This window comes from Sphingobium sp. L-44, assembly GCF_056859495.1.
Window position 1 is genome coordinate 1 of record NZ_JBSXOQ010000062.1, and the last position, 57,671, is coordinate 57,671.

General features: G+C 66.0%; 47 protein-coding genes (1 of these 47 running past the window's edge). 27 read left to right on the forward strand and 20 right to left on the reverse strand.

What is annotated here, in order from left to right; all coding sequences use genetic code 11:
• Positions 1-162: 162 nt before the first annotated feature.
• Positions 163-3,168, reverse strand: coding sequence for a TonB-dependent receptor domain-containing protein (locus tag AC13EK_RS06425; RefSeq protein WP_069338199.1), 3,006 nt, complete (start codon positions 3,166-3,168; stop codon positions 163-165).
• A gap of 364 nt (positions 3,169-3,532) precedes the next feature.
• Between AC13EK_RS06425 and AC13EK_RS06430 the strand changes: the two genes are divergently transcribed.
• Both AC13EK_RS06430 and AC13EK_RS06435 read left to right on the forward strand, forming a co-directional pair.
• Positions 3,533-4,915: an MFS transporter gene (locus AC13EK_RS06430; protein WP_069338201.1), complete on the forward strand. Its 1,383-nt coding sequence runs from the start codon at positions 3,533-3,535 to the stop codon at positions 4,913-4,915.
• 26 nt (positions 4,916-4,941) lie between these two features.
• Complete coding sequence (locus tag AC13EK_RS06435; protein WP_069338200.1) at positions 4,942-6,417, forward strand: aldehyde dehydrogenase family protein; 1,476 nt, start codon at positions 4,942-4,944, stop codon at positions 6,415-6,417.
• A gap of 23 nt (positions 6,418-6,440) precedes the next feature.
• Here the strand turns inward: AC13EK_RS06435 and AC13EK_RS06440 are convergent, their stop codons facing one another.
• The 3 genes from AC13EK_RS06440 to AC13EK_RS06450 are packed head-to-tail and all read right to left on the reverse strand — an operon-like array spanning position 6,441 to position 9,273.
• Positions 6,441-7,847 (reverse strand): M20/M25/M40 family metallo-hydrolase, encoded by a 1,407-nt coding sequence (locus tag AC13EK_RS06440; RefSeq protein ID WP_483022090.1) that lies wholly within the window; start codon positions 7,845-7,847, stop codon positions 6,441-6,443.
• Positions 7,844-8,035, reverse strand: a complete 192-nt coding sequence (locus tag AC13EK_RS06445; protein WP_483022091.1) for a ferredoxin — start codon at positions 8,033-8,035, stop codon at positions 7,844-7,846. The genes AC13EK_RS06440 and AC13EK_RS06445 overlap by 4 nt, the downstream gene beginning before the upstream one ends.
• Positions 8,032-9,273 carry a cytochrome P450 gene (locus AC13EK_RS06450; RefSeq protein ID WP_069338682.1) on the reverse strand — a complete coding sequence of 414 codons (1,242 nt, stop codon included), beginning with the start codon at positions 9,271-9,273 and terminating at the stop codon, positions 8,032-8,034. Before AC13EK_RS06450 ends, AC13EK_RS06445 begins: the two co-directional genes overlap by 4 nt.
• A 370-nt stretch (positions 9,274-9,643) precedes the next feature.
• Here AC13EK_RS06450 and AC13EK_RS06455 point away from each other — a divergent pair, with 370 nt between their 5' ends.
• The 7 genes from AC13EK_RS06455 to AC13EK_RS06485 are packed head-to-tail and all read left to right on the forward strand — an operon-like array spanning position 9,644 to position 17,487.
• Complete coding sequence (locus AC13EK_RS06455) at positions 9,644-10,825, forward strand: acyl-CoA dehydrogenase family protein (RefSeq protein WP_069338681.1); 1,182 nt, start codon at positions 9,644-9,646, stop codon at positions 10,823-10,825.
• A 46-nt stretch (positions 10,826-10,871) separates the two neighbouring features.
• The gene (locus AC13EK_RS06460) at positions 10,872-12,023 is read left to right on the forward strand and encodes an acyl-CoA dehydrogenase family protein (RefSeq protein WP_069338680.1); all 1,152 of its coding nucleotides are present in this window, start codon (positions 10,872-10,874) and stop codon (positions 12,021-12,023) included.
• Between the two features lie 7 nt (positions 12,024-12,030).
• Positions 12,031-13,050 (forward strand): NADP-dependent oxidoreductase, encoded by a 1,020-nt coding sequence (locus AC13EK_RS06465; RefSeq protein ID WP_069338679.1) that lies wholly within the window; start codon positions 12,031-12,033, stop codon positions 13,048-13,050.
• 10 nt (positions 13,051-13,060) lie between these two features.
• Positions 13,061-14,269, forward strand: coding sequence for a CoA transferase (locus AC13EK_RS06470; RefSeq protein ID WP_069338678.1), 1,209 nt, complete (start codon positions 13,061-13,063; stop codon positions 14,267-14,269).
• Entirely contained in the window at positions 14,266-15,090 is an 825-nt protein-coding gene (locus tag AC13EK_RS06475; protein WP_277788248.1) for an HTD2 family dehydratase, read from the forward strand. The genes AC13EK_RS06470 and AC13EK_RS06475 overlap by 4 nt, the downstream gene beginning before the upstream one ends.
• Before the next feature lie 14 nt (positions 15,091-15,104).
• Positions 15,105-16,259, forward strand: a complete 1,155-nt coding sequence (locus AC13EK_RS06480; RefSeq protein WP_004212335.1) for an acyl-CoA dehydrogenase family protein — start codon at positions 15,105-15,107, stop codon at positions 16,257-16,259.
• 28 nt (positions 16,260-16,287) lie between these two features.
• Positions 16,288-17,487 carry an acetyl-CoA C-acetyltransferase gene (locus tag AC13EK_RS06485; protein ID WP_069338676.1) on the forward strand — a complete coding sequence of 400 codons (1,200 nt, stop codon included), beginning with the start codon at positions 16,288-16,290 and terminating at the stop codon, positions 17,485-17,487.
• Positions 17,488-17,554: 67 nt separating this feature from the next.
• Here AC13EK_RS06485 and AC13EK_RS06490 read toward each other — a convergent pair whose 3' ends face one another.
• On the reverse strand, positions 17,555-18,433 hold the full coding sequence (locus AC13EK_RS06490; RefSeq protein ID WP_277788247.1) for a DMT family transporter: 879 nt from the start codon (positions 18,431-18,433) through the stop codon (positions 17,555-17,557).
• 125 nt (positions 18,434-18,558) lie between these two features.
• Between AC13EK_RS06490 and AC13EK_RS06495 the strand changes: the two genes are divergently transcribed.
• The 5 genes from AC13EK_RS06495 (at position 18,559) to AC13EK_RS06515 (ending at position 23,677) form a co-directional block, all read left to right on the forward strand.
• Complete coding sequence (locus AC13EK_RS06495; protein ID WP_004212329.1) at positions 18,559-18,945, forward strand: c-type cytochrome; 387 nt, start codon at positions 18,559-18,561, stop codon at positions 18,943-18,945.
• A gap of 141 nt (positions 18,946-19,086) precedes the next feature.
• Positions 19,087-20,340: a CaiB/BaiF CoA transferase family protein gene (locus tag AC13EK_RS06500; protein ID WP_069338674.1), complete on the forward strand. Its 1,254-nt coding sequence runs from the start codon at positions 19,087-19,089 to the stop codon at positions 20,338-20,340.
• The gene (locus AC13EK_RS06505) at positions 20,337-21,119 is read left to right on the forward strand and encodes an SDR family NAD(P)-dependent oxidoreductase (RefSeq protein WP_069338673.1); all 783 of its coding nucleotides are present in this window, start codon (positions 20,337-20,339) and stop codon (positions 21,117-21,119) included. The genes AC13EK_RS06500 and AC13EK_RS06505 overlap by 4 nt, the downstream gene beginning before the upstream one ends.
• A 12-nt stretch (positions 21,120-21,131) precedes the next feature.
• Positions 21,132-21,998 carry an enoyl-CoA hydratase gene (locus AC13EK_RS06510; protein ID WP_069338672.1) on the forward strand — a complete coding sequence of 289 codons (867 nt, stop codon included), beginning with the start codon at positions 21,132-21,134 and terminating at the stop codon, positions 21,996-21,998.
• Positions 21,995-23,677 carry an acyl-CoA dehydrogenase family protein gene (locus AC13EK_RS06515; protein WP_277788246.1) on the forward strand — a complete coding sequence of 561 codons (1,683 nt, stop codon included), beginning with the start codon at positions 21,995-21,997 and terminating at the stop codon, positions 23,675-23,677. Before AC13EK_RS06510 ends, AC13EK_RS06515 begins: the two co-directional genes overlap by 4 nt.
• 46 nt (positions 23,678-23,723) lie before the next feature.
• Here AC13EK_RS06515 and AC13EK_RS06520 read toward each other — a convergent pair whose 3' ends face one another.
• From AC13EK_RS06520 to AC13EK_RS06550, 7 genes are all read right to left on the reverse strand, one after another.
• Positions 23,724-24,896, reverse strand: a complete 1,173-nt coding sequence (locus tag AC13EK_RS06520; RefSeq protein ID WP_069338670.1) for an acetyl-CoA C-acetyltransferase — start codon at positions 24,894-24,896, stop codon at positions 23,724-23,726.
• Between the two features lie 72 nt (positions 24,897-24,968).
• Complete coding sequence (gene cofC / locus AC13EK_RS06525; RefSeq protein WP_069338669.1) at positions 24,969-25,547, reverse strand: 2-phospho-L-lactate guanylyltransferase; 579 nt, start codon at positions 25,545-25,547, stop codon at positions 24,969-24,971.
• The gene (gene cofD, locus AC13EK_RS06530) at positions 25,544-26,485 is read right to left on the reverse strand and encodes a 2-phospho-L-lactate transferase (protein WP_069338668.1); all 942 of its coding nucleotides are present in this window, start codon (positions 26,483-26,485) and stop codon (positions 25,544-25,546) included. The genes cofC and cofD overlap by 4 nt, the downstream gene beginning before the upstream one ends.
• On the reverse strand, positions 26,482-27,255 hold the full coding sequence (cofE, locus tag AC13EK_RS06535) for a coenzyme F420-0:L-glutamate ligase (RefSeq protein ID WP_069338667.1): 774 nt from the start codon (positions 27,253-27,255) through the stop codon (positions 26,482-26,484). Before cofE ends, cofD begins: the two co-directional genes overlap by 4 nt.
• A 9-nt stretch (positions 27,256-27,264) precedes the next feature.
• Complete coding sequence (gene npdG / locus AC13EK_RS06540) at positions 27,265-27,930, reverse strand: NADPH-dependent F420 reductase (protein WP_069338666.1); 666 nt, start codon at positions 27,928-27,930, stop codon at positions 27,265-27,267.
• Positions 27,920-30,340 carry a 5-amino-6-(D-ribitylamino)uracil--L-tyrosine 4-hydroxyphenyl transferase CofH gene (gene cofH, locus AC13EK_RS06545; protein WP_069338665.1) on the reverse strand — a complete coding sequence of 807 codons (2,421 nt, stop codon included), beginning with the start codon at positions 30,338-30,340 and terminating at the stop codon, positions 27,920-27,922. Before cofH ends, npdG begins: the two co-directional genes overlap by 11 nt.
• Before the next feature lie 51 nt (positions 30,341-30,391).
• Entirely contained in the window at positions 30,392-31,111 is a 720-nt protein-coding gene (locus AC13EK_RS06550) for a TetR/AcrR family transcriptional regulator (protein WP_069338664.1), read from the reverse strand.
• A 95-nt stretch (positions 31,112-31,206) separates the two neighbouring features.
• Here AC13EK_RS06550 and AC13EK_RS06555 point away from each other — a divergent pair, with 95 nt between their 5' ends.
• From AC13EK_RS06555 to AC13EK_RS06600, 10 genes are read left to right on the forward strand one after another with little or no spacing between them, the layout of a single operon-like run.
• The gene (locus AC13EK_RS06555) at positions 31,207-32,229 is read left to right on the forward strand and encodes a phosphotransferase family protein (protein ID WP_069338663.1); all 1,023 of its coding nucleotides are present in this window, start codon (positions 31,207-31,209) and stop codon (positions 32,227-32,229) included.
• 22 nt (positions 32,230-32,251) lie between these two features.
• The gene (locus AC13EK_RS06560; RefSeq protein ID WP_069338662.1) at positions 32,252-32,992 is read left to right on the forward strand and encodes an SDR family NAD(P)-dependent oxidoreductase; all 741 of its coding nucleotides are present in this window, start codon (positions 32,252-32,254) and stop codon (positions 32,990-32,992) included.
• A 43-nt stretch (positions 32,993-33,035) separates the two neighbouring features.
• Positions 33,036-34,265, forward strand: a complete 1,230-nt coding sequence (locus tag AC13EK_RS06565; protein WP_069338661.1) for an acyl-CoA dehydrogenase family protein — start codon at positions 33,036-33,038, stop codon at positions 34,263-34,265.
• A 34-nt stretch (positions 34,266-34,299) separates the two neighbouring features.
• On the forward strand, positions 34,300-35,646 hold the full coding sequence (locus AC13EK_RS06570) for an MFS transporter (protein WP_069338671.1): 1,347 nt from the start codon (positions 34,300-34,302) through the stop codon (positions 35,644-35,646).
• Between the two features lie 11 nt (positions 35,647-35,657).
• Positions 35,658-37,193, forward strand: coding sequence for an AMP-binding protein (locus tag AC13EK_RS06575; RefSeq protein WP_069338660.1), 1,536 nt, complete (start codon positions 35,658-35,660; stop codon positions 37,191-37,193).
• 5 nt (positions 37,194-37,198) lie between these two features.
• Positions 37,199-39,286: a PQQ-dependent dehydrogenase, methanol/ethanol family gene (locus AC13EK_RS06580; protein WP_069338659.1), complete on the forward strand. Its 2,088-nt coding sequence runs from the start codon at positions 37,199-37,201 to the stop codon at positions 39,284-39,286.
• On the forward strand, positions 39,273-41,348 hold the full coding sequence (locus tag AC13EK_RS06585; protein ID WP_069338658.1) for a 3-hydroxyacyl-CoA dehydrogenase NAD-binding domain-containing protein: 2,076 nt from the start codon (positions 39,273-39,275) through the stop codon (positions 41,346-41,348). The genes AC13EK_RS06580 and AC13EK_RS06585 overlap by 14 nt, the downstream gene beginning before the upstream one ends.
• A complete protein-coding gene (locus tag AC13EK_RS06590) occupies positions 41,345-42,496 on the forward strand; it encodes a thiolase family protein (protein ID WP_277788245.1) in 1,152 nt (383 codons plus the stop codon). The genes AC13EK_RS06585 and AC13EK_RS06590 overlap by 4 nt, the downstream gene beginning before the upstream one ends.
• Before the next feature lie 2 nt (positions 42,497-42,498).
• Positions 42,499-42,915, forward strand: a complete 417-nt coding sequence (locus AC13EK_RS06595; RefSeq protein ID WP_069338652.1) for a Zn-ribbon domain-containing OB-fold protein — start codon at positions 42,499-42,501, stop codon at positions 42,913-42,915.
• A gap of 1 nt (position 42,916) precedes the next feature.
• The gene (locus tag AC13EK_RS06600) at positions 42,917-43,957 is read left to right on the forward strand and encodes an SMP-30/gluconolactonase/LRE family protein (protein WP_419183526.1); all 1,041 of its coding nucleotides are present in this window, start codon (positions 42,917-42,919) and stop codon (positions 43,955-43,957) included.
• Positions 43,958-44,212: 255 nt separating this feature from the next.
• Here AC13EK_RS06600 and AC13EK_RS06605 read toward each other — a convergent pair whose 3' ends face one another.
• From AC13EK_RS06605 to AC13EK_RS06640, 8 genes are all read right to left on the reverse strand, one after another.
• Positions 44,213-45,190, reverse strand: coding sequence for an NADPH:quinone oxidoreductase family protein (locus AC13EK_RS06605; protein ID WP_069338651.1), 978 nt, complete (start codon positions 45,188-45,190; stop codon positions 44,213-44,215).
• A 3-nt stretch (positions 45,191-45,193) separates the two neighbouring features.
• Positions 45,194-45,835: a nuclear transport factor 2 family protein gene (locus tag AC13EK_RS06610; RefSeq protein WP_069338650.1), complete on the reverse strand. Its 642-nt coding sequence runs from the start codon at positions 45,833-45,835 to the stop codon at positions 45,194-45,196.
• A 2-nt stretch (positions 45,836-45,837) separates the two neighbouring features.
• The gene (locus AC13EK_RS06615; protein ID WP_069338649.1) at positions 45,838-46,845 is read right to left on the reverse strand and encodes an LLM class flavin-dependent oxidoreductase; all 1,008 of its coding nucleotides are present in this window, start codon (positions 46,843-46,845) and stop codon (positions 45,838-45,840) included.
• 36 nt (positions 46,846-46,881) lie between these two features.
• Positions 46,882-49,281: a CaiB/BaiF CoA-transferase family protein gene (locus AC13EK_RS06620; protein ID WP_069338648.1), complete on the reverse strand. Its 2,400-nt coding sequence runs from the start codon at positions 49,279-49,281 to the stop codon at positions 46,882-46,884.
• Between the two features lie 141 nt (positions 49,282-49,422).
• Complete coding sequence (locus AC13EK_RS06625) at positions 49,423-50,064, reverse strand: flavin reductase family protein (RefSeq protein ID WP_069338647.1); 642 nt, start codon at positions 50,062-50,064, stop codon at positions 49,423-49,425.
• A gap of 3 nt (positions 50,065-50,067) precedes the next feature.
• Positions 50,068-50,889: an enoyl-CoA hydratase/isomerase family protein gene (locus tag AC13EK_RS06630; RefSeq protein ID WP_069338646.1), complete on the reverse strand. Its 822-nt coding sequence runs from the start codon at positions 50,887-50,889 to the stop codon at positions 50,068-50,070.
• Positions 50,890-50,983: 94 nt separating this feature from the next.
• Positions 50,984-51,721, reverse strand: a complete 738-nt coding sequence (locus AC13EK_RS06635; RefSeq protein ID WP_010338988.1) for a TetR/AcrR family transcriptional regulator — start codon at positions 51,719-51,721, stop codon at positions 50,984-50,986.
• Between the two features lie 202 nt (positions 51,722-51,923).
• Complete coding sequence (locus AC13EK_RS06640) at positions 51,924-53,969, reverse strand: PQQ-dependent dehydrogenase, methanol/ethanol family (RefSeq protein ID WP_170828774.1); 2,046 nt, start codon at positions 53,967-53,969, stop codon at positions 51,924-51,926.
• A 247-nt stretch (positions 53,970-54,216) separates the two neighbouring features.
• On the opposite strand from AC13EK_RS06640, the gene AC13EK_RS06645 reads away from it, so the two are divergent.
• The 3 genes from AC13EK_RS06645 to pncB form a co-directional block, all read left to right on the forward strand.
• Positions 54,217-55,662: a carboxylesterase/lipase family protein gene (locus AC13EK_RS06645; protein ID WP_069338644.1), complete on the forward strand. Its 1,446-nt coding sequence runs from the start codon at positions 54,217-54,219 to the stop codon at positions 55,660-55,662.
• Positions 55,659-56,426, forward strand: a complete 768-nt coding sequence (locus tag AC13EK_RS06650) for an enoyl-CoA hydratase/isomerase family protein (protein ID WP_069338643.1) — start codon at positions 55,659-55,661, stop codon at positions 56,424-56,426. Before AC13EK_RS06645 ends, AC13EK_RS06650 begins: the two co-directional genes overlap by 4 nt.
• 84 nt (positions 56,427-56,510) lie before the next feature.
• Positions 56,511-57,671, forward strand: the 5' portion of a protein-coding gene (gene pncB, locus AC13EK_RS06655; protein WP_069338656.1) for a nicotinate phosphoribosyltransferase. 144 nt of this gene lie beyond the right edge of the window; the window shows 1,161 of its 1,305 coding nt (coding positions 1-1,161); the start codon lies at positions 56,511-56,513; its stop codon lies off the right edge, out of view.

Here is a 57,671-nt window from a genome sequence, read left to right on the forward strand (position 1 = left end):
GTGTGAAGTGTGGTAACTCCACCTTACCGATGAGCCCGGTGGCCACCGAGTTCGAAATCGCATGGGGTTGGGCATGCCCAACCCCATGCGATCACCTCAATCTACACCGGAAATTACACCACGAGCGCGGACGCTAACCCCCGAATGGCTCTTCGGCTTTTATCAGAATTTGAAGCGGACGCCCGCTGTGAAGGCCCGGCCGATAAAGTCATAGACCGCGATATTGGTCGGCAGGTTCACCCCCGGCACGGTGCCCGGAATGATCGGCGGCTGCTTGTCGAACAGATTGTTGACGTTGGCGAACAGCTCGAAATTGCCATTCCCCTGGGGCACGGTGAAGCGCATGGCCAGGTCGGTATACCAGACCGCCTTCACCTTATCGTCGACGAACTCGATCGGCACCGGCCCACCGGGAATATCCAGCCGCATCTTGTGAATATATTGTTCGGACAGGGTGATGCCGAACGGCCCGTTGCTGTAGTCGATCGAGAAATTGCCGCGCCAGCGCGGGAAGCCGGCCGGGTTGCTACCGACCACGCTGACGCCCGCATAATGGGCGATCGGCGCGCCCGCATATTGCTGGGCATCGAACTTGTCGAGATAGTTCATGTAGAGCCGCAGGCTGAGCGCCCCGTCGCCCAGCGCCGTGCGATAGCTGGCGTCGAAATCGATGCCGGCGGTCTTCAGGAAGGCGATGTTGGCCGGCACGATATGCACCAGCGAGGGCAGGCTGGTCGGCGTCGCCCGATCGATCAGGCCGCATTCGGCCACGCCCGATCCGCCCGCATTATAGCAGTTGGTGATGATCTGCTGCGACGAAAGCGTGTCGATCAGGCCGGTGACCTTGATCTTGTAATAGTCGACCGACAGCGAGAAGCCGGGGAAGAAGGACGGCGTCAGCACGCCGCCGATCGTCAGCGTCTTGGCCTTTTCCGGCTTCAGATTGGCGTTGCCGCTGGTGACCGTGTTCACATTCTGGTTGAGGCCGCTGCCATAGCTGCCATCGGCGGTCTGCAGATCATTGACGATGCCGATGCCACTCTGCGCCCCCGAATAAAGTTCGAACAGGTTGGGCGCACGGATGTCACGCGACAGGGTGGCACGCAGCAGCAGGTCATCGACCGGCTTCCAGGTTGCGCCAACCTTCCAGGTCTCGACCGTACCCGACGTCGAATAGTCGGTGATGCGGCCCGCGCCGTTGATGCTCAGTTCCCGGAAGAAGGGCTTGTCCTTCAGGATCGGCACCGCCAGTTCGGCATAGGCTTCCTTGACGTTCAGGCTGCCATGGGCCGTGCCGACATTGGTCAGCCAGTAGAAGTTGGTGGTGGCCGGCACCCCGCGCAGTCCGGCGAAATAGGCGCTGCGCTCGGCCGCCGTGTCGAGCAGCGAGGGATCGGCATTGCTGGTGAGGTTCAGCGTCTGCTTGCGATATTCCGCGCCGACCGCGAAGTCGACCGGCCCTGCCGGCAAGTCGAACAGGCTGCCACTCAGGTTCACCGCAAAGCTGTCCTGACGGATGCTCGCGCGGTAACGCGACGTGCCGGTCGCATAGGCATAGCCTTCGGGAGTCGACTTGGACGGATCGCCATGCAGCACGTCGATCGGCTTGCAGCCCGCATATTGGCTGGCATAGGTCGGATCGAGCAGCACGCGGCAGGTGATCTGGCCAGTGCTCGGATCGACCACGGCGTCGGCCGCCGCATAGAGCTTCTTGCTGTCATAAAGGCCGGAGTTGGCCAGGATGTGCTTGGAGTCGCCATGCGAGTAGGTGGCGCTCCAGTCGAGCCCGCCCAGCTTGCCGGTGAAGCCGGCATTGACCATCCAGTAGTCGGTGCGTTCCTTGGCGATGGCGGTCGGCTGGCCGGCATCATATTGGCCGACCGTGTAGCTGTCCGTCGCGGACGTCAGCGCCGAATTCAGCGCGGAGGACAGATAGGGATTGCCCTTGTAGATGGTGACACCCTGCGACGCCGGGACGAGCGCATTCACCTGGGTCGAATATTCCAGGTCCGAGCGCGACCAGCTGCCCTGAACGAAGGCGTTGATATCATCGGTCAGGTCATAGCTCAGCCGCCCGAAGGCCTGATAGGTGGTCAGCGGGATGACCGCCGCGCCGGTGGTCGGGATCTGGTAACCGTCGCCCCCCGACTGGAAGCCGGTCGTGCCGACCGCCGTGCCGGTGTTGAACGGGCGCGTCGTGCCGTCATTGTTGATGACCTGCCCGACATAAGGATTGCCCGCCACGCTGGAGGCGGTGATGCGGCCATTGGGGGCGAGCGCCGAAATCAGGATGTTCGACCCGATCGTATAGGGGTTGCGCGCGCCGCCGGGCGCACAGACCGACGCCGGCTCGCTCGCCAGCTTAGTGCAGCCCACGACGCTGCCGACATAGCTATAGCCCTTGGTCGCATAGTCGCGATCGCTACGCAGCATGCCTTCATTATTGGAATATTCGCCGCTCAGCAGGATATGGCCGCGTCCGCCGGCAAAATCCTGGCCGACTGCCAGGCCGAGGCGCTGGTTGGCATTGTCGCCCTCGTCGGAAATGCCCGCCTGGGCGACGCCCTTGATGCCGGTGAATTTCTTGTCGAGCACGAAGTTGACGACCCCCGCGACCGCGTCAGACCCCCATTGGGCCGAGGCGCCGCCTGTCACCACGTCGACCCGCTGCATCAGCAGCTGCGGCAGCACATTGGTGTCGATCGTGCCGATATATTCGGTCGGCGACACGCGCATGCCGTCGAACAGGATCAGCGTGCGCAACGGCCCCTTGGGATTGGCGCTGGGCGTGCCCAGACCGCGCAGGTTGAGCACATTGCCGTGGATCGGCGCGTTCGAGAAATTCGACGCCGACTTGGAAGGGCTGAGCGAATTGGAGAATTGCGGCAGCTTGTTGAGCGCGTCCGGAATGCTCGACGGCGTCGTGCGCGACAATTCCTCGGTCGTGGCGACCGTCACCGGCGTCGGCGCGGTATAGCCATCGCGCACGATGCGCGAGCCGGTCACGACGATGTCGGATGTGCTGACCGGTGCGGCACTACCCTGCTCGGCGGCCTGCTCCGGTGCCGGTGCGGGCGCCGCCGCATCCTGCGCCAGCGCGCTGCCCGTCATCGCGACGATGCTGGCGCCGATCGCCAGCGACGACGCAAAAATCTTGTGCTTGGACATTGGTCTTTCCTCTCCCTGGACGCAATGTGTCGGCTCGTTGGCCCACACCTGTCATTATTATCCCGGTGTGCATTTTTATTTCTATCGCTCCAGCGGTGGATGTCAACTAATTTTGCACCAGTGGTAAATGTTTGATCGAAAAGAAATTACGCCCTTGCCGCAGCGGAAATCCGGCCTTCTTATTAGGGGCAGGGGATAAAGCCGCGAAAAGCGGCGCATCATATATTGACCTATGGTGCAAAAATGTGCGTTATGCCGGCAACAGATCGTGCCGCTCCGCGGACCAGGCACGGCGATCAGCATGGAGAAGGTCGGTGTCGAGCCTGCGCAACAGAGAATCGGTGATAATCAGGGCGTTCCGCCGATGAGCGAACCTGCCTTGTCCCTGTCAGCTTCGCCGTCACCCTCAGCGCCGATCGACAGCCCCCCGCCGCCGTCCCCTGCCCCGGCCACCGCCGATTATCCCAGCCCCTTCATGGGTTGGCTGACGGTCGCGATCCTGTTCCTGCTCTATATCCTGTCGCTGACCGACCGGAACATCATGGCGCTGATGGTCGGCCCGATCAAACAGGATCTGGGTCTCTCCGACCTCCAGATCAGTCTGCTCCAGGGACCGGCCTTCGCCGTCCTCTTCTGCCTGTGCGCCATTCCGCTCGGCATGGCGCTCGACCGCTTCAGCCGCCGCATCGTCCTCTATCTGTCGGTCACGGTGTGGAGCATCGCCGCTGCTTCCTGCGGCCTCGCGGGCAGCTTCGTCGGCCTTGCCATGGCGCGGGCCGGGGTGGGCGCGGGCGAGTCGGGTTTTGGCACCGGCAGCTATTCGGTCGTCGGCGACAGCTTCCCACCGCACCGCGTCTCGCTCGCCATGTCGGTCTTCATCATGGGCGGTGTCATGGGCGCGGGCATCGTCTTCCTGCTGGGCGGCCCGATCGTCGGCGCAGCGATGAAGGCCGGCCCTGCCACATGGCCGCTCTTCGGCACGCTCCAGCCCTGGCAGCAGGTGTTCATCATGACCGGCGCGCCCGGCATCCTGCTCGCCTTCCTCGTCTTCCTGTTCCGCGAACCGCCCCGGCGCAAGACCGTGAGCGCGGGCGCGGGCTATGGCGAGGCATGGGCCTACATCCGCCGGCACAAGCCGCTCTACACCGCCGCCTTTGTCGGCTTCGGCCTGGCCTATGCCGCCACCATCGGCTTCCAGCTCTGGACCCCGGTCTATCTTGCCCGCGTCCATGGCTGGCAGCCGGCGCAGATCGGCCCGGTGATCGGCATCGCCCAGATCGCCGCCGCGGCGCTGATCCCGCTCCATGGCTGGACCGTCGATCGCCTCTATCGCCGGGGACGCAAGGACGCGCATCTCTTCTGGTGCCTGATGACCGTGCTGGCCGCCGCCCCCTTCGGCATCGCCGCCTTCCTGGTCGCCAGCCCCTGGGCCACGGTCGCCTGCTACTGGTGCTTCATGGCGCTGATCCTCTCGACCGCCAGCATGGGGCCGGCCACGGTCCAGGTCGTCACCCCCGCCTATCTGCGCGGCCGCGTCTCGGCGCTCTATGTGCTGGCATCGGGCCTCATCGCCATGGCCGGCGGCCCGGCCTTCATCGGCCTCGTCACCGACAAGCTGTGGGGCGACGAGATGAAGGTGGGCCTCTCGCTCATTACCAGCGTCTTCTGCGTGCTGCTGCCCGCCGCCCTTCTCTTCGCCCTCGGCCGCGCCTCGATGCGCCGCGCCCATGAAGGCGATCCGGTCTGACCGGCTGTTTCCGAAAGGACATAAAGATGATCGAAACCCGCCGCCCCGCCTTCATCGACGGTAAGCCCAAGCAGTTGCTGATCGACGGCCAGCATGTCGACGCGCTGTCGGGCAAGACATTCCAGAGCTTCAGCGCCTCCACCGGCGAACTGGTCGCCGAACTGGCGCTGGCCGGCGCCGAGGATGTCGACCGCGCCGTCCGCGCCGCCCGCGCCGCCTTTGAAGGACCATGGAGCCGCTTCAAGCCGGCCGAGCGCCAGGCGGTATTGCTGCGCCTCGCCGACCTGGTCGATGCCGAGTTCCAGGATCTCGCCCTGCTCGACGTGATCGAGATGGGCCGGCCGATCACCGCCGCAATGGGCTTGCGCGGCATGTTGCAGCGATCGCTGCGCCATTTCGCCGGCGCCGCCACCGCCATCCATGGCGAGACCCTGTCCAACAGCTTTCCGGTCGATCTCCTGTCCTACACGCTCAAGGAGCCGGTCGGCGTCGTCGGCGCGATCATCCCCTGGAACGGGCCGCTGTTCAGCGCCGCCTGGAAGATCGGCCCGGTACTGGCCACCGGCTGCACCATCGTCCTGAAGCCGGCCGAGGATGCCTCGCTCAGCCCGCTGCGCTTTGCCGAACTCTGCCTGGAGGCGGGCGTGCCCCCCGGCGTCGTCAATGTCGTTACCGGCGCGGGCGAGACCGGCGCGGCCCTTTCCGCCCATCCCGACGTCGACAAGATCGCCTTCACCGGCTCGTGCGAGACCGGCCAGCGGATCATCGCGGCCTCGGCCGGATCGGTGAAGAAGGTGACGATGGAACTGGGCGGCAAATCACCCAACATCATCTTTGCCGACGCGGATCTCGACGCCGCCACCCCGGCCGCCGCCATGGGCGTGTTCAACAATTCCGGCCAGGTCTGCGCCGCCGGCACCCGCCTGTTCGTCGAACGGCCGGTCTATGAGGAGATGGTGCAGCGCATCGCGGCCTTCGCCGCCAATCTGAAGATCGGCCCCAGCCTCGATCCCGAAACCGTGATCGGCCCGCTGGTGTCGGCCAAGCAGTTCGCCCGCGTCTCCTCCTATCTCGACCTTGGCCCGCAGGAGGGCGCCCGGCTCGTCACCGGTGGCCATCGCGTCACCGGCGGCGCGCTCGACAAGGGCCATTGGGTCGCCCCGACCATCTTCGCCGATGTGACGGACGAGATGCGGATCGCGCGGGAGGAGATTTTCGGACCCGTCTCCTGCATCCTGCCCTTCGACAGCCTGGACGAGGTGATCGGCCGTGCCAACGCGACCCGTTTCGGCCTCGCCGGCGGGGTGTGGACCCGCGACATCGGCAAGGCCATGACGGCGGTCAAGCGCATCCGCGCCGGCTCCATCTGGGTGAACCATTATTTCGCGATGGACCCGTCGGTCCCGTTCGGCGGCTACAAGATGAGCGGCTATGGGCGGGAGGGCGGCGCCGAGCATATCGACGCCTATCTCCAGACCAAGGGCGTGTGGATCCGCACCTGAGCACCGCCAACCCGAGGGGCCGGTCAGCGCCCCTCGGCATAGGCGCGGATCAGCGCATAGAGATAATCGCGCCCGTCATAGACGCTTTTCACCCTGATGCGCTCGTCCACCCCATGCGCGCCATTGCCGTCGGGATCGAGGACAATGCCCGGCACGCCATAGGTCGGAATACCCGCAGCGCTCAGATAGCGGCCATCGGTGCCGGCGGTCAGCAGGTTGGGCACCAGCGGAATGCCGGGAAAATGCCGCTGCGCCAGTTTTTCGGCCGGTCCCATGATCCGGGGATCGAGCGGCGGCGGCACGGCCGGCGCGCCCTTGTCGCCCTTGCGCGTCAGGGCAATGCCGGACGGCAGCGCCGCGCGCAGCCGCGCCTCGACATCCTCCACCCTGTCGCCCGGAAACAGGCGACACTGGATCGTCGCCTGCGCCCGCTGCGGCAGCGCATTTTCGGCATGGCCCGCCTCCACCTGCGTCGCGACACAGGTGGTGCGCAGCATCGCATTATAGGTGACGTCGCCCGTCACCGTCGCGACCGTTGCGGCGTCGTCCTGCCCCTGCCCCAGCCGCTCCATCGCCTGCCCCATCGCGCCGCCGACGATCGGTCCCATGCGGGTAAAATAGCCGCGATTGGTCGGGTTGAGCTGGATCGGGAATAACAGCCGCCGCACCGCCGCCAGCGCATCGGCCAGGTCATAGATCGCATTGTCGGGACGCGGGCGGCTGCTATGGCCGCCGCTGTTGCGCGCCTCAATCGTGAAGCTCTGCGCATATTTCTCGCCCACCGCGAGATAGAGGGCGATCGGCCGGCCGTCCTTGTCGCTGATGCCATAGCCACCCTCGTTCAGGGCAAAGCCCGCCTGCACCGCATCGCGCCGGTTGCGTAGCAGCCAGTCGACGCCGTTCACCGCATCGCTGCTTTCCTCGCCACAGGTCAGCGCAACTTTGATCGTGCGCCGGGGACGAAAGCCCGCCGCCTGCATCCGGATCAGGCTGTCGATCCAGATCGCCGACAGCGCCTTGTCGTCGATCACCCCGCGCCCGATGAAATAGCCCTTCTCCTCGGTCAGGCGGAACGGATCGCGCGGCCAATCCTCGCGCCGGGCGGCCACCACATCGATATGATCGACCAGCAGCATCGGCGCGGCGCGCGGATCGCTGCCCTCGATCCGGGCGATCAGGCCGCCATCCTTCTCATGCCCCTCCGGCACGAAGACCTCGGCGCGGTCCGGCCCGAACCCGGCCTTGCGCAGCCGATCGAGCATCCGGCCCGCCGCGACGGTGCAGCTGCCGGTCGAGGCGCTGGTATCGGTCTCCACCAGTGCGCGATAGATATCGCGAAAGGCGATCTGGTCGGGGCGCAGTTCCGCCGCCATAGCCGGGCCGGATGCCAGCGCGACAAGGCCACCAAGGGCCAGCAGGGAGCTTCTCATTTCTGAATGTCGAGCGCGTGTTCGGGGCAGGATTTGGCGCCCATCCAGGCCAGCCTTTCCTGCTCTTCCGGCACATCGATATCGCCGGGCATGATATAGCCCTCGTCATCCAGCTCGAAGATGTCGGGCGCCATCGCCCAGCAGCGGGCATGGCCCTGGCATTTCTCGCGATGCACGATGATCTTCATGCCGCATCCTCCTGTGACCAGTCGAGGATGAGATTTTCGATCCCGAACACATGGCCGCCATAGGTGACCGGCGCGGTGCCGGCCTTGATGCGGAAGGTCGGGATGCGTTTCAGCCATTCCTCCAGCCCCACGACGATCTCGCGCCGCGCCAGATGCGACCCCAGGCAACGATGCGGACCATAGGCAAAGGCGGTGTGGCGATTATCCTCGCGGGCGAGGTCGATGCGCGCGGGATCGGCAAATTCCAGCGGATCGCGATTGGCAATCATCGTCGCGCAGGACACATAGTCGCCCTTGCGGATCGGCGCGCCCTCGAAATCCACGTCCTTCGTCGCGACCCGGATCATCTGCACCGTCGGATAGGCGCGCAGCAATTCCTCCGCCGCCAGCACGATCCGCTTGGGGTCGTCGCGCAGCCATTGCTGGTCCGCCTGATGCCGCGCCAGATAATTGAGGTCAAAGCCGATCGCGGCCGCCACCGTGTCCAGCCCGGCGATGAACAGCAGCACGCCCGTGCCCCTGATCTCCATGTCGGTCAGCGGCCGGTCGTCGATCCGCGACTGCACCAGGAAGGACATGAAATCATCGACTGGCTGCCGACGCCGATCGGCCGACAATTCGTCGATGAAGGCAACGATGGTGCGCGCCGCCGCCGGCCGCTTCACATTGTCGCCATGCAGCAGGTCGTTGGCCCAGCCGACAAATTCGTCCAGCCGATCGTCCGACAGGCCCAGGAAGCGCAGGAAGATATTGACCGCGAAGGGGAAGGCAAAATCGGTCATCACGTCGCAGCTGGTGCCCGACGCCGCGATCCGGTCGATCAGCACGCTCGCCCTTTCGCGCACTGCCGTTTCCAGCGCCATCACCCGCTTGGGCGACAGCAGCGGGTTGAGCAGCGAGCGGAACTTGCCATGGTCTGGCGGGTCCAGTTCCAGCGGGATCATCGGCCAGCTTTCGCCCAGTGCCGAGGCGAAGATGCTGCGATGGCTGGAGAAGGTTTCGGGATCCTGCAACACCCGCCGCTGGTCCTGCGCACGGGTGATGACCCATGTGCCCTTGCCGTCGCGAGTGTTGACCGGCGAATAGAAGATGCGCGGCCCATCATGCACCACCGCGCTCGCCGCCTGCGGATCGCCATTGGGCGTCGGCTCCAGCCCCGGCGAGCTGAACAGGCTGAAATTGCCGATCATGTCGGGCGGCACATGCGCCGGGATCGGACAGGCGGCCATGGTCTCCATACTACGCTCTCCTGCAGCGGTAGCCAGTTCTCGCGCCACGACGGACCGGCCTTATCAATTTTGCATTATGGTATAGTTTATGAGCGCGCCGCCGGCTGTCAATCGGACAATCGTCGTTACGATATTTTCCCGTGCGCGGCGCACGGGCGCCGCCGCATTTCCACGCTTTTCCGCCACATTGCGCAAAATTCGCGATTTCCGTTGCGGATGAAAATTATCCTTGAGTGCAAAATATAACTAGCCACCTGTGCAATATTGACCTAAGGAATCGGACATGGATCGCAAGCGGCCATCCGAAAGCCGCGAGCAGCCCGACGGGTGACACCCGGACGGCGCGTTCGCCTTTCGAGCAGAACAGGGATGTGAGTGGATGGCGGAAATGGAGCCGATCGATAGAGAAGAATTCCGGCAGGAGGCGCGTGCCTGGCTGAAGGCGAATTTTCCGCCCTCGCTGACCAATGTGCCCGGCCTCCTCTTCCAGGGCGACGCCAATGCCGCCGCCGCCAATGCCGACTATCAACTCTGGCGCCAGCGCATGACCGACAAGGGCTGGGGCGTGCCCACCTGGGCGCCGCGCTATGGCGGCGCCGGCCTCACCGAAGCGCATGGCAAGATCATCGGCGAGGAACTGACGGCGATAGGCGGTTTCAACCCGATCCGCAGCTATGGCACGATGATGCTTGGCCCGACCTTGCTGGAATATGGCGACGAAGCGCAGAAGCTGGAACATCTGCCCTTCATCGCCAGCCATGAGCGGCGCTGGTGCCAGGGCTTTTCCGAACCCGGCGCGGGATCGGACCTGGCCGCGCTCCAGACCAAATGCATCGACATGGGCGATCACTGGCTGGTCAGCGGGCAGAAGATCTGGACATCGGGCGCCGACCAGGCCGACTGGTGCTTCGTGCTCGTCCGCACCGATACCGAGCGCAAGCAGGGCGGCATCAGCTTCCTGCTGGTCGACATGCAATCCGAAGGGATCGAGGCGCGACCGATCGTCCTCATCAGCGGATCGACCCATTTCTGCGAGGTCTTCTTCAACGATGTGAAGGTGCCCAAGGGCAATCTGGTGGGCGAGGTCAACCAGGGCTGGACCATCGCCAAGCGGCTGCTGCAGTTCGAACGCAACAGCCTGTCGGAGGTGAAGGCCGACATCACCCCCCTCGCCCCGCTGGCCCATGACTATCTCGGCACGGACGCGCTTGGGCGGATCGACAGCCCGGACCTGCGCGCCCGGCTGGTGCGCAATGCGATGCGGCATGAAGCCTATATGGCGACCGTCCGCCGCCTCGCCGCCGAAGCCAAGAATGGCGGCCCCAGCCATGGCGTGTCCGCACTCAAGAATTTGTGGTCCGGCATCATCCAGGAACGGGCCGAGCTGCTGGTCGAGATCATGGGCGCCGATGGCCTGGGCTGGGCCGGCGATCCCTATAGCGCGGCCGAGAAGGAGGCGACGCGCGCCTGGCTGCACAGCAAGGCCTTCTCCATCTACGGCGGCAGCTACGAGGTGCAGAACAATATCACCGCCAAGCGCACGCTGGGCCTGCCGGGCTGAGCATGGGCGAGGACGATAGAAAAGACAGGATGCGGGAGGACGCGCCGTGGCGGTGCTGAACGAAGAACAGACGATGCTGAAGGACATGGCGTCACAATGGGTGCGCGACCGCCTGCCCGTGACCGCGCTGCGCGGCCTGTACGACCATGGCGGCGGCGGCCGCAGCGGATCGGACGGCTATGATGCCGAGGCATGGGCCGAAATGGCGCAGATGGGCTGGTGCGGCATCATCGTGCCGGAAGCCCATGGCGGCGCCGATTTCGGCTATCTCAGCCTTGGCCTGGTGATCGAGGAACTGGGGCGCACCCTGGCCGCCTCACCGCTCATCAGCTCCGCGCTGGTCGCCGCATCCGCGCTGCGCCTCGCGGGCACGCAGGAGCAACAGGCCGGCTGGCTGCCGGGCATCGCTGACGGATCGCTGATCGGCACGCTGGCGCTCGACGAAGGGCCGCATCATGCACCCGAGCGCACCGCGCTGGCGGCCACAGCCTCAGGCGATGGCTGGAAGCTGTCAGGCACCAAGCGCCCGGTGCAGGACGGCATGATCGCCGACCTCGCCATCGTTGCCGCGCGCACCAGCGGCGCGCCGGGCGATCGCGATGGCCTGACCCTGTTCCTGGCGCCGACCGACAGCGCCGGGCTGGAGCGGCAGCCGCTCGACCAGATCGATGCCCGTCGGCCGGCCCTTTATCGCTTCGATAGTGTCAACATCGCTGTCAACGACGTGCTGGGCGAAGTCGGCAAGGCCGCTGACCTGCTCGACGCGATCCGCGACCGGGCCGCGATCGGCATGGCGGCCGAAATGCTGGGCAGCGCGACCCAGGCGTTCGACATCACGCTCGATTATCTCAAGACCCGCGTCCAGTTCGGCGCGATCATCGGCTCCTTCCAGGCGCTGCAGCATCGCGCCGCCGAACTGTTCGGCGAATTGCAGCTGACGCGATCGGCGGTCGAAACCGCCCTGGCGGCGATCGATGCCGATGATCCTGCGCTCCCCGCCCTCGCCTCGCTTGCCAAGGCGACCGCCGGCGAGACGCTACACCGCATTTCCTCGCAGATGGTCCAGCTTCATGGCGGCATCGGCATGACCCATGAACATGATGCCGGCCTTTATCTCAAGCGCGCCCGCGTCGCGGAGCAATGTCATGGCAGCACCGCCTGGCACCGCGAGCGCTGGGCACGCCTCAATGGCTATTGAGGGGCCGATGACCATGAAATCGCGCGAAATACAGTTGAAGCGCCGCCCGGTCGGCGCCCCGGTGGCGGAGGATTTCGCCACCGTCGAGCAGGCCCTGCCGCCACCCGGCCCCGGCGAGGTTCGGGTTCGCAATCTCTGGATGGCGGTCGACCCGGCGATGCGCGGACGGATGAGCGACGCCAAAAGCTATGTTCCACCCTTCGCCCTCGATGCGGCGATGGAGGGGCCGGCGATCGGCGAAGTCGTCACCTCCAACGATCCGGCCTTCGCCCCCGGCGACCTCGTCTTTTCCCGGCTTGGCTGGCGCGAGGCGTTCAACGCCCCCGGCGCCGCGCTCCAGCATCGCGATCGCCAGGCACTGCCGCCCCAGGCCTATCTCTGCTTCGCCGGCATGACCGGCCTCACCGCCTATGCCGGCCTCATCCGCATTGCGGAGTTGCAGCCGGGCGATACCGTCTTCGTGTCGGCCGCGTCCGGCGCGGTCGGATCGATCGCCTGCCAGATCGCCCGCAACATGGGATGCAAGGTGATCGGATCGGCCGGCGGCCCGGACAAGACCGCCTTCCTGCGCGATGTGCTCCAGGTCGACGCCGCAATCGATTACAAGGCGGAGCCGAACCTGACCAAGGCCCTCGCCCGCGAAGTCAAGGCGATCGGCGCCAGCGGCATCGACGTCTATTTCGACAATGTCGGCGGCGATCATCTGCAGGCCGCCCTGTCGCTCGCCAATGATTTCGCGCGCTTCGCCATCTGCGGCATGATCTCGCAATATAATGTGACCGACGCGCCGACCGTGCCGCGCAACCTCACCATGCTGATGACCAAGCGCATCCGCATGCAGGGCTATATCGCGCTCGACCATATGGATCTGGAGGCGGAGATGCTGGAGCGCATGACCGCCTGGAACCAGGCCGGCCAGATGGCCTCGGCCGAAACCGTCTATGATGGCATAGACAAGGCGCTCGACGCCTTCTGGGGCCTGTTCTCGGGCGCCAATATCGGCCGCACCATGGTCAGGCTGGGCTAGAGGGAACTCCATGTACGACATGCTCAAGGGCCTGCGCGTGGTAGAAGGCGCCGCCTTCATCGCCGGCCCGTCCTGCGGCCTGCACCTGGCACAGATGGGGGCGGAGGTGATCCGTTTCGACGCCATCGGTGGCGGCCCGGACTATCGCCGCTGGCCGATCGCACCGTCCGGGGCCAGCCTCTATTGGGAGGGTCTCAACAAGGGCAAGAAATCGATCGCGATCGATCTGGGCTGCCCCGAAGGGCGCGAACTGGCGGTCGCCATCGCCACCGCGCCGGGCGACAATGCCGGCCTGTTCCTCACCAACTATCCGGTCAAGGGCTTCCTCAGCCATGAGGCGCTGGCCGCGCGCCGCGCCGACATCATCAGTGTCCGCGTGATGGGCTGGGCCGATGGATCGCCGGCGGTCGATTACACCATCAACGCCGCCGCCGGCGTGCCGATGATGACCGGCCCGGCCGACGATGACCGCCCGGTCAACCATGTCCTGCCGGCCTGGGATCTGCTGGGCGGCGCCTATGCCGCCTTTGCCATGACGTCCGCCCTGCTGCGCCGGCGCGCGACCGGCCAGGGCGCGGAAATCCGCGTGCCCCTGTCCGATCTCGCTGCCTCCACCCTGTCGCATCTGGGCTCCGTGGCTGAAGTGCTGTCGGCCGGCGACCGGCTGCGCATGGGCAATGACCTGTTCGGTGCCTTCGGACGGGATTTCCTGACCGCCGACGGCAAAAGGCTGATCGTCGTCGCCATCACCCCGCGCCAATGGACCGGCCTCCTCAAGACGCTGGAGCTTGGCGAAGCGATCGCCGCGATCGAGGGCGAAACGGGTGCCAACTTCGCCAGGGATGAAGGCGCCCGCTTCACCCATCGCGCTAGCCTCTTCCCGCTGTTCGAAGCCGCCTTCGCCGCGCGCAGCAGCGACGCGCTAAAGCCCGCCTTCGACGCGGGCGGCGTCACCTGGGGCGAATATCAGTCGCTGCATCAGGCCGTGACGCAGGACGAGCGGCTGTTCACCGCCAATCCGCTGTTCGAGACGATCGCCCATCCCAGCGGCCTCACCTACCCCACATCCGGTCCTGCGGGCACGCTAGCCGGCGAGCCGCGCGGCGCCGTCGGCACCGCTCCGCGCCTTGGCGAGCATAGCGACCAGATATTGAGCGAGTTGCTGGGCCTCGACAGCGGCGCGATCGGCCGCCTCCATGACGAAGGACTGGTCGCATGACCCTTTCCCCATCCGATATCGCCCATTGGCAGACATGGGTCGGCAGGACCGAGAGCCGGACCGAAATGCTCGACCGGGAAGCGCTGCGCCGTTTCGCCGCCGCCATCGGCGAGCCGCTCGATGTCGAGGCGGTCCAGCCCTCGCTGGCCCATTGGGCCTTCTTCCTGCCGGTGGCCGCCGCCGACCAGATCGGCCCGGACGGCCATCCCAAACGCGGCGGCTTCCTGCCGCCGATCAGCCTGCCCCGCCGCATGTTCGCCGCCGCCGAGATGCAGTTCCACGCACCCTTGATGCTCGACTGGGAAGCGACCCGCACCTCGACCGTGCTGGACATCGCCCACAAGAGCGGCCGCAGCGGCGAGCTTGTCCTCGTGAAGGTCGGCCACAGCATCGTCCAGGCCGATCGCGAACGGGTGAGCGAGGTGCAGACCATCGTCTATCGCGACACCGGCGCACCGACGCCCGCGATCGCCCCCGCGACCGTCGATGCGGCCCCCGACGATGTGAGTTGGACGCCCGGCAGCGTCGACCTGTTCCGCTTCTCGGCCGTCACCTTCAACAGCCATCGCATCCATTATGACCTGCCCTATGCGACCGGCGAGGAAGGCTATCCCGGCCTGGTGGTCCACGGCCCCTTTACCGCTGCCAAGTTGTTCGGCCATGCCCGGCGCGGCGGCCGCAGCCCGACCCGCTTCGCCTTCCGCGCGGTCGCGCCGGTCTTCGCCGGCCAGCCCGTATTGCTGCGCGAGGATGAAGCCGGCCGCTGCCGCGCGATCCGCTGCGACGGCAGCGACGCGATGGTCGCCGACATCGGATATTGAGAGGAGATTTCTGCATGGACGCCGAGACGTTCGACCTGTTCCGCACCACCGTCCGCCGCTTCGTCAGCGAAAAGCTGATCCCGGCCGAGGACGCCGTCGAGGAAGCGGACGCCGTTCCCGAAACCATCATCCAGCAGATGCGCGACATGGGCCTGTTCGGCCTGTCCGTGCCGGAGGAATTTGGCGGCATCGGCTGCACCATGGCGGAGGAAGCGGCGATCATCCGCGAGATCACCCGCGCGTCCGTCGTCTTCCGCTCGGTCATCGGCACCACCGTCGGCATCGGCAGCCAGGGCATCGTCATGGACGGGACCGAGGAGCAGAAGCGCGAATGGCTGCCCAAATTCGCCACCGGTGAAGCGATCGCCAGCTTCGGCCTGACCGAGCCGGAGGCCGGGTCTGACGCCGGTTCGCTGCGCACCGTCGCCATCCGCGACGGCGACACTTACCGCATCACCGGCACCAAGCGCTATATCACCAATGCCCCGCGCGCCAGCGTCTTCACCTTGATGGCCCGGACCGAACCGGATGTGAAGGGCGCGGCCGGCATTTCCGCCTTCATCCTGCCCGCCGACACCCCCGGCATCAGCTTCGGCAAGCCGGACAAGAAAATGGGGCAGAAGGGGTCGATCACCACCGATGTCATTCTGGACGATGTCGTCGTGCCGGCCGCCAACATCATCGGCGGCGTACCCGGTCGCGGCTTCAAGACCGCGATGAAGGTGCTGGATCGCGGCCGCATCCATATCGCCGCGGTCGCGCTCGGCATGTGCCAGCGGTTGATCGACATGGCCCTGCAATATGCCATGGAACGCAAGCAGTTCGGCCAGCGCATCGCCGATTTCCAGCTGGTCCAGGCGATGCTCGCCGACATGAAGGTCGACATGCTGACGACCGAAGCGCTGATGCAGTCAGTCGCCGCCAAATTCGACGCGGGCGAGCCGGTCAGCCTGGAATGCGCCGCGCTCAAATATTACGCATCCGAAGCCGTCGGCCGGATCGCCGACCGCGCCGTCCAGATCTATGGCGGCGCCGGCTATATGGCCGAATACAAGGTCGAGCGCTTCTATCGCGATGTCCGGCTGCTGCGCATCTATGAAGGCACCAGCCAGATCCAGCAGACCATCATCGCCAAGCAGATGATCCGCCAGGCCGAAGCGGCCGCCTGATCCTCCCCATTCCCGCAAAGGACATCGCATGCGCAGAGCCGCCATCGTCGCCCCCATCCGCACCGCCGTCGGCAAATATGGCGGTTCTTTGAAATCCTTCAGCGCCGGCGATCTGGGCGCGGTCATCATCAAGGCGCTGATGGAGCGGACCAGGATCGATCCCGAGCGGATCGACGATGTCGTCTTCTCCCAGGGCTATGGCAATGGCGAGGCGCCCTGCATCGGTCGCTGGTCGGCGCTGGCGGCGGGTTTGCCCGAAAGCATTCCCGGCGTGCAGCTCGACCGGCGCTGCGGTTCGGGGCTTCAGGCCGTGATCGACGCGGCCATGCGAATCCAGACCGGCGCCGCCGACATCGTCGTCGCCGGCGGGGTCGAGAGCATGTCCAATGTCGAATATTATTCGATGGAGCATCGCTGGGGTGCCCGATCGGGATCCACCCAGTTCCATGACCGCCTGACCCGCGGCCGCGTCATGTCGCAGCCGATCGCCCGCTACGGCATCATCAGTGGCATGATCGAGACGGCCAACAATCTCGCCAAGGATTATGACATCAGCCGCGAAGCCTGCGACGAATATGCGGCGATGAGCCATCAGCGCGCCGCAGCCGCCTGGGCCGCCGGCATGTTCGACGACGAACTGGTTCCGGTCGCCGTGCCGCAGCGCAAGGGCGATCCGCTGATCTTCGCCATGGATGAGGGCATTCGTGCCGATGCCACGCCGGAATCGCTCGCCCTGTTGAAGCCGATCGAGAAGGACGGCGTGGTCACCGCCGGCAATGCCAGCCAGCAGAATGACGCCGCCGCTGCCTGCCTGGTGGTCGCGGAGGACAAGCTGGAGGAACTGGGCCTTGAACCCATGGCCTGGCTGCACAGCTGGGCGGCGGCGGGCTGCGATCCCTCGCGCATGGGCATCGGTCCGGTGCCGGCGGTCGAAAAGCTGTTCGCCCGCAATGGCCTTGGCTGGAACGACATCGATCTGGTCGAACTCAACGAAGCCTTCGCGCCGCAGGTGCTGGCCTGCCTCAAGGGCTGGAACTGGGACGATCGCGACAAGCTCAACGTCAATGGATCGGGCATTTCGCTCGGCCATCCGATCGGCGCGACCGGCGGGCGCATCCTCGCCAATCTGCTGCGCGAACTGCAGCGGCGCGACGGCCGCTATGGCCTGGAAACCATGTGCATTGGCGGCGGTCAGGGCCTGGCCGCCATCTTTGAACGGGCGGTCTGACCACCGCCTTTCGGAAGCCCCCTGGGCCGGCGTCGAGGCATGCGACGCCGGCCCATTTTTTTGATGGTCAGTCGACCGGCCGGCGATCGGGCGAGAAGGCGATGATCGTCACGCCCAGCAGCGCCACCGTCCCGCCCGCAATCATGCCGACCGTGATCGGCGTGCCGAAATAGAGCGAGGCAAAGACGGTCGACATGACCGGCGATGCCAGCATCAGCGGCATGATGGTCGAGATCGGATAGCGTTGCAGCAGCCAGGCGAGCGTCCCCTGCCCCAGCACCGTCGCGCCCAGGCAGGAAAAGGCGAACCAGCCGGTCGGCACCCAGCCGACATGGGCCAGCCCCGCAATCGCGGGCCGCTCGAAAATCAGGGCAAAGGGCGCCAGCACCGCCGCGCCCATCAGTCCGTTCCACGCCTGGCCGTTCATCACGCTCACCCCGGTCAGCTTGCGCTGCACCAAGGTCGCGCCGCCCCACACCATCGCCGCGCTGGCCATCACCAATACGGCGGGCACCTCCGCCAATATATGCGGGTCGAACACCAGCGCCACGACCCCGGCAAAGGCCAGCAGCACGCCGACAATCTTGCGCCGGTTGAGCCGCTCGCCCAGCAGCAGTGCGCCCAGCAGCAGTGAGAAGGGCACGCTCAATTGCCCCGCGATCGCCAGTGCCCCGACATTGGTCGCCATGAACAAAGCCAGGTTCAGCAGCAGCAGGAACAGCCCGCCATTGAGGAAGCCATAAAGCATCAGCCAGCCCGTCCGCCCCGGCAGCGGACGCAGCGCCGGCGCACAGATCAGGAAGACCGTTCCCATCCGCAGCGCCACCGACAATAGCGGCGCGGTCGCATCCACCACCACCTTCATCGCGATGACATTCAGCGCGAACATGATGTTCACCAGCAACGCCAGCGCCATGCCGCCCGGCCCGAACCGATGGTTCGCCATGGGTCCGCCATCGGCCATTTCCGCATCCTTCCCGCTTCAACCGCCGTTCAGACTCAGACGGCTATTGGTTTATTTATGCACGCCGGTATAGATTTTAGCCAGAGAAGAAGGGAAGAGGATTGAGGATGTCGATGAAGCATGTTTCGCGCGTGATGATGTTCGCTATGGCGGTCGCCGCCACCGGCCCGGCGCTGGCCCAGGCTGGCGACGCGACCAAGGGCAAGGCGGTCTTCGCCCGCTGCGCCGTCTGCCATTCGGTCGATCCAGGCGTAAAGAAGCTAGGCCCTTCGCTTTCGGGCGTATTCGGGCGCACGTCGGGCACCGTCCCCGGCTTCACTTATTCTCCGGCGATGCAGAAGGCCAAGATCCGCTGGGATGCCAAGTCGCTCGACGGCTTCCTTGCCAAGCCCAGCGCCGCCGTCCCCGGCAGCCGCATGGTCTTTGCCGGCCTGCCCAACCCAGCCGATCGCGCCAACCTGCTCGCCTATCTCGCCGGCGCCACCAAGAAATAGCACCAAAAGTATCCCATAGTGCAATAATTCTTGCCCTCCATTCCTGCACCCGCTATCAGAATCATCAACCGATGCAGCAGATAGACGGGGACAGGAGCGGATGGCGATGACAGCGGTCATGACGGACAAGGCGGGCAGCCGATGAGCGGCCGCGCGCTTGAAGGGATCAAGGTTCTCGACCTGTCGCGCGTGCTCGCGGGGCCATGGTCGACCCAGATACTCGCTGACTTCGGTGCCGACGTCATCAAGATCGAACTACCCGGCCATGGCGACGATACCCGCGCATGGGGCCCGCCTTTCCTGACCGGCGCCGATGGCCAGCCGGAAATCGGCACCAGCGCCTATTATCTGTCCTGCAACCGCAACAAGCGCTCCGCCGCGATCAACCTGGCGACGCCGCAGGGCGCCGAGCTGATCCGCCGGCTGGCGGCGGAAGCCGACATATTGGTCGAAAATTTCAAGGTTGGGGGCCTCAGCAAATACGGTCTCGACTATGCCAGCCTGAAGGCGATCAACCCGCGCCTCGTCTATTGCTCGATCACCGGCTTCGGCCAGACCGGCCCCTATGCCGACCGGGGCGGCTATGATTTCGTTGCCCAGGGCATGGGCGGCTTCATGAGCATCACCGGCGAAGAGGATGGTGGCCCGCTGCGCGCTGGCGTCGCCATGGCTGACCTGTCGACCGGCATGTTCGCGACCGTCTCCATCCTCGCCGCCCTGCGCCATGCCGAACGCACGGGCGAGGGACAGCAGATCGACGTGTCGCTGCTCGATACCCAGATCGCGATGCTGGCCAATCAGGGGATGAACTGGCTGGTCGGTGGCATCGTGCCGGGACGCCTGGGCAATCGCCATCCCACCGTCGTCCCCTACAAGACGTTCGAAGTCGCCGACGGCATGATGATCATCGCGATCGGCAATGATCGCCAGTTCCGCGCCTTCTGCACGGAAATGGGCCATGCGGAACTGGGCACCGATCCGCTCTACGCCACCAGCGCCCAGCGCCTCATCAACCGCGACGCGATCGAGGCGAAGGTGCAGGAGATTGTCCGCCCCTTCGCCCGCGACGACCTGATGGCGCGCTTCGTCGCCGCCGGGGTTCCCGCCGGCCCGGTCAACAGCATCCAGGATGTGTTCGAGGACCCGTTCATCGACGCGCGCCAGACCGTCCATCGCTACCGCCGCGAAGAGGATGGGGTCGAGATCCCGACCGTCGCCTATCCCGGCAAGCTGTCGGCGACGCCGGCCGATTATCGTCACTGCCCGCCGCGCGTGGGCGAACATAGCCGCGAAATATTGGGGGAATGGCTCGGCCTCGACGACGGCGCGCTCGACGCGCTGACGAACGACGGCGCGATCGCCCAACGCCCCGTGAAGGAGAGGACACAGGCATGAAGATCGATCAGGGGGTAGCCGCCATCGTCACCGGCGGGGCATCGGGCCTCGGCGAAGCGACGGCCCGCGCCATTGCCGCGCAGGGCGCCAAGGTGGCGCTGTTCGATTTCAACGAGGAAACCGGGACGAAGGTCGCGGCGGACATCGGCGGCACCTTCTGCAAGGTCGATGTCACCGACGAGGCCTCGGTCGATGCCGGCTTTGCCAAGGCGCGCGCCGCGCATGGCCAGGAGCGTATCCTGGTCAATTGCGCCGGCACCGGCAATGTCATCAAGACCGCCAGCCGCGACCGTGAGACCGGCGAGATCAAGGCCTTCCCGACCGACCAGTTCGAACGGATCATCCAGATCAACCTGATCGGCACCTTCCGCTGCTGCGCCAAGTCGGCCGCCGGCATGCTGACCCTCGATCCGCTGGAAGACAAGGCGCGCGGCGTCATCATCAACACGTCCAGCGCAGCGGCGGTCGACGGCCAGATCGGCCAGGCGGCCTATTCCGCGTCGAAGGGTGGCATCGTCAGCCTGACCCTGCCGATGGCGCGCGACCTGATGGGCGAAGGCATCCGCGTCAATGCGATCCTGCCCGGCATTTTCGACACGCCGCTGATGGCGCGGGCCAGCGACAAGGTGCGCGATGCGCTGTCGGCCACCGTTCCCTTCCCCAAGCGTTTTGGCAAGCCCGAGGAGTTTGCCGCGATGGCGCTGGCGATGATCGAGAATGACTATTGGAACGGCGAATATGTGCGGCTCGACGGTGGCCTGCGCATGCCGCCGCGCTGAGGGAGAAGGACGATGTCCGAAGAAGCGCAGCCCGAATTCGTGACCTACAATGTGGTGGACGGCGTCGCCTGGGTGATGCTGAACCGCCCCCAATATGGCAATGCCCAGAATTACCGGCTGCTCAGCCAGCTCGACGACGCCTTCAAGCGCGCGGTCGAGGATGACGGGGTCAAGGTGATCGTGCTCGGTGGCGAGGGCAAGCATTTCTCTGCCGGCCATGACATCGGCACCCCGGACAAGGACAGCCACATGCCGCGCACGCGCACCAGCATGTGGTGGGACCATCTGAACAAGGGCGGCGCCGAACGCCAATATGTGCTGGAACAGGACGGCTATCTGGGCCTGTGCCGGCGCTGGGCCGACATCCCCAAGCCGATGATCGCCATGGTGCAGGGCGCCTGCATCGCCGGCGGGCTGATGCTGGCCTGGGTCTGCGACCTCATCATCGCATCGGAAGACGCCTTCTTCCAGGATCCGGTGCAGCGCATGGCCCAGCCGGGCGTCGAATATTTCGCCCATGCGTTCGAACTGCCGACCCGCGTCGCGCGCGAACTGCTGCTGCTCGGCCGCCGCATGCCGGCCCAGCGCGCCTATAATTTCGGCATGGTGAACGAGATTTTCCCGCGCGAAACGCTGCGCGAGGAAGTGGCCAAGATCGCCGCCGAGATCGCCCAGCATGAACGCTTCGGCCTGGCGCTGACCAAGCAGGCGTTCAACTTCGTCGAGGATGCGCGCGGCAAGCGGCAGGTGATGGATAGCGTGTTCCATATGCATCATCTCGCCCATGCCCATAATCAGCTGATGACCGGCAATCTGGTCGGCGGACTGGATGCCAAGGCAATGGCATCGGCGAACAAGAAGCAGGCGGGGGAAGGATGAGCGCGACCATGGAGATGGACAAGAATATCCTGGTCCTGCCCGATCTGCCGGCACTGCTGTCCGGCGCGGCCGATGCCGCCCACGCCTTCGTCGCCGCCGCCCGGCCGCATGTGAAGGCGCGGATCAGCAATGACGGCGGCAAGGTCGATCGCGTCCTCGCCGATGTCGAGCAGCATGTCGTCCACGGCTTTGGCTGGTTCGCCGCCTATGCCGAAATGCTGCGCGAAGTCGCCAGTTGGGCCGCCAGTCTCGACGCCCAGGGCAGCTTTGGCGAGATCGAGGCGCTGCTCGCCCAGTTGCTCTTCGCCGAATATGGCGCGCAGATGCTGGGCGGCATCCCGATGAACCAGGGCGAGGTGATCCGCCCCACCGACCTTACCGACGATCTGTCCGCGCTCGACGCACCGGCCCTACGCACCCTCATCCGCAGCGGGGGCGGCCAGGCGGTTAAGAGCGCCATTGCCGGCCATCTGGTCGATGCGCGCGGGCGGGCGACGCTGGAAAATTGCGGCCTCGACGAAATGTTCGACATGGTGCGGGACCAGTTCTTCGCTCTGTCGAACGAGAAGGTCGCGCCCTTCGCCCATGAATGGCATCTCAAGGACGAGTTCATCCCGCTGCCGCTGGTCCAGGAACTGGGCGAAATGGGCGTGTTCGGCATGACCATTCCGGAGGAATTTGGCGGCCTTGGCATGGGCAAGACCGCGATGTGCGTCGTGTCGGAAGAATTGTCGCGCGGCTGGATCGGCGTCGGCAGCCTCGCCACCCGGTCGGAAATCGCGGCAGAACTGATCCTGACCGGCGGCACCGCCGAGCAGAAGGCCCATTGGCTGCCGCAGATCGCCAATGCCGCGATCCTGCCGACCGCCGTCTTCACCGAGCCTGACACCGGCTCCGACCTTGGCGCACTGCGCACCCGCGCGACGCTTGCCGACGGCGAATATCGGGTCAGCGGCAACAAGACCTGGATCACCCATGCGGCCCGCGCCGACGTGATGACCCTGCTGGTCCGCACCGATCCCGACACCCGCAACTATAGCGGCCTGTCGATGCTGATCGCGCCCAAGCAGCGCGGTACCGTCGACGCCCCCTTCCCCACGCCCGGCATGAGCGGCGGCGAGATAGAGGTGATCGGCTATCGCGGCATGAAGGAATATGAGATCGGCTTCGACGATTTCCGCGTGCCCGCCGCCAATCTGCTCGGCGGGGTCGAGGGCCAGGGGTTCAAGCAGTTGATGGCGACCTTCGAAAGCGCCCGTATCCAGACCGCCGCCCGCGCCATCGGCGTCGCCCAGGCGGCGCTCGACATCGGCCTTTCCTACGCGCTCGACCGCAAGCAGTTCGGCCGACCGATCTTCGACTTTCCGCGCGTCGCCAACAAGCTGGCGATGATGGCGGCGGAGATCATGGGCGCGCGCCAGCTCACCTATTTCGCCGCCCGGCGCAAGGATGAGGACAAGCGGTGCGATCTGGAAGCCGGCATGGCCAAGCTGATCGGCGCGCGGGTCGCCTGGGCAGCCGCCGACAATGCGCTGCAGATCCATGGCGGCAACGGCTTCGCCACCGAATATCAGGTCAGCCGCCTGCTGGCCGACGCGCGCATCCTCAACATTTTCGAGGGCGCCGGCGAAATCCAGGCCCAGGTCATCGCCCGCCGCCTGCTCGACGAAGGTAATTGAAGGATCGGCCCTTCCCCGCCACCGGGAAAGGCCGATCCTTTCCCTCTCAGAGCCGTTCCACGATCGTCACATTGGCCATGCCGCCGGCCTCGCACATGGTCTGGAGGCCATAGCGCGCGCCACGATCGTGGAGGGCACTGACCAGCGTCGCCATCAGCTTGGCGCCCGATCCCCCCAGCGGATGGCCCAGCGAAATCGCCCCGCCATGCACATTGAGCCGCGCCGGATCGGCGCCCAGCGCCTTGGCCCAGGCCAGCGGCACCGGCGCGAACGCCTCATTCACTTCATAGAGATCGATATCGCCCAGCGTCATGCCTGCTCGCGCCAGTGCGCGCTCGGTCGCCGGGATCGGCGCCTCCAGCATGATGACCGGATCATGCCCCAGCACGGTCATTTCATGCACCCGCGCCAGCGGCGTCAGGCCATGGGTCTTGAGGCCCCGCTCATTGACGATCAGCAGCGCCGCAGCCCCATCGCAGATCTGGCTGGCATTGGCTGCGGAAATCACCCCGCCCTCCTGCAACAGCTTGACGCTGGCAATCTTCTCCAGGCTGGCGTCGAAGCGGATGCCCTCATCCACCTTGTGGACCAGCGTTTCGCCCTCGGCGGTCTCGACCTCCAGCGGCACGATCTCCGCATCGAACTTGCCGGCCTGCGTCGCCGCCGCCGCGCGATGATGGCTCTCCAGCGCATAGGCATCGAGCGCCGCACGGTCGAATCCATATTTGCGGGCCATCATCTCGGCCCCGCCAAACTGGCTGAACGGCGTGTCGGGATAGCGCGCCTCGATCCCCGGACTGCGATAGGTACCGAACCCATGTTTGGCCGCCAGCGTCCAGGGCAGGCCCATCGGCACGCGGGTCATGCTCTCGACACCGGCGGCGATCACCACGTCCTGCACGCCCGCCATCACCGTCGCGGCGGCGAAATGCAGCGCCTGCTGCGACGATCCGCACTGGCGGTCGACATGGGTGCCGGGCACGGATTCGGGCAGGCCGCTCGCCAGCACGGCGTTGCGGGCAATGTTCGCGCCCTGCTCGCCGCCGGGACAGGCACAGCCCATGATGACATCCTCGATCGCGGCCGGATCGATCCCGCTGCGGCCCACCAGCCCGGCCAGCACGCGCCCGGCCAGATCCGCGGGATGCACCCCCGCCAGCCTGCCGCCGCGCTTGCCACCGGCGCTGCGCGCCACGGCCGCAATATATGCCTCCGCCATCCGACTCCTCCAATTATATACCTAGATGCAATTTTATCGCCTTACCCCGCCCGTTCGGCAGAGCCAAGGCAATTATGCACCAACGGAAAATATTTGGAGATGCTCGGGCAGATCGACATCGTCGGCGAGACCGGGTCGCCGGATGACCGATACGCGATGTCCGGCTCGTTCCGCTTCCCCGACATGGGCGGCACGGCTGCCCGGCCCGAAACGCAGCGGGATCAGGCCGGGCCGCTTCAGCAGCAGCGCGTTGGTTCCCTCCCCCTCTCGGTCGGTGGCGATCACCACATCGGCGGATTCCTGCACCATCGCGCGCAGGTCCGCAGCCGCGAGCATCGGCAGGTCCGCGCTCAGGATCAGCACCGGCTGATCGGCCGGCAACGCCTGCATCGCCGCCATCAGCGCCGGCACATGCCCCGGCTCCCGCTCAGCCAGAACCCTCGCGCCCCGCTCGGTGGCGAAACCGCGCACCTCCGGGCAGGCGCTGACGACATGTACGGCCGCATCCGGGATCGCATCGTGTGCAACCGCCAGCACATGCCTCAATAATTGCCGGCACAGCGCCGCCCGATCCCGTGGCCCCAGAACCTCCGCCAGCCGGCTCTTGCCCTGCGCGAAGCTCTTGGCCGGGATCAGGATGGACAGGGTCATGGCGCCGGGCGCCGCAAGGCTGCCGCAAAATCGATCATCTGAGCGGCCAATGCCCGCTGCTGATCGACATTGCGCATCAATATGTCGGCACTGCGCACCGCCAGACCATCGTCGGCCCAGCCCTGCGCATCGGCACCGTCCACCATCAGCCCGTCGATCAGCCCGTCATAATGGCGGGCGATCGTCGCCGGCGTCGTCGGCAGGCCCAGTTCGGTCATGATCTTGGCCGCCGGCCCCTTGACCGCCTGCCCGGCGATGAAGGGCGACAGCGCCACGCACGGCACGCGCCGCGCCGCCAGCCTGTCGCGCACCCCTGGCACCGCCAGGATCGGGTCGATCGACAGGATGGGGTTGGACGGGCAGAGGATGATCGCCTCCAGCGCGGGATCATCCAGCGCCGCCAGCAGCCCGGCGCTCGGCCGCGCCGCTGCGGCCCCGTCGAACCGGATCGACCGGAAGCGCGGCCCGCATTGATGGCGCACGAAATAATCCTGGAACGCCATTTCGCCCTGGTCGGTGTCGATCATCGACCTGACCGGATCGTCGCTCATCGGCACGATCACCGGCCCGATGCCCAGCCGCGCGGCGATGTCGGCCGTGACCGAAGACAACGTGCCCTCGCGCAGCAAGGCGGTGCGCAGCACATGGGTCGCCAGGTCGCGATCGCCCAGGTTGAACCAGCTTTCGCCGCCCAGCCGCCGTGTCGCGTCCATGAAGGCCCAGCTTTCATCGGCCACGCCCCAGCCCCGCACGCTATCGTTCATGCCGGCGAGCGCATAGGTGACGCTGTCGATATCGGGCGAGATATGCAGCCCCATATGGACGAAATCGTCGCCGGTGTTGACGGCAATGGTCAATGCGTCCGGCGGCACGACGCCGGCCAGGCCATTGGCAAGCTTGGCGCCGCCGACGCCCCCGGCCAGGGCCAGCACGCTCATGGGAACAGATCCATCGCCGGTTCGCGGATCAGTTCGGCCGCGCTGCCCTCATTGCGGCCCCGCGCAATGCCGCGCGCCACGACGATCGGCCGGCCTTCGCCGGCCTGTCCCATGATCAGCGAGGCGGCAGCCGCCACCTCGTCGGCCAGGCCCAGTTCGCTGGTCTGCAACGGCCGGCCATGCAGGTCCGGCTCACCGCGCAGGTCGAGCAAACCGCTCATGCCAGCCACGCCGATCGCCACGCCACAGGTGCCCTTGCGCCAGGCCCGGCCCAAGCTGTCGATGATGACCACCGCGATGTCGACGCCCAGCGCCTCACGCACCGCCCGCCGCAGCGCCGCAGCGCTGCCATCGGGATCGAGCGGCAGCAGCAGCGCGACGCCATCCCCATCCTGCGCGATATTGGACTGGTCGATCCCGGCATTGGCCAGCACCAGACCCAGCCGATGGCGCACGATCAGCACGCCCGGCCGGACGCGCATCAACTTCTCGCTCTCCGACAGGATCAGTTCGACCAGCCGGGGATCCTTGTGGCATTGCGCTGCCAGATCGATCGCCTCGGCCGAGGGCGACACGCTGGCCAGCGGCACGGCGCGTCCCTCTGCCTTGGATATGATCTTCTGCGCCAGCACGACGATGTCGCCATCCTGCAGCGACAGACCATTGGCATGGCAGGCCGACAACAGCATGGCCGACAGATCGTCGCCCGGCGCAACCATGGGAACCCCGTTCAGGGCCGATAATGTGACGGCGGCCGGTGCGACTATCATGGATGCAGCTTACACTCCGGTGATGCGAATACCCGATCCGGGCACCTTGTACCGCCGATTGAGCGCAATCAAGACCGACGTAAGTCCTTCTGCAACAACCGAATTGCACAAGGGCCCGGCATTCCAGGCGCGCAGGCCGATTTCCTGCGCCAGTGCGACCACCTGGTCCGCCGCCTCGCTGTCGTCGGCACAGACCAGCACGTCGCACTCGATCTCCTCGTCCAGCTTGGTCAAATGATGCGCGCTGATATTCTGGAAGGCGGAGACGACGCGGACGCCCTCACCCAGCATCTTCTGCACTGCCTCGACTGCCGATCCGCCGTCGGGCAACTGCACCCGGCTGACCTTCGGCGGCACCAGCGGCACGGTGACGTCGATCAAGATCTTGCCCGCCAGCGCGTCGGCGACATCCTTCACCGTCGATTGCTGCGCAGCATAGGGCACGGCCAACACGATGATGTCCGCCTGTGCCGCCGCGTCGGGATTGGCGGCGCCGACGACCGAACTGCCGCCCAGCGTCGCGTTCATCGCATCGGCCGCTTCCTGCGCCCGCTCGGCGGTGCGGCTGCCGATGATGACCTTGTGTCCCTTGTGCGCCCAGCGCAGCGCCAGGCCGCCACCTTCCTTGCCGGTCCCGCCAAGCACGGCGATCGTCGCCAAAGCCTCATTCTGCATATTCAAACCTCTCCTGGTTCGTATCGGCCTCGCGCCGCCGCTTGCGCGGGGGCGTCAGGACCATGGGTGTCAGTTCCGCCGCGGTCATTCCGCGTGCATGTATGTCTTCGCTCACGCCGCCATAGGCGGTGCTGCGCTGCCGGGGCGTGCGGTCGATCGACCGGATCAGCGCCTCCATCGCCGCGGGCGGCATTTCCTGGCCGTGCTGGGTGCCCGCCGCACGCGAGATGCTCTCGTTCATCAGCGTGCCGCCCAGGTCATTGGCGCCGCCCTCCAGGCAGGCCTTCACCCCTTCCGGCCCCAGCTTGACCCAACTGGTCTGAATCGACCGGATATGCGGGTGCAGCGCCAGCCGCGCGACCGCATGCATCAGCCGCACCTCGCGGAAGGTCGGGCCATGGCGCGACTGACCGCGCACGCCCATCGGCGCCTCCATATGGACGAAGGGCAAGGGCACGAATTCGGTGAAGCCACCGGTCCGCCGCTGCAGGTCGCGGATGCGGATCAGGTGCCTTGCCCAGTGGCGCGGCGTGTCGACATGGCCGAACATGATCGTCGCGGTGGTGGTGAAGCCGACGCGATGCGCGGTCTCGATCACCTCCAGCCATTGCGCCGTGTCCAGCTTGTCCGGGCAGATGATCGCCCGCACCTCGTCATCCAGTATCTCGGCCGCCGTGCCGGGTAGCGTGTCGAGGCCCACCGCCTTCAGCCGGCGCAGGAAGTCCTCGACCGGCAGGCCCAGCGTCGCCGCCCCCTGCCACACTTCCAGCGGGGAAAAGGCGTGGATGTGCATTTCGGGCACCGCCGCCTTCACCGCGCGGGCCAGGTTCAGATAGGTGTCGCCGGTATAATGGGGGTGGATGCCACCCTGCAGGCAGACTTCGGTGCCGCCCCGTTCCCACGCCTCACGGGTGCGGCGGACGACCTCTTCCAGGTCCAGGTCATAGGGCTTGCCGCGCAGCGCCTCCGCCTTGTCGCCCTTGGAAAAGGCGCAGAAGCTGCATTTATAGGCGCAGATATTGGTGTAGTTGATGTTGCGGTTGACGACATAGCTGATCGTGTCGCCCATCTCCTGCATCCGCAGCGCGTCCGCGCTGGCGCAGACATGTTCCAGATCGGTTTCGCGCGCGGTGAACAGCGTCTCGATCTCGGCTTCTTCCAGCAGCGCCCCGGCCATCGCCCGCTCGACGATCGCCGCGATCGCGGGATCGACCGGCAGCGCCGACGGGCGCGTGATGCGCGGCTCCAGCGCGATGCCCGGCGACCAGTCATCCTCGCGCGCAAAGCCCATCGCATCGGCATGGGCCCGCACATGGCGGACCATCGCCTGGTCCTGCCAGCGGTCATTATCCTGCGCATAGGCGGGATAGACCGGCAGCCGGGCGACCAGCATCCGCCCTTCGCCCTCGGTCGCGGCGCGCAGCCGCTCGACCGCCGGCCAGGGCGCTTCCGGGTTCACATGGTCGGGCGTCACCGGCGACACCCCGCCCCAATCATTGATCCCCGCCGCCATCAGCCGGGGGAAGTCCGCCGCCGACAGGTTGGGCGGCGCCTGGATATTCATCTCCGGCCCCAGGATCAGCCGCGCCACCGCGATCGTCCACAGCAGGTCGTCCATGTCCGGCTCGGGCGCATCGGCCATCACCGTCCGTTCCTTGGCCCGGAAATTCTGGACGATCACTTCCTGGATATGGCCATAGCCATCCTGCAGGTCGCGGATCGCCTCCAGCGCCTCGATCCGTTCCTCGCGCGTCTCGCCGATGCCGATCAGGATGCCGGTGGTGAAGGGAATGGCCAGTTCGCCTGCCAGCCGGATCGTCTCCAGCCGCGCCGCCGGTTCCTTGTCGGGCGATCGATAATGGGCGCCGCCCTTGCGGCACAGCCGGTCGGACACCGACTCCAGCATCAGCCCCTGCGACACCGACACCCGGCGCAGACCGGCCATTTCCTCGCGGGTCATGACCCCGGCATTGATGTGCGGCAGCAGTCCGGTCTCGTCGCGCACCAGCGCCGCCATGTCCGCCAGATAGGACAAGGTGCTGTCATGGCCGAGGCGCGCCAGTTCCTCGCGCACGGCGACGAAGCGCAATTCCGGCTTGTCGCCCAGCGTGAACAGCGCTTCGGTACAGCCCGCCGCCTTGCCGGCGCGTGCCACCGCCAGCACTTCCTCGCGCGTCATATAGGCGTTCTCGCCCGGCCGTGGCGGCTGCGAGAAGGTGCAATAATGACAGAGATTGCGGCATAGCTGGGTCAGCGGGATGAAGATCTTGCGCGACCAGCTCTGCACCCGGCCATGGCCTTCGTCGCGCAGCGCCGCCGCCTGCGCCATCAGATCGGCCAGCGGCATCGCCAGCAGCTCTGCCGTGCGCGCGTGCTCCGCTTCGCCGATCCTTTCCGTAACTGCCATCATCCCGCTCCGCTTGTTTCGTCTTCTATGTTCTGATTGTGATTGCGCCCCGGTTCAACCGACAGGGCCGGGTCGATCCGCAATAGCGCCGCCGCGTTGTCCCAATTGCCTGAGCATCGCCGCCGGCAGGTCCGCCGGCGCTTCCAGCAACGCCACCAGCGTCTGCAGGAAATGCTCGACGCTCGCCTCGCTGCCCCACATCGGATGCGCCCGGCTTTCGTCCGCCAGCGCGCGCTGCCGTGCCGACAGCACGGCGCTGAGGTAAGCGCCCATGAACACGAAGCGCTGGTTCTGCAGCGCTACCGGCAGATCCGCCATCATGCCCCGCAGATGATCGAGGCACCGACCATAGGCGCTGTTCCAGGCCGGATCGATCGCATCCAGCATCATGTCGCGATGGGTCATGGCAAAGATGACGATGAACTGGACATAATGGCTGTCGGGCAGCGCCAGCACCGGCCGCACCAATATCTCCACCACTTCGCGGATCGAGCGCGGCCCGCCCTGCGCCTCCAGCCCGTCGAGCGCCGCATTGCGCTCCCGCTCCAGCGCCATCGCCCCGTCCATCACCAGCGCCCGGACCAGCGCCTCCTTCGACCCGAAATAATAGCTGACGGCACCGTGATTCTTCTGCCCCGCCGCCGCCGCAATCTCGCGCACGGTCACGCCATCCACGCCCTTTTCGGCGAACAGGCGCAACGCCACCTGCTTGATCTGCTCGGCAGCGGATCCGCGGTTGGCATCTTCGGCCTTGGCGAGTTGAAGTCTGACCATGAGTGCAATTTCTCATTGCAATGATGGTTCGTCAAGTGCATTATCCAATTGACCTAATCGACGGCTAACAGTCGAAAAAAGCGAGGGATGCCTAAGTGGAATCAGCGGTCGACATCGAGTCGCTGGCGGCGTGGATGACGGATCAGGGGCTTGGCGCCGGTCCGATCGACAACGTGACGCCGCTTGCCGGGGGGACGCAGAATATCCTGCTGCGCCTGACCCGCGACGGCCGCGACTATATCTTCCGTCGCCCGCCGGCACACCCCCGCCCCAACAGCAATGAAACCATGCGGCGTGAGGCGCGGCTGCTGCGCGCCATCGCCGACACCAATGTCCCCCATCCCGCGCTGATCGCCGATTGCGGCGACGAAAGCGTGCTGGGCGTCGCCTTCTACCTGATGGAGCCGGTCGACGGCTTCAATCCGGTCGGCAAGCTGCCCATGCCCCATGCCGGTTCGCCCACGATGCGCCACGCCATGGGCCTGGCCCTGGTCGACGGCATCGCCGCATTGGGCGCGCTCGATCATCAGGCGCTGGGCCTCGCCGATTTCGGCCGGCCCGACAATTTCCTCGGCCGCCAGGTCGATCGCTGGCGCAGTCAGCTTGCCGGCTATGGCGAATTTGCCGACTGGACCGGGCCGCAGGCGCTGCCCAGCGTCGACGCCATCGCCGCCTGGCTGGAACGGCACCGCCCGGCCGATTTCACGCCCGGCATCATGCATGGCGACTATCATCTCGCCAATGTCATGTACCGCCCCGACAGCGGCGATCTTGCCGCGATCATCGACTGGGAACTGGCGACGATCGGCGATCCACTGCTCGACCTGGGCTGGGTGCTCGCCACCTGGCCCGACGGCAGCGGCGCCAGCACCGTGTCGGTCACGCCGTGGGAGGGGTTCCCGACGCCCGCCGAGCTGGTCGCCCGCTATGGCGCCGGCTCCGCGCGCGACCTGTCCGCGGTCGACTGGTATCATGTCCTCGCCTGCTACAAGCTCGGCATTCTGCTCGAAGGCACCCATGCCCGCGCCTGCGCCGGCAAGGCCCCACGCGACACCGGCGATCGGCTGCACAGCCGCGCCATCCACCTTTTCGACCGCGCCCAGGCGCTGATCCGCTGACATGCAGGAAGGATGTTCCCCCTTGGGCAATGAACTGGACTTCACCGGAAAGACGGTGCTGGTGGTCGGCGGATCGAGCGGCATCGGCAATGGCATGGCCCAGGCCTTTCTGAAGCGCGGCGCCCACGTCCATGTCTGGGGCACACGCGCCAGCGCCGCCGACTATGCCGGCGAGGAAGGGTCGGACCTCGACGGCATCGGCTATACCCAGGTCGATGTCAGCGATCCCGCCGCGATCGCCGCCGCACCCGCCCCTTTCGATGCGCTCGATATCCTCATCCATTCGCAGGGCGCCGTCCTCTATCGCCGCCAGGAGTTCGAGGTCGACGGCTGGAACAAGGTGATGGCGGTCAATCTCGACTCCATCCTCCACATCTCCAACCGCTTCAAGGATGCGCTGGCCGCCACGAAAGGCGCCGTCATCGTCGTCAGCTCGATCGGCGGGTTCAAGGCGACCTTCGGCAATCCTGCCTATGCCGCATCGAAGGCCGGCGCCGTCAATCTGGTCCGCGCACTCGCCATCGCCTGGGCGGGCGAGGGCATCCGCGTCAACGGCATCGCCCCCAGCCTGGTCGATACCAAGATGACCAAGGTGACGATGGACAATGACGAGCGGCGCGACCGCGCCCTGTCGCGCATCCCGCTCGGCCGCTTCGGCTCGGTGGACGAGATGGCCGGCGTCGCCCTGTTCCTCGCTTCCCCCCTCTCCACCTACATTTGCGGGCAGACGCTGATCGTGGACGGCGGCCTCACGCTGACCTGATCCCCTGCCCGCCTTCGCCCCATTTCCCAAAAGGACCGATCGCATGGATTTCGAATATTCCGACAAGGTGCAGGCGCTACGGGCGCAACTCACCGATTTCATGGACGCCCATGTCTATCCGATCGAGAAGGAACGGGATCATTTCCACCACGATCCCGCCCATCTGTGGCAGCGCTGGCCGGGCACCGAGGCGATCAAGGCGAAGGCAAAGGAAGCGGGCCTGTGGAACCTGTTCCTGCCGCATGAATATGGGGCATGGAGCCCCGGCCTCACCAACCTCGAATATGCGCCGCTGGCCGAACTGATGGGCCGGGTGATCGGATCGTCGGAATATTATAACTGCTCCGCCCCCGATACCGGCAATATGGAAGTACTCGCCCGCTACGGCACGCCCGAGCAGCAGGAGAAGTGGCTGAGGCCCCTGCTCGCCGGCGATATCCGCTCCTGCTATGTCATGACCGAGCCCGGCGTTGCCTCGTCCGACGCCACCAATGTCGAAACGACGATCGTTGCCGATGGCGACGACTATGTCATCAATGGCCGCAAATGGTGGATTTCGGGCGCGCTCGACCCGCTGACCAAAGTCTATATCCTGCTCGGCCGCAGCCCCAATGCGGACCGGCCGCGCCACCAGCAGCATTCGCAGATCCTGATCCCGGCCGACACGCCGGGGATAGAGATCGTCCGCCCGCTCGACGTGATGAACGCCGTCCATTCGCCAGGCGGCCATGCCGAAATGGTCTTCAAGGATGTGCGCGTGCCCAGGGAAAATCTGATCCTGGGCGAAGGACGCGGGTTCGAGATCGCCCAGGGCCGCCTGGGGCCGGGCCGCATCCACCATTGCATGCGCCTCATCGGCCAGGCCCAGCGCGCGCTCGAATATATGGCCCGCCGCGTCGACAGCCGCGTCGCCTTCGGCCGCAAGCTCGCCGATCAGGGCAGCATCCGCCAGGATATCGCCTTGTCCTTCTGCGAGATCGAGCAGGCCCGTCTGCTGACGCTCAAGGCCGCCGACGCGATGGACCGCCACGGCAACAAGGTCGCCAAGGATCTGATCGCCGCGATCAAGATCGTCGCCCCGCGCATGACCCAGACGGTCGCCGACCGGGCGATGCAGGTGTTCGGCGGCATCGGCATGGCCAGCGACTTCCCGCCTGCCGCCGCCTTCATGAATGCGCGCTACCTGCGCCTCGCCGACGGGCCGGACGAAGTCCACATGGCCCAGCTCGGCAAGCTCAAGATCGCCGAACTCAACGCACTGCCGCAACGCTGAGAGACGCAAGAGGGCGAAGGGAAGGATCATGCTGATGACCAGCCAGGAAACAGCCCCGGACGGCCGCGATACCCAGCAACTGGGCACCGCCTGGTGGATGGTGGCCGTGCTGTTCGGCCTCTATGTCCTGTCCTGGGTCGACCGGCTGATCGTGTCGATGCTGGTCACGCCGATCAAGGCGCATCTGCTGCTCAGCGATGTCCAGGTCAGCATGATCACCTCGACCTCCTTCGCCATCTTCTATGCCATTTTCGGCCTTCCGCTCGGCTGGGCGGCGGACCGTTATTCGCGCCGCTGGATCATATTCGGCGGGGTCGCGCTCTGGGCCGTCGCCACCACGGCCTGCGGCTTCGCGCAAAGCTATGAGGCGCTGCTGGTCGGCCGCATCTTCGTCGGCGTGGGGGAAGCGGCGCTGCTGCCCGCCGCCTATTCGCTGATCGCCGACGCCTTCCCGCCGCGCCTGCTGACCCGCGCCACCTCCACCTTCCAGATGGCGGGCAAGGTCGGCTCAGCGACAGCATTTGCCCTGGGCGGCGTCGCGATCGCCTTCGCCGCCGCGCATAGCGGCATCCATATCCCCTTCCACGGCCCGGCCCAGCCCTGGCAGCTGGTGATGATGATGGTCGGCGTGCCCGGCCTGCTCATCGCCCTGCTGGTCTTCACCTTCCCCGAACCCGGCCGCCGCGGCGCGACCAGGGCCGCACGCCCGGTCGCGGAAAAGGGCGCGATCGCCGCCTTCGTGCGCCAGAACTGGCGGCTGCTGGCGCTCATGCTGGTCGGCACCTCCTGCCTTGCCATGTGCGGCTATTCGATGACCAACTGGGTGCCCGCCTATATCGAACGGCATTTCGGCTGGAAGCCGGTGCAATATGGCGTGGCGTTGAGCCTGATGAACATCGTTTCGGCCGTGTCGCTGGTGATCAACGGCTGGATCGTCGACCGCCTGTTCACGCGCGGCATGACGGACGCCCATCTGCGCTTCTACAGCTGGCTGATCCTCGGCTTCCTGCCGGTGATCGCCTATATGTTCTTCGCCACCAACGTCTATGTCTTCCTGGTCTGCTACTGCGTGGCGCAGTTCATCACCGTGCCCTTCATGGTCTATGTCTCCTCGATCATGGGGCTGATCGCGCCGGCGACGATCCGCGCGCGGATGCTGGCCTTCTTCCTGTTCGTCTTCACCATATTGGGCCTGGGCGCCGGCCCGGCGATCGTCGCCGCGCTCACCCAATATGTCTTCCGGTCGGAAGCCGCGCTGGGCCAGTCGCTGGCGGTGGTCGTCACCGTCTGCTCGGTGGTCGCCCTCCTCTCCTTCCGCATGGCCCTGCGCTATCTCGCCCCCACCATCGCCGCGCGTACCGTCCACGCGCCGGCTGCCTGAAAGGACGCCTGATGTCACTCACCCTCCAGGCTGTCGCGCCCGACCGTCGCACCGACATGGCGCTGACCGACGAGCGCGTCTCGCTCGACTGGCTGCAACTGGATGACCTGCTCAACCGCGCTGCCAATGCCTTGAACAGCCTTGACCTGCGCGAACGCCGGGTGGCCGTCTTCGCGCCCAACAGCGCCGAAACCGTGATCGCCTATGTCGCCTGTCTGGAGGCCGGCATTTCCAGCGTCCCGGTCAGCTTCCACCTCACCCCGTCGGAGGCCGCCTATATCCTCAAGGACAGCGGCGCCGTCGCGCTGCTGGTCGGCCCGGAAACGATGGAGGCGGGCCTCGCCGCCGCGGCCGAGGCCGGCCTCGCCACCGTCATCGGCTGGCGCTGCCCCGATCGCGAAGGCCTGATCCATTGGGAAGCGTGGCTCGCCGCCGCCTCGACCGCCGAGCCTGACCCCAGCGTGCCACCGCTGCCTCATCTCCATTACACGTCCGGCACCACCGGCCGGCCCAAGGCGACCGAGACCCCGCCGCAATATTTCCCGCGCGTCGCCACGGTGCAGGCGCTGGCGGAAACCGTGCGCGCCCGCATCACCCCATCGCCCGGCATCGCCGTCGGCCCGCTCTACCATACTGGCCCGCTCGGCATGGCGCGCAACGTCTTCGGCGGCATGAGCCTCATCACGGTCGAGCATTTTGACGCGGAAAGGGCGCTGGCGCTGATCGAGAAATATCGCGTCGCCGGATCGGTCATGGTCCCCACCCATTTCCAGCGCATGCTCGCCTTGCCGGAAGAAGTGCGCGCGAAATATGACGTCTCCAGCATCCAGCGCCTCGCCCATACCGGTGCCGCCTGCCCGCGCGCCGTCAAGCAGGCGATGATCGACTGGTTCGGCCCGGTGCTGGTGGAGGCCTATGGCGGCACCGAAGCCGGCTCGACCACCTTCATCACTTCGCCCGAATGGCTCGAACGCCCCGGTTCGGTCGGCCGCGCCTTGGCCCCGTTCGAAACCGTCATCTATGGCGATGATGGCGCGGTGCTGGGCGCCAACGAGGTCGGCCAGGTCTATTTCCGCGACACCAGCGGCCATGGCATCGTCTATCGCGGCGACCCGGAAAAGACCGCCGCCGCCCATATCGCGCCCGGCATCTTCACCCTGGGCGAAATGGGCTATGTCGATGATGCGGGCTATCTCTTCATCACCGATCGCGTGTCGGACATGATCGTGTCGGGCGGCGTCAATATCTATCCGGCGGAATCCGAACATGTGCTGCTGCGCCATCCCAAGGTGGCCGACATCGCCGTGGTCGCCGCCCCCAATGCGGAAATGGGCGAGGAAGCCCGCGCGCTGGTGATCCCGCGCGATCCAGCCGATCCGCCGAGCGCCGACGAACTCAACGCCTTCTGCCGCGCCAGCCTTGCCGGCTATAAATGCCCGCGCGGCTACGAGATGGTGGACGATATCGGCCGCACCATCATGGGCAAGGTCAACAAGAAGGCGCTGCGCCAGCGCTTCTGGCCGTCCGACCGGACGATCGGGGGCTGATCTTCATGCGGCTTGCGTCCCTCACTCTGCCGCTTCTGGCCCTGCTCGCCGCCTGTGCGCCCTCTGGTCAGGCCCGGCGCGATGGCACCGACTGGCCCGGCTATGGCGGCATCGATGAAAATCATTACAGCCCGCTGAAGGACATTAACGACCATAATGTCGGCCGGCTCGGCCTCGCCTGGTATCAGGATATCGACGGCGGCGGCTCCAGCCTGACCGCACCGATCGCGGTCGACGGCATCCTCTATTATGCCTCGGGCTACAGCGTCGTCCACGCGGTCGACGCCGCCACCGGCCATGAACTCTGGACCTATGACCCGCAAAGCTGGAAGGTCGCCGACCAGAAGATGCGCGGCGCCTGGGGCAGTCGCGGCATCGCCTATGATAATGGCGCCGTCTATGTCGGCACGATCGACGGCCGGCTGATCGCCATCAATGCCCGCACCGGGCACAGGCTCTGGTCGACCCAGACCATCGGCCAGGATGACGAACGCTATATCAGCGGCGCGCCCTGGGTGTTCAACGGCAAGGTGCTGATCGGCCATGGCGGCGCCGATTTTGCGCCGATCCGCGGCTATGTCACCGCCTATGACCAGAAGACCGGCAAGCAGCTCTGGCGCTTCTACACCGTGCCCGGCGACCCGAAGCTCGGCTTCGAGAACAAGGCGATGGCGATGGCCGCCAAGACCTGGACCGGCGAGTGGTGGAAATATGGCGGCGGCGGCACCGCCTGGAACGCCATGGCCTATGACCCCAAATATAACCGCATCTATATCGGCGTCGGCAATGGCTCGCCCTGGAACCAGAAGATCCGCAGTCCGGGCGGCGGCGACAATCTCTTCCTCTGCTCGATCGTCGCGCTCGACGCCGACACCGGCGAATATGTCTGGCACTATCAGACCAATCCGGGCGAGACCTGGGACTTCAACTCGGCGATGGACATGGAACTCGCCCGGCTGAAGATCGACGGGCAGGAGCGCGACGTGCTGATGCACGCGCCCAAGAATGGCTTCTTCTACGTCATCGACCGCGCCACCGGGAAACTGATCTCCGCCCGCAACATCGTGCCGGTCAACTGGGCCAGCGGCATCGACGTGAAGAGCGGCCGGCCGATCGAAAACCCCGCCGCCCGCTATCCCGGCGGCAAGGCGGCGATCGTCTACCCCTCGCCCTTCGGCGCCCATAATATCGAGGCGATGTCCTTCAATCCGGGCAGCGGCCTCGTCTATATCCCGACGATGGATCAGGGCCGGGTCTATATCGACCCGGCCGAGCCGCTCGCGGGCTGGAAGCATCTCGATGGCCAGCGCATCAGCGTCGGCACCGGCGCGCCGCCGCCCGGCGTCACGCCCGATCGCCCCGCCACCAGCTTCCTGCTCGCCTGGAACCCGGTGACGCAGAGCGAGGCCTGGCGCATTCCCATGCCCGGCCTGCGCGGCGGCGGCGGCACCGCGACCACGGCCGGCAACCTGCTGTTCCAGGGCAATGCCGGCGGCAAGTTCGTCGCCTATGCCGCCACCAGCGGCAAGCCGCTCTGGTCGTTCGATGCCCAGACCGCGGTGATGGCCCAGCCGATCAGCTATCGCGCCCGCGGCAAACAATATGTGACGGTGATCGCCGGCTCCCGCTTCCCAACCGCCATCGGCCTGCCGCGCGAATGGAATTACCGCACCCAGCAATGGCGCGTCCTGACCTTCGCCCTCGATGGCAAGGCCGCGCTGCCGAAAGTCGATCCCGTCGACATGCCGGTGATCGACGATCCCGCCTTCGCCGTCGATCCGGCGAAGGCTGCCATCGGCGCCACCGTCTTTGGCCAGCGCTGCTCCATTTGCCATGGCGCCAATGCCGTGTCGGGCGGCGCCGCGCCGGACCTGCTCCAGTCGGGCGTCCCGCTCGACACCGCCAGCATGAAGGATGTGCTGCACAACGGCATATTGCGCGAACGGGGCATGCCGCGCTTCCAGGAACTGACCGACGAAGAGATCGTCGGGCTCCAGCATTATTTCCGCCAACGCGCCCGTCAGGTGCTGGCCGCGCAATCCGCCGGCCAGCCGGGCGCCCAAACGCACAGAGGCTTGAATGAAGGTCAATGACGTCGTCACCTATGCGGTGGAAGGGTCCATCGCGGTCATCACGGTCAACTCGCCGCCGGTGAACGCCCTCTCCAACGCCGTGCGCCAGGGCGTCGCCAGCGCGGTCGAGACCGCCATCGGCGATTCCGCCGTCGGCGCGATGGTGCTGATCTGCGAAGGCCGCACCTTCTTCGCCGGCGCGGACATCACCGAATTCGGCAAGCCGCCGGTCGAACCCACGCTGCGCAACCTGCAACTGGTGGTGGAGAATGCCACCAAGCCGGTGATCGCCGCCATCCATGGCACGGCGCTGGGCGGGGGCCTGGAACTCGCGCTCGTCGCTCATTATCGCATCGCCGTCCCCTCGGCCAAATGCGGCCTGCCCGAAGTCAATCTGGGCCTGCTGCCCGGTGCCGGCGGCACCCAGCGCCTGCCCCGCATCGTCGGCGTCGCAAAGGCGCTCGACCTCATGACCGCCGGCAGCCCGGTCTCGGCCAAGGCCGCGAAGGAAATGGGCCTGATCGACGAACTCGCCACCGAAGGCCAGTTGTGCGCCGACGCCATCGCCCTTGCCCAGCGCGTGCTCGACGAAGGCCGCCCGCTGCTCAAGGTCCGCGACCGCACCGAGAAACTGGACGAGGCGCGCGGCAAGCCCGAAATCTTCGCCGATTTCCGCAAGGCCAATGCCCGCAAATTCCGTGGTTTCAACGCCCCCGAAGCGATCATCCGCTGCGTCGAAGCGTCCCTCGAACTGCCCTTTGACGAGGGCATGACCTTCGAGCGCCAATTGTTCAACGAGCTTCAGGCCGACAGCCAGTCCGCCGCCCAGCGCCACGTCTTCTTCGCCGAGCGCCAGGCCGCCAAGGTCGACAGCCTGCCCGCTGACACCGCCATCCTGCCGATCGCCAAGGTTGGCGTCATCGGCGCCGGCACCATGGGCGGCGGCATCGCGATGAACTTCGCCAATGCCGGCATCCCCGTCACCCTGGTCGAAACCAACGAGGATGCGCTGTTCCGCGGCCTGCGCATCATCCGCGGCAATTATGAGACGACCGCCAAGAAGGGCAAGATGAAGCCCGAGGATGTCGACACGCGCATGGGCCTGCTCACCGGGTCGATCGCGATGGAGGATCTGGCCGATTGCGACCTGATCATCGAAGCGGTGTTCGAGCAGATCGACGTCAAGCGCGAGGTGTTCGGCAAGCTCGACCGGATCGCCAAGCCGGGCGCCATCCTCGCCACCAACACCTCCTATCTCGACATTGACGATATCGCCGCCGCCACCAGCCGGCCCGACAGCGTCGTCGGCCTCCATTTCTTCTCGCCCGCCAATGTCATGAAGCTGCTGGAGGTGGTCCGCACCAAAGACACGAAGCCGGAAATCATCGCCACCGCCATGAAGCTCGCCAAGACGATCGGCAAGATCGGCGTGCTGGTCGGCAATGGCTATGGTTTCGTCGGCAACCGCATCCTCGCCGCCCGCAATATACAAGCGGACCAGCTTATCCTTGAAGGGGCCACGCCCTGGGCGGTCGACAAGGTGCTCTATGACTTCGGCTTTGCCATGGGCCATTTCCAGATGCGCGACCTGGTCGGGCTCGATGTCGGCTGGAATCCCAAGACGACCAGCTCCGCCAATGTCCGCGAAATCCTCAACGAAATGGGCCGCCATGGGCAAAAGACGAAGGGCGGCTTCTACGATTATGACGAGAACCGCAAACAGACCCCCTCGCCGGTCGCGATGCAGGTGATCGAGGATTTCGCCGCGAAGCAGGGCATCGTCCGCCGCGATGTCAGCGACGCGGAAATCCAGGACCGCATCCTCTTCGCCATGGTGAATGAAGGCGCCCGCATCCTCGACGAAGGCATCGCCTCGCGCGCGTCCGACATCGATATCGTCTGGATCACCGGCTATGGCTGGCCGAAATATCGCGGCGGCCCGATGTTCTGGGCCGATCTCCAGGGGCTTCCCACCGTCCTCGACCGACTCCGGGCACTGGAGGCCGCGCATGGCGCCGCCTTCACCCCGTCGCCGCTGATCGAGCGACTTGTGGCACAGGGCAAGGGGTTCAAGGACGCATGATGAAGGGCAATAAAATCGCCATCACCGGCATTGGCGAAACCGCGTTCCTGCGCAAGGGCGAGGAAACGGTGATGCAGATGATGACCCGCGCCAGCCTGGCCGCGATCGCCGATGCGAGCCTTACCCCCGCCGATATCGACGGCCATGTCAGCAACAAATATGTCGGCCACCCCTCGGAGGAGGTCGCCCATGCGATCGGCGCCGCCACCCGGCGCTTCACTGCCGTTGCCGACACGGCGGGCGGCACCGCCACCACCGGTGACGCGCTGCGGCTGGCGCAACTGGCGATCGAGGCCGGGCTCGCCCGCCATGTCCTCGTCCCCTATGCAATCCGCTCGACCAAGCCGGGCGGCGTCTACGGCTTCCACGCGCGCGAGCCGCAGAAGGCCGGGCTGGAAATGCCCGCCGGCTTCTTCGGCCAGCCCACCTATTTCGCCACCATGGCCAATCGCTACGCCCATGAATTCGGCATGAGCGAGGCGGAACTGGCCTCCGTCTCGATGACCTACCGTGCCTGGGCGGCGCTGACGCCGAGCGCGCAGAAGCGCGATCCGATGGACCTCGACGCCTATCGCCAGACGCCGATGATCTCGACCCCGCTGCGGGTCGCCGACTGCTGCCTCACCACCGATGGCGGCGGCGCCTATGTGGTGAGCGCGGTGGAGGCCGCCCGCGACCTGCCCCATCCGGTCATATCGGTGCAGGGCGTCGGCATCGGCTACAACAACTATCCCCATGGCGTGCTGTTCACCCAGAAACCCTGCACCTTCGACTATCCCGGCTGGGACTCGGCGACGCAGGCCTATGCCATGGCCGGCGTCGATCCCAAGGATCTGAACCTGGCTCAGGTCTATGACGGCTTCTCCATTTCGGCGATCGTCCAGACCGAGATGCTGGGCCTGTGCGATCGCGGCGAAGGCGCGCGCTTCTACGCCGCCGGCCATGCAAAACCGGGCGGCCGGATGCCGGTCAACACCAGCGGCGGCCATATGTCGGGCGGCTATGTCCCCGGCATCAACCTGCTGATCGAGGCGGTGCGCCAGCTGCGCGGGCAGGAAGGCGATCGCCAGGTGCCCGACGCCCGCCTCTGCGCGGTCGCGGGCCTGGGCGGCAATAATCATTCCACCACCATCCTTGCGAGGGACTGACCATGGGTATTCCCATCTATCCCGTCCATCTGGAAGACCCGCTGTTCCAGGGCTTCTACGACGGCCTCGACGCCGGCGAACTGCGCATCACCGCCGACGCCGAAACCGGCGAATGGGTCTGGTATCCGCCCGAGGTCGTCCCCGGAAAGCCCGATGCCGTGCTGGAATGGCGCCCGGTCTCGCCGGAGGGCAAGGCCTATAGCTTCACCACCGTGATCCGCAGCCTGCTGCCCGGCGACCACAAGGCCGAAGTCCCCTACACCGTCATCCTGTTCGAACCCGACGATGCGCCGGGCGTGCGGATCGCGGGCATATTGGTCGATGACGACGGCGTCGATCCGGCCTGCGACATGCGCCTGCGCTTCCGCCCGGTCGAGGCGGGCGATCATCGCGTCGCCGGCTTTGCGCCGGTTCGCTGACATGCGGGTGGACCGGCGCACGGCCATGCTTGGCGGCGCGGCGCTCGCGCTCGCCGGCTGCACCCGCGCCGGCACGCCGCGCGCATCTACGGCCCCGGCGCCCCTGACCCCGGCCGATTTCAGCCTGGTCATCGACGGCCTCGACCATGCCGAGGGTGTCGCCAGCGCCCCCGACGGCCGCCTGTTCCTGTCCAACAGCGGCGGCGCAATCGGTGTCCTGACGCCCGGCCAGTCGCTGCGGCAGGTCGGCGCCCCGCTCGCCGCCAATGGCGTCGCCGTCGATGCGCAGGGCCGCGTGATCGTCGCGAATATGGGCCTGCTCAAGCAGCAGCCCGGCCCGCTCCAGCGCATCAGCCTCGAAACCGGCGCGGTCGAAACGCTCGTCTCGGAACTGGAGGGACGCCAACTTGTCGCCTCTAACGGTCCCGCCACCGCGCGTGATGGCAGCATCTATTGCACCCACAGCAGTTGGGGACCGGTCGCCAATATCGGAACCACCACGCCGGCCGGCTTCATCTACATGGTCCGGCCGGACGGCAGCGCCGCGATCGTCGCGCGCGACCTGCGCGGGGTCAACGGCCTCTGCCTCGACCGCGATGAGCGCCATCTCTATGCCTCGCTGACCGCCGAAGGGCGCATCCGCCGCTGGCGCCGCAACGCCGACGGCACCCTTGCCGACCCGCAGGATTTCGGCCCGCAACTCGGCACCGTCGTCCCCGACCAGACGGTCAAGGCTATCCTGGCGCTGCCGCCGCAGGAAAAAGCGGCGCTGGGCTATTGCGACGGCATCGCCTTCGACATGGCCGACAATCTCTGGATCACCCTGCCCTTTTCCAACCGGCTGGTCGCGCTGACGCCGCAGGGCCGCAAAGTCGACATTCTCCACGATCCCGCCGGCGAAAAGATCGCGATGCCGACCAATCTCTGCTGGGGCGGGCCGGACCGCCGCACCCTCTATGTCGTCTCGCGCGGCAAGGGCATGATCGTCCAGGCCCGCACCGCCATCGCCGGCGCCCCACTCGCCAACTGGCCAGCCGGCTGACGCACCACTTTCCTACATGGCGCTTTTCTGCTCCATACTCCGCGATGGAATTGCCGATCTGCTTCAATGCCAGGCGTGACCCAAGGGGCGCGTTCGTGTCGCGTCACAGACGCGCGGGCGTGCCCCCAATGTCGCGTGGCTGTCGCATAGGCGTGACTTTGGCAGCGCGTTTGCGCGTCAAACCGCCCATATTTTCGATGATCAACGGTGTGAACTTCGCGGCAATGACCTGAGCATGACCCTGTAATGACCCGATCAGGCCATCTCGATCACCACCTTGCCCTGCGCCTTGCGATCCATGATCCAGCGGATCGCCGCCCGGCTCTCGTCAAAGCCGAAGCGCGCGCCGATCGCCGGCCGCAGCCCGCCCTGTTCGTACCAGTCATAAAGCTGCGCCATATTGGCCGCATGGATGTCCGGCTCGCGCCGGCTGTGCATCCCCCATGTCACGCCGACGATCGACGCCGTCTTCACCAGTGGCAGGTTCAACGGGATCGCCGGTATGGTCCCGGCGGCAAAGCCGACCACCAGATAGCGCCCGTCCCAGCCCATGGTGCGGAAGGCCGGCTCGGCCAGATCGCCACCGACCGGATCGAAGATCACATCGACGCCGCGCTCTCCAGCCAGCGCCTTCACCGCCTGCTTGATGTCGACCTCAGCATAATTCACCGTCTCGTCCGCACCGTGCGCCCGCGCCAGTTCCAGCTTTTCCGCGCTGGACGCCGCCGCGATCACCCGCGCACCCATGCGCATGCCGATCTCCACCGCCGCCAGCCCGACGCCGCCCGCGGCGCCCAGCACCAGCAGCGTCTCGCCGGCCTGCAACCGCCCGCGTTGGCGCAGCCCGTGCAGCGCCGTCGCATAGACCATGGTGAAACCGGCCGCGACGTCGAAGCCCATCGCATCGGGAATGATGCTGGTGCGGAAAGCCGGCGCCACCGCCTGCTCGGCAAAGGCGCCCTGGAACGGGATCGCCGCCACCCGGTCGCCGACCCGAAAACCGCTGACGCCCTCGCCGATCGCTTCCACCACCCCAGCCGCTTCGCCGCCGGGGATGAAGGGCAAGGGCGGCTTGGTCTGGTAGAGATTCTGGATCATCAGCGCGTCGGGGAAATTGACGCTCGCCGCCCGCACCGCCAGCCTGATCTCGCCCGGCCCCGGCTGGGGCACGGGCACGTCACGAAACGCCAGTTGCTCGGGCGCGCCATGCGCCTCGCACATCAGCGCCCGCACGGATCAGCTACCCAGAAACTGCTGGCGCATCTTGTAATAATCGTCGCTCGGATATTTCTCGCTATGCTGTCCCGCCGGCCAGTCGGCATAGGGCGTCTGCGCCGGTTCGGGCGGCGACGTATAGTCGGACAGGCCCCGGCGACGGATGATCTTCCACACCCCGTTTCGCCGTTCCAGATCGTCGAGATAGCGGCCCTGGAAGAAGACATCCTCCTCGCCCCCGCCTTCCTTGCGGTCGCGCCGATGCTGCGCGAAATAATAGCATTCGGAAAAGGCCTTGTCCCCCTTCACCTCGACCGAGACATTGGTGATGTGGTGGCAGGCATATTTCAGCGTCGACACGATCTTGAAGGCGAAGCCGACGAAATCGGACGACTTGCCTTCGAACTTGCCATGTTTGTGCGTCGATTCCGGCCAGAAGAGCGATCGCAGCAGCGCCTCATCCGCCCGGTCATTGGCCCGCGCATAGGCATAGAGGAGTTCGGTGATCGCCTGCTTGGACTCGATGATTTCCAGCCGCTGGGCCATGTCCATGCCGCTCGCCTTTCCCTTTGGCGCGGCGGCCGATGCCTCGGCGGCGGCGGCCATGCCGATCGGCAGCGCCAGCATGGCGGCCAGCGTGCCGCGACGATTGCGTTCTTCCATGCTCATTCTCCCGGATTTTCCAGCAGGCCCGGCTCGGCGCGCAGGCGCGGCAGCACTTCCTTCTCGAACAGGCGCAGGCTGCGCCACGACACTTCGGGGTCCAGCCCACCCAGCAGCGCGTGGAAGGTGACGGCGGTGCCCCGGCCCAGCCCTTTCAGATATTCGAAACATTCGTCGGGCGTCAGCACCTTGATGTTCGGCATCGCCTTCAGCCCCTCGATCGTTTCGGCAGGCTGGTAGCGTGTCTGGCCGGTGCCGCGTTCCTTGGCCCATTCGGCATAGGCGTTGGTCGCATAGGCGACATGCGGCGCCACCAGCGGCCAGTCGCGGTCCGGATCGTCGGAGACATAGAGGAAGCTCGCCGCCGGCTGGCGCAGCTCCTCGGGCGGCGGGAAGCCGGCCTTTTCCCGCTCCTCCTTGTAGAGGGTGAACAGGTCGGGATGGCCGGGGAAATATTGATAGCCGCCCTTGGCTGCGCGGATCGCCGACTTGTCGGTCGACCCGCCCATGTAGATTTTGGGGCCACCCGGCGTCGCCGGCGCCGGCGTCACCCGCACGGTACGCTCGCGGAACTCGAACGGCTCGCCGGTCCAGGCCTGCTTCAGCGTGGCCATCGCCTCGTTCATGATCGCCAGCCGCTTGCTGATGTCCTTGCCGAACATCTCGAACTCATGCGGGCGATAGCCCATGCCGGCGGTCAGCCACACCCGGCCGGGCGCGATATTGTCCAGCACCGCCAGATCCTCGGCCAGCCGCAGCGGGTCATGCATGGTGACGACCAGTGCCGATAGATGCGCGACGATATTCTCCGTCGCCCCCAGGATCGACGCCGCCTGCACCATGGAGGACGGGCAATAGCCGCCCTCCGCGCCATGATGCTCGGCCAGGAACACCTGGGTGAAGCCCAGCTTGTCGGCCCATTGCGCCTGCTCGATCGCAGTGCGGTAGAGCACGGGATGCGGCGCGCCGAAATCCGGCCGGTTCATGTCGTAACGAAGGTTCAACTGCACCCTCTGGGTTCCTCTTCCCGATTATTGGCTGTTGGTTCAGGCGGCCGAGACGCGCGACTGGATACGGCCGGTCACGTCCGCCGCCTGCATCGCCTTGCCGCTGTCGATCAGCGCGTCGATCGCGTCCGGCGCATAGCCGATCTCGGCCAATATCTGCCGCGTATGCTCGCCCAGCCGCGGCGCGGACTTGCGCGCATATCCCGGCGTATCGCTCAGATGGATGAAGCTGCCGAACTGGCGCACATGGCCATACATGGAATCGAAATTCTCGATCACCCGGTTGCTGGTCACCGCCCAGTCCTGCCACAGCGCCTCGCGCACCCAGCTCTTCGCCGCGGGTATCTCGCACGGCACACCCGCCGCATCGAGCAGGGCGAAGGCCTCCGCGCTCGTCTTGTCGGCAAACCAGGGCTCCAGCGCCGCCAGCAGCGCCGCGTCATGCAGCGACCGTTCCTTTGGCGAGGCAAAGCGCGGATCGTCGACCAGCCCGGCCTGACCGACCGCGTGCGCCAGCGCCGCGAAGCGCCCGTCCTGCCGGCAGGCTATGCAGATCCAGCCGTCGCTGGTGCGGTAAAGCCGGTCGAGCGCATTATAGCCCGCCTGATCCTTGTCGAGGCGGAAGCCGTAGACGACCTGCTTGTCGGCATCCAGGAAATGCTCGGACGTGGTCCACAGGCTCGAATGGAGCTGGGGTATCTCCATATAGTCGCCGACGCCGCTGATCGCGCGCCGCTCCAGCCCCATCAATATGCCCGCCGCGCCCAGAAAACCGTTATTATAATCCTCATTGCCGAACACCGACCGGGTCGGCGGATTGCCCGCGCCGCCGCCTTCATAAAGCAGGCCGGTCCAGCCCGACACCAAAGGCGCGAAGCTCTTGAGCAGCGACTTTGGCCCCTTGGAGCCATAGCCGGGCAGATAGACATAGAGCAGGCGCGGATTGATCTTCGACAGCGCCTCATAGCCGATGCCCAGCTTGTCGGCCTTGCCGGGGCGCAGATTATGGGTGACGACATCGGCCTGCGCCACCAGCTTCAGCGCCGCTTCCAGCGCCTCGGGCTGTTTCAGGTTCAGCACGATGTCGCGCTTGCCGCGCTGTGCCGCATCGAAACAGTCGGGCAACGGCCGCATCTGGTCGCCATCGGGCGTCTCCACCTTGATGACGTCGGCGCCCAGGTCCGACAGCAGCCGCCCGCCAAAGCCCACCGCGAAGAAAGAGGAGAAGTCCACCACCTTGATGCCTTCGAGCGGCCGGTCGAGCGGCTTGCCCGCCGCCGCCAGTTCGCCCCGCTTGCGCGCGATCAGATCGGCCAGTGCATCATTGTCGGCGCCGATCGCCGGTGCCGGGCGCGGCGCGGCACAGGGCGTGCGATCGAACCGCACGGCAGGCGCCGCCTGATAGATGGTGCCGAATTCCGCGTCCGGCAGCGCGATCCGCTGGCCGACAAATTCCACCTGCTCGTCCAGCAGCACTTCGGCCGGCTCCAGCACCGGCAGCGCCGCCACATCGGCCGCCTGGAACAGCGCGATCCATTCGGCGCGCGGCCGCGCCTTGAACGCATCGAAAATCTCGACGCGGGCGATATGATATTCGTCGTCGCTCAATGGCACCGACATTTCCGCCGCGCCCTTGACCACCGACACCCGGTCGCCAAAGCCCAGCTGGTCCATCGCCGCCTTGAAGCCGCCCTGGCCGCCGGTATGGATCTGCAGGAACAGGCCGTCGCCGCATTCGAACATGCCGGTCACCAGCCGGGTCCGGCCAAACCGGTCGACCGCGCCGGAATCCCCTGCCTTGATGTAGGAAATCCCCTCTTCCTGCCACCAGTTGTTCATCGGCGACTGGGCCAGCATCGCGTCGAGCAGCGAGGATTCCACCTTCTGCCCCTTGCCGCTCGACCGCCGCGCCCGGATCGCCGTCAGCGCGCCGATCACGCCCAGAAACGCCTGACCATAATGAAGCGCGGGATGGCCGAGATAGACCGGCCCCTCGCGGAACGGACTGGACTTGTCGATCATCGTGCCCAGCAGCGCCGCCGCCAGCCCCTCGCCGCGCGGCCGGTCGGCAAAGGGCGTGTCCGCGCCATAGGCGGTCAGCGCCGACACGATCAGCTCCGGATAGTCGCGCGCCAGGCTCTCACCGTCCAGGCCAAGCGCCTTCGCCTCCCCTTCTTCCATCGCATGGATGAAAATGTCCGCCCCGCTCAGCAGCCCGCGCAGCGCCGCCCGATCATCCGCATCGGCGATGTTCAATTCGACGCTGCGCTTGGACCGGTCCCAGCTCTTGCGGGTCAGTTCATGGGCGAAATAGGCGCCGCCCCTGGGCTCGACCTTCAGCACGTCGGCGCCATGGTCGGCGAGCAACATGCCCGCGATCGCGACCGGCATTTCGGTCGACAGCTCGATAACGACAAGATGGTCCAGAGGGCCGGGCATCACGCACTCCTGTTTGGCGGTCTGCGCCGCCTCTTGTTCGGATCTGGCCGGTAGTGCGCGGAATCGCGCCTCCGACCTTTCCCTTGAAACAGACACGCTTTTTCCCGGCAGCGCAAGTAATATTGCACTATAGGTTCAAATTCATTCCTTGCCCGTCAGCCGCGCCGGATCATAACGCGGCCGGTCCATCTGAAAACTGTCGCCATTGCGCACATACCAGCCGCTGCCATGGGTGCGGCCGATCAATTTCATCGCCGGCGTGTCGAAATAGACCCGCTCACGATCGGTGATGAACTCGTCGCGGATATGCGCCATCAATATCTCGCCGATGATCACCGTCTGCATCGTGCCGATGTCCATCGCCGCGACCTTGCGACACTCGAAACTGACCGGGCTGCTGGCTATCAGCGGCGGTGCGACCAGCACCGATGGCGCGGTCTCGATCCCGGCATAGTCGATCTCGCTGACATCAGCCGGCGCATCGACGCTGCAATGGTTCATCTTCTCGGCATCATCCTCGCACACCAAGTTCACGACGAACTCGCCGGTGGCGATGATGTTGGCAGCCGTGTTCTTCAGGCCGCGCGATACCGGCTCCTTGAGCAGGCCCAGCGCCACCAGCGGCGGCTCCGTGCCGACGCAGTTGAAGAAGCTGTAGGGCGCGGCATTGACCACGCCCGCTTCGGACCGGGTGGTGATCCAGGCGATCGGGCGCGGGGTGATGGTCGAATTGACGATCTTGTAGCGGGTCGCCATCGGCAGGCTGCGCATGTCGAACTGCATGCCTTATTCCTTTGCCCCAGTTGCGACCTTCGCGGCAGCCTTTGCCGCTGCGCGCGCCTTGAACGCCTCGCGGGCGCGGGGCACTTCCTCCCCCGCCTGGCAGGTATGGCAATAGACCAGTTCCAGCGCATGATTGGCCGACAGGTCGCCGCTTTCCGCCTGATCCAGCAGCCGCTTGGTCAGTTCGACCGCATGGGCATTGCCGCCGCCGATCGTCGCGCCCAGCGCCAGCGCCTGCGCGACCGCCTCGCCCGGCGGGACCAGTCGGCTGACCAGCCCCAGGCTCAATGCCTCGGCCGCCTCCAGCGTCCGCCCCGAAAAAATGATCTCGGCCGCGCGTGCCCGCCCCAGTTGCCGGGTCAGGAACCAGGCCGCGCCGCCATCGGGCACCAGCCCGAAATCCAGGAACGGCGCACCGAACCGCGCATCCTCGGCAGCGAAGATCATGTCGCAGGCCATCGCCAGGCTCCAGGACACGCCATAGGCGCCACCCTCCACCGCCGCCACGGTCGGGATCGGCAGCGCGCGCAGCCGGCGGATGATCCGCTGCCCCATCTCCAGCCGCGCCGCCAGACGCAACGCCCCCTCGCCCCGCGCCGGCGGCAGCTTCACGTCGCCGCCATTGCTGAAATAGCCTTCTGCCCCGCAGAGCAGCAGCATCCGCGCCGGCGTCGCATTTTCCAGCCGGTCGAGCGCGGCGGAAAACTGCTCCCACATGGTGAAGGAGACGGTGTTCTTCGCGCGCGGCCGGTTGAGGGTGATGACGGCCACGCCATCCGCGCGCAGCTCGAACAAAAGTTCGGGGTCTTCGCTCGGCGCGCTCATCTCACTCTCCCATGCTGATGCCCATGTCGGGCCTGGGGCATGCCTAGACGAGGCGCACACCATGATGCAAGAAAATTTGCATCATGGTGCAGATTCAAGCCGCTTTCGTCTTGGTCTTGGGCGACATCGGCAGCGCGTCCATCCCGCGCTCGGCAATATCCTTGATCAGCGCTTCGACTTCCTTGCGCGCCGCGCCCTTCAACGAACCGAGCAGGCAGGACAGATAGCTGCTGACCAGCCGGACGATCACCTCGTCATCGGGTATGCGGCCCTGCGCCCAGTCGTTGATGGTCGCATATTCGAAGCGCACCAGATCATCGACCAGCTTGTCGACCTGCACCCAGGGCTGAAGTTGCTTCGTGGCGTCGAGCGCCTCTATCCACTGCTTGTTATGATGGATGGCGGGCGAGTGCATAGCGGTCCAGATGTCGCGGTCGACATCCGAACTGAAATAGAGCGCCATGATCGCCTTGATATAATTACGGATCTTCCGGTTGCGCTGGACGACCGAAATCATGCGTTCAAGATTATGCTGCATCGTGCCGGGCGGGCTCGAATAGACGATGCGGCTGACATATTCGTCGAAATATTCCTGGATCGCGGTGGCGATCATGCGCTCGCGGGTCTGGAAAGCGTTGTAGAGCGTGCGCTTGGCGACGCCCGCGCGCTGGCCGATCTCGTTCATGCTCAGCGCCGCGATCCCCTGTTCGGCGATCACCTTGCGCGTTTCCTCCAATATCCGGCGACGGCGTTCGATGATCGCCGGACTGGAATAGGTCTGCGGCCGATCGCCATTTTCCTTGAGGTCAGCCATGTCCTTGTCCGTCGTCAAATTCGCTCATCCTCCCCGAGGCGCACCCGGCGGGGGCACGTAACCGACGATCATAACGCAATTGCATGAACGTGCAAATTTGATGCCGCACAGCTAGACTTTGTGCAAGCCCCCGCTCGGTGCAGACAAGGAGCCCCGCCTCCCGATGAAAGGAAGCGGGGCGAAGCAGCATCCGCCACAAGGGGACGGATGCCATGGGAGGTCAGTTCGCCTTGGGCGCGGTTTCCCGCGCGCGCTGGCGGATATAGTGGCGCAGCCCTTCCAGATCGGCGTCGCTCAACTGCTCGAAGGCGCCCATGCCGCGCGCCATCAGCGCCCCGTCATGCACCACCGACTTGAACGTCTCCGCGTCCAGCGGCACCGCCGACTTGCGCAGGTCGGGCGCCGCGCCGCCCGCCATCATGCCCGCACCATGACAGATGATGCAGCTGCTATTGTAAATGCCGCCGCCGACCTTGGCCTTGGCGGCGTCGACGGTGAAGGCCGGATCATCCTGGATCGGCTCGTCCACCGGCTCGAACTTGGGCAGTGCCTTGGTGCCGCCGATCGCAAAGGTCAGAACCCGGCGCTGCTGCTGGCGATAATCCCAGTTGGGGACGTTGGGGAAGCTGCTGCGGAAACCGGTGATCACCGACACATATTGCTTGCCGCCGACCGTATAGCTGATCGGCGCGGACAATATGCCGTTCTGCGCCGGGAAGGACCAGAGCTTGCGCCCGTCGGTCGCCGAATAGGCGTTGAAATTGCCGTCATTGGTGCCCTGGAACAACAGGCCACCGCCCGTCGCCATGATACCGCCATTGAACACGCCGGGTTGCGGCACCGACCAGGCGACCTTGTTGTTGGCGACGTCGAAGGCGACCAGCTTGCTCACCGCAGCGGGCGGCACCAGATTGGCCGGCGGCGCGCCCAGACCGGTATTGACCATCATTCCCGGCTTGTAGGTCCAGTCCTTCACATTGTCCGGATCGACGAACACGCGGCCGCCCTCCATCACCGGAATATAGCTGAGGTTCGTCTTGGGACTGAACGCCATCGCCTGGACGCCATGCGCGCCATTGGGGAAGGGATACATCATGAACGGCTTGCCGTTCGGATATTGCGCCTCGGGATTGATCTCGGGCCGGCCGGTGACCGGGTCGATCCGCTTGGCCCAATTCTGCTTGGCGAACTCGCCGGCCGAAATGAACTTCCCGGTCTCGCGGTCCAGCGCGTAGAAGAAGCCATTCTTGGGCGCGTGCATCAGCACCGACCGCATCTTGCCGCCAATCTCGATATCGGCCAGCTCGATATCCATCGCATCGTTGAAATCGTGGCTGTTTTCCGGGTTCACCTGATAGTGCCAGGCATATTCGCCGGTCTTCACGTCGATCGCCACGATCGAGGCGAGATAAAGATTGTCGCCGCCGCCGGGCGAACGGATCTTCTGGTTCCACGGCCAGCCATTGCCGGTGCCAAGGTAGATGCGGTCATATTTGGCGTCATAGGCCATGGCGTGCCACACCGTGCCGCCCCCGCCGAACTTCCACCATTCGCCGGTCCAGGTCTTGGCCGCCGCCTCCATCGCCTTGTTCTCGAAGCCCTTGGCCGGATCGCCCGGCACCACGAACCAGCGCCACGCCTTCTTGCCGGTCTTGGCATCATAGGCGGTCACATAGCCGCGGGTCGGGCTGTAATCCGCGCCGCCAAAGCCGACCACGATCTTGTCGCCGGCCACCCATGGCGGGCCGGTGATATAGCCGTTTTCCGCCTCGTCGAGCGTCTGGACCGACCAGCGCGGCTTGCCGGTCTTGGCATCGACCGCGATCAACCGGCCTTCGCGCGTCGCGGTATAGATCAGCCCATCCTTATAAGCGATGCCGCGCGTGCCCCAGCCGGCGCGCATCCGCCATTTCGCCTCGGGCTGGCTCGCCACGTCGGGATCATATTGCCACAACAGCTTGCCGGTCTTGGCGTCGAGCGCATGGACGACCGACAGGCCCACCGCAAAATAGAGGACGCCATCTATCGCCAACGGCTGGGTATAGCTGTCATAGGTATCGATGTCATAGGACCAGGCGAGGCCAAGCTTGCCGACATTGTCGGCGCTGATCTGGTCGAGCGCGCTATAATGCTGCTCCTTGTCGTCGCCGCCAAAGCTGGACCAGTTGGCGGTCGGACCGCCCGGCGCTGCGCTGTCCGCGCCGCAGGCGACCAGCCCGCTTGTCAGGGCCAGGATCGCCACGGCCGTCGACACTCTTCCCTTCATGTTCTCATCCTTCTCCGTGCGCCCCTGTTCGCGCCTCTTTATATTGCACCTTGGTGCAGATTCATGACCCTGTCAACGCGCCTGCGCGCTTGACAGCGATAATCCTCTCCAACATTATTATGCACCATAGAGCAAAATTGATGAGGGGATGATGGAGATGGTGCAGCGTCCTGTCGCCTGCGCGGCCGCGGCCGTCGCTTTATGGGCAAGCCTTGGAAATGCCGCCCCTTCTTCGGCACCGCCCCGATTGTCCACCACCTCCGGCCCGATCCGCGGCGTAGTGCGCGACGATGTCCGCTTCTTTGGCGGCATCCCCTATGCCGCGCCCCCGGTCGGCGCCAATCGCTGGCGCGCACCGCAACCGGTCCGCGCCTGGAAGACCGAGCGTGACGCTACAGGCTTTGCGGCCGATTGCCCCCAGCCACGGCGCAAAGAGGACGCCGCCTTCCCCCAGGATGAAAATTGCCTGACCCTCAACGTCGCCTCGCCTGACCTTGGCGCCCGCAAATTGCCGGTGCTGTTCGTCGTCCATGGCGGCGCCTATTTCGTCGGCTCGGGTCGGGAACCGTTCCGCAACGGCATACCGCCGCTGGTCAAGCAGGGTGTCGTCCTTGTCGCCCCCAATTACCGCATCGGGCGGCTCGGCTTCTTCGCCCATCCCGCCCTGACCGCCGAAGCGCCCAAGGCGACCGCCAATTTCTGGCTGATGGATCAGGTCGCGGCGCTGCACTGGGTCAGGCAGAACATCGCCCGCTTCGGCGGCGATCCCGACAATGTGACTATCATCGGCTGTTCGGCGGGCGGCTCCAGCATCAATGCGCTGATGGCGACGCCGATGGCCAGGGGCCTGTTCGCCCGCGCCAGCGCCCATTCGGCCGGCGGCCTGTTCAACGCCAACCGCCCCCTGCCCCAGGCGCAGGATCAGGGACTGGCCTTTGCCCAGCGCGCCGGCGTGACCGGCGATGGCGCGCCATCGCTCGCTGCCCTGCGCAGGCTCAGCGTCGCACAGGTGCTGGCCGGCGACAGCGGCGCGCCGGACTTTGGCGCAACCGTCGATGGCAGCTGGCTCCCCGCTCCCCTTTCCACCCTGTTCGCAAGGGGCCAGATCGCGCATGTCCCGTTGATCAGCGGATCGACCAGCAACGAAGCCAGCGTCTTTGGCCTGATGGGCTTTGGCCGGCCGGAAATGGCACGGCGCTTCGGCATCGATCTGTCGGCCGTGTCCGCCAGCTACGGCCTGACCGAGGAGGCTGAATTGCTGCGCCAGGTGCAGACCGATTTCCTGTTCACCTCGGCGGCGCTCGGCATGACCCAGTTGGCGGCCCGCGCCGGCCTGCCGACACGTGCCTATCAGTTCGATTTCGTGCCGCCCGACCAGCGCAGTTCGAAACCGGGCGCAGACCATTGCGCCGACCGCCTGTTCTGGCTCGGCGAGTCCCCATCGGCCGATGCGGAAAGCCAGGCGCTCGCCAGGACCATGTCGGGCTGGATGCTGAACTATGTGCGGAGCGGCGATCCAAACGGTCCCGGCCTGCCGCCATGGCCCGCCAGCCAGGACGGTCGCACCAACCCGCTGGTCATCGGCCAGCATATCGCCGCCACCCCGGACTTCCGCGCTCGCCAACTCGCCCCCTGGTTCGACAAATGGCAGCGGGAAAGTGGCCAGTCCTTCGGCTGGACGCCCACGCCATGACCCTGCGGCTGGAGCATGACGGCGCAGTGGCGATCGTGACGCTCGATCGCCCCGACCGGCGCAATGCCTTCACCATGGCGATGCGCGGCGAGATCGCCACACTGTTCGACAATCTGGCCCAGGATGATGGGGTTCGAGCGGTCGTCCTGACCGGCGCAGACGGTCATTTCTGCTCGGGCGCCGATACCGATGAAATGGGCGCTGCCGACAGTGCCGCTTTCCTCAAGCGGATGCGCGCGCTCCACCGCATGATCCGCGCCATCATGGCCACGCCCAAGCCCGTCATCGCGGCGGTCGACGGCGTCTGCGTCGGCGCCGGCTGGAGCCTGGCACTCGCCTGCGACCTGATCCTCGCCAGCCCGAATGCCAGCTTTGCCCAGCTGTTCGACCGGATCGGCTATGCGCCCGACGCCGGCGCCATCTGGCAATTGACCCGGCTGGTCGGCCCGATGCGCGCGAAGGAAATCGTCTATAGCGGCCGGACGCTCGACGCAGACGAAGCCTTGCAGCTCGGCCTCCTCCTTTCGATCGAAGCAGACCGCCCAATCCGAGACGCGGCGATCGAACTGGCGACCCGCATTGCGCAGGGGCCGCCAGTCGCACAGGCGATGAGCAAGCAGTTGTTCGAGGCGACCACGCTATCCTTCGACCAGTTCCTCGACCGCGAGTTCATGGTCCAGCCGCTGCTGGCGACCACCGCCGATCATCGCGAGGGACTGGCCGCCGCGCGGGACAAGCGCACCCCGAACTTCATCGGCCGATAATCCCTTCATCAGCCTTGCCATCATGATCTCCATGGGGAACGGTGCAGCACGCCCCTGTCAATTTTGCTGTCCATCAGGTTCTTCATGGTCTTCACCGATATCGCCACCCGCACCTACAACCATAATTGGCGGCTCGACCCGATCGTGCGCAGCCTGCTCGACACCGATTTCTACAAGCTGCTGATGCTGCAGATGATCCGGCAGCAGCATCCCGATGTCCAGACCACCTTCAAGCTGATCAACCGCACCCACCATGTGCGCCTGGCCGACATCATCGATGAAGGCGAACTGCGCGCCCAGCTCGATCATGCCCGCTCCTTACGGTTCGGCAAGAAGGAATTGATCTGGCTGGCGGGCAACAGCTTCTATGGCCGCACCCAGATGTTCAGCCCGGATTTCATCGCCTGGCTCGCCGATTTCCGGCTGCCGGAATATGAACTGCGCCAGGTCGATGGCCAATATGAGCTGCGCTTCCACGGGCGCTGGATCGAGACGATGATGTGGGAGATCCCGGCCCTCGCCATCATCAACGAATTGCGATCGCGCGCGGCGATGAAGGGGCGTGGCCGCTTCGCGCTCGACGTGCTTTATGCCCGCGCCAAGGCCAAGCTGTGGGAGAAGGTCGAGCGCCTGAGCGCCTTGCCCGATCTCGTCATCTCCGACTTCGGCACGCGCCGCCGCCACGGCTTCCTGTGGCAGCGCTGGTGCGTCGAGGCGCTCAAGGAAGGACTGGGCGACCGCTTCATCGGCTCGTCCAATGTGCTGCTGGCGATGGATGCCGACCTGGAGGCGATCGGCACCAATGCGCATGAATTGCCGATGGTCCAGGCGGCACTGGCGCCGGACGATGCAGCACTGGCCCGCGCGCCCTATGCGGTTCTGGAACAATGGCAGGCCCATTATGGCGGCAATCTGCGCATCGCCCTGCCCGACGCGTTCGGCACCGCCGCCTTCCTGAAGGACGCGCCGGAATGGGTGGCCGACTGGACCGGTTTCCGCCCCGACAGCGCGCCACCGATCGAGGCGGGTGAGCAGATCATCCGCTGGTGGCAGGAAAAGGGGCGCGATCCGCGCAGCAAGCTGCTGATCTTTTCCGATGGCATGGACGTCGACAGTATCGAGGCGACCTATCGCCATTTCCATGGCCGCGTGCGCATGAGCTTTGGCTGGGGTACCAATCTCACCAATGATTTTCGCGGCTGCGCCCCGTTCGAAACCGACGGGCTCGATCCGATCTCACTGGTG

Coding starts and splice junctions, on each gene's coding strand:
- AC13EK_RS06425 (WP_069338199.1), bottom strand. CDS start 3,168: ATGTCCAAGCACAAGATTTTTGCGTCGTCGCTGGCGATCGGCGCCAGC.
- AC13EK_RS06430 (WP_069338201.1), top strand. CDS start 3,533: ATGAGCGAACCTGCCTTGTCCCTGTCAGCTTCGCCGTCACCCTCAGCG.
- AC13EK_RS06435 (WP_069338200.1), top strand. CDS start 4,942: ATGATCGAAACCCGCCGCCCCGCCTTCATCGACGGTAAGCCCAAGCAG.
- AC13EK_RS06440 (WP_483022090.1), bottom strand. CDS start 7,847: ATGAGAAGCTCCCTGCTGGCCCTTGGTGGCCTTGTCGCGCTGGCATCC.
- AC13EK_RS06445 (WP_483022091.1), bottom strand. CDS start 8,035: ATGAAGATCATCGTGCATCGCGAGAAATGCCAGGGCCATGCCCGCTGC.
- AC13EK_RS06450 (WP_069338682.1), bottom strand. CDS start 9,273: ATGGAGACCATGGCCGCCTGTCCGATCCCGGCGCATGTGCCGCCCGAC.
- AC13EK_RS06455 (WP_069338681.1), top strand. CDS start 9,644: ATGGCGGAAATGGAGCCGATCGATAGAGAAGAATTCCGGCAGGAGGCG.
- AC13EK_RS06465 (WP_069338679.1), top strand. CDS start 12,031: ATGACCATGAAATCGCGCGAAATACAGTTGAAGCGCCGCCCGGTCGGC.
- AC13EK_RS06470 (WP_069338678.1), top strand. CDS start 13,061: ATGTACGACATGCTCAAGGGCCTGCGCGTGGTAGAAGGCGCCGCCTTC.
- AC13EK_RS06475 (WP_277788248.1), top strand. CDS start 14,266: ATGACCCTTTCCCCATCCGATATCGCCCATTGGCAGACATGGGTCGGC.
- AC13EK_RS06480 (WP_004212335.1), top strand. CDS start 15,105: ATGGACGCCGAGACGTTCGACCTGTTCCGCACCACCGTCCGCCGCTTC.
- AC13EK_RS06485 (WP_069338676.1), top strand. CDS start 16,288: ATGCGCAGAGCCGCCATCGTCGCCCCCATCCGCACCGCCGTCGGCAAA.
- AC13EK_RS06490 (WP_277788247.1), bottom strand. CDS start 18,433: ATGGCGAACCATCGGTTCGGGCCGGGCGGCATGGCGCTGGCGTTGCTG.
- AC13EK_RS06495 (WP_004212329.1), top strand. CDS start 18,559: ATGTCGATGAAGCATGTTTCGCGCGTGATGATGTTCGCTATGGCGGTC.
- AC13EK_RS06500 (WP_069338674.1), top strand. CDS start 19,087: ATGAGCGGCCGCGCGCTTGAAGGGATCAAGGTTCTCGACCTGTCGCGC.
- AC13EK_RS06505 (WP_069338673.1), top strand. CDS start 20,337: ATGAAGATCGATCAGGGGGTAGCCGCCATCGTCACCGGCGGGGCATCG.
- AC13EK_RS06510 (WP_069338672.1), top strand. CDS start 21,132: ATGTCCGAAGAAGCGCAGCCCGAATTCGTGACCTACAATGTGGTGGAC.
- AC13EK_RS06515 (WP_277788246.1), top strand. CDS start 21,995: ATGAGCGCGACCATGGAGATGGACAAGAATATCCTGGTCCTGCCCGAT.
- AC13EK_RS06520 (WP_069338670.1), bottom strand. CDS start 24,896: ATGGCGGAGGCATATATTGCGGCCGTGGCGCGCAGCGCCGGTGGCAAG.
- cofC (WP_069338669.1), bottom strand. CDS start 25,547: ATGACCCTGTCCATCCTGATCCCGGCCAAGAGCTTCGCGCAGGGCAAG.
- cofD (WP_069338668.1), bottom strand. CDS start 26,485: ATGAGCGTGCTGGCCCTGGCCGGGGGCGTCGGCGGCGCCAAGCTTGCC.
- cofE (WP_069338667.1), bottom strand. CDS start 27,255: ATGATAGTCGCACCGGCCGCCGTCACATTATCGGCCCTGAACGGGGTT.
- npdG (WP_069338666.1), bottom strand. CDS start 27,930: ATGCAGAATGAGGCTTTGGCGACGATCGCCGTGCTTGGCGGGACCGGC.
- cofH (WP_069338665.1), bottom strand. CDS start 30,340: ATGATGGCAGTTACGGAAAGGATCGGCGAAGCGGAGCACGCGCGCACG.
- AC13EK_RS06550 (WP_069338664.1), bottom strand. CDS start 31,111: ATGGTCAGACTTCAACTCGCCAAGGCCGAAGATGCCAACCGCGGATCC.
- AC13EK_RS06565 (WP_069338661.1), top strand. CDS start 33,036: ATGGATTTCGAATATTCCGACAAGGTGCAGGCGCTACGGGCGCAACTC.
- AC13EK_RS06570 (WP_069338671.1), top strand. CDS start 34,300: ATGACCAGCCAGGAAACAGCCCCGGACGGCCGCGATACCCAGCAACTG.
- AC13EK_RS06575 (WP_069338660.1), top strand. CDS start 35,658: ATGTCACTCACCCTCCAGGCTGTCGCGCCCGACCGTCGCACCGACATG.
- AC13EK_RS06580 (WP_069338659.1), top strand. CDS start 37,199: ATGCGGCTTGCGTCCCTCACTCTGCCGCTTCTGGCCCTGCTCGCCGCC.
- AC13EK_RS06585 (WP_069338658.1), top strand. CDS start 39,273: ATGAAGGTCAATGACGTCGTCACCTATGCGGTGGAAGGGTCCATCGCG.
- AC13EK_RS06590 (WP_277788245.1), top strand. CDS start 41,345: ATGATGAAGGGCAATAAAATCGCCATCACCGGCATTGGCGAAACCGCG.
- AC13EK_RS06595 (WP_069338652.1), top strand. CDS start 42,499: ATGGGTATTCCCATCTATCCCGTCCATCTGGAAGACCCGCTGTTCCAG.
- AC13EK_RS06600 (WP_419183526.1), top strand. CDS start 42,917: ATGCGGGTGGACCGGCGCACGGCCATGCTTGGCGGCGCGGCGCTCGCG.
- AC13EK_RS06610 (WP_069338650.1), bottom strand. CDS start 45,835: ATGGAAGAACGCAATCGTCGCGGCACGCTGGCCGCCATGCTGGCGCTG.
- AC13EK_RS06620 (WP_069338648.1), bottom strand. CDS start 49,281: ATGCCCGGCCCTCTGGACCATCTTGTCGTTATCGAGCTGTCGACCGAA.
- AC13EK_RS06625 (WP_069338647.1), bottom strand. CDS start 50,064: ATGCAGTTCGACATGCGCAGCCTGCCGATGGCGACCCGCTACAAGATC.
- AC13EK_RS06630 (WP_069338646.1), bottom strand. CDS start 50,889: ATGAGCGCGCCGAGCGAAGACCCCGAACTTTTGTTCGAGCTGCGCGCG.
- AC13EK_RS06640 (WP_170828774.1), bottom strand. CDS start 53,969: ATGAAGGGAAGAGTGTCGACGGCCGTGGCGATCCTGGCCCTGACAAGC.
- AC13EK_RS06650 (WP_069338643.1), top strand. CDS start 55,659: ATGACCCTGCGGCTGGAGCATGACGGCGCAGTGGCGATCGTGACGCTC.